Here is a 57671-nt window from a genome sequence, read left to right as displayed (position 1 = left end):
AGGCCCGCGAACGCCATGACATCCATCGATTTGCGGAAGCCCTGCTGGCACTCACGCCGGGCCTGCACCGGCTGGAGCAGGCGCTGGCCCTGCAGGCCGGCACGGGCCCGCGGCTGCAGGGGCTGTACTTCACGGCGTCGGCGCCCCAGCCGGCCTTTCTGGCCGACCTCTTCGAGCGCTTTCTGAACGCCTCCGACGCGCGCGTGAACTGAGGGCCTGAGACGCCGGCAGCCGCTCAGCCGCCGGCGCGCGCGGGTGCCGCCGGCGCGGCCGGGGCATCAATGCGGATCTGCCGTGCGCCGAAGTTCACCTGCCAGTTCACCGGTTGCCCGGGCTGCAGGGCGCGCACTTCGCGCCAGCGCGCACGCTCCAGATCGCGGTAGGCGGCCAGGAAGGCCAGCGCCTTCGCATCGGCCGGCAGCACGAACTTCAGCGGATGGCTGGCACCAGGGCGCAGCAGCGCCTCTTCCTTGTGGACCAGTTCGGCACCCAGCGTGGCCTGGTCCTTTTCGAACAGCGCGAAGAAGTCGGCCGCATCAAAAGGCGCAGAGGTCTTCAGCGCATACACCCGCACCGCCAGCGGCGAGGCCCGGCCGCGGGCATCGGGGTTCATGTCGGCGGCACCAACCAGCTGCAGAGACACCGGCGTGGTCACCGGCTTGGGCGGGCTCGAGCACCCAGCCAGCCCCGCGCCACCCAGCAGCACCGCGGTCCCCAGGCCCATGAAAGAACGGCGGCCATAGGACAAACGGTCAGTATCCAGCTCACGCATGCTATTTCCTTCGTTGCATTGATTGGCCCAGGGCCATCTTCGATTATCCGCAGTGAATCTTCACTGGCAACATGCTCACTCCTGAAATCGTCGAAGCCCTGCGCGCGCCCATCAGCGAGGCGTCGCCGTGCGGCGATGACCTGGAATACGACCCGGCGTTCATCGCGCTCGGCACTGCCGCCGAAGGCCGGCCCGAGCAGCAGTTCGGTGACACGGTGATCCCCGCGGTCGAGCCCGAATGGCCGCAGATCTCCGAGCAGGCGCAGGCCCTGCTGCAACGCTCCAAGGACGTGCGCCCCTCCGTGCTGCTGCTGCGTGCGGCCACGCGCATGCAGGGCCTCAACGGCTTCCTGCTGGGCATGCAGTTGCTCGCCGACCTCAACGACACTTTCTGGGATGGGCTGCATCCGGCGCTGGACACCGACGACGACAACGACCCGACCATGCGCCTGAATGCGCTGGCGGCCTTGACCGACGAGATGCTGCTGATCCGCGACCTGTACGACGCGCGCATCGGCACCGCCCGCAGCGTGGGCCCCTTGCGCGTGCGCGACGTGCTCACCGTGCGCAACCTGCTGCCGGCCACCGACAAGAGCTATTCCGCAGCCCAGGTCGAAGGCGCGCTGCAGGAGATCGCGGCCGAGCACCCTGAAGCGCTGCAGCAGATGCAGGGCGTGGGCAGCGCCGTGGCGCGGCTGACCAGCGTGCTGACGGAGCGCAGCGGCCGCAGCGACGCCGTCGATTTCTCGCGGCTGCGTGCCATCGGCCAGGTGCTGCAACAGACGGCGCGCGCCATGGCCGGCGAACCCGCGGCCGAGGCGGCCGAAGGCGGGGCCGAGGGCAGCGCCGAAGGTGGCACGGCCCCTGCGGCCGGCCAGCCCCTGGCGGTGCGCGGCGAGATCCAGACCCGCCAGGACGCCCTTCAGATGCTGGACCGCGTGATCGCCTACCTCGAGCGCACCGAGCCCGGCAACCCGGCGCCGCTTCTGATCGAACGCGCCAAGAAGCTCATCGGCGTGAGCTTCCTCGACATCATCGCCAACCTGGCCCCGGATGCGATGAGCACGATCGAAAACGTCACCGGTGCGCAGCGCAGCGAATAAGCAGGCGCGCCGGCCCCACATCACCCTTTTCCCAAGGAGCTTGAGCAATGTCCAAGAGCAGCCAGAAATTCATCGCCCGCAACCGGGCACCGCGCGTGCAGATCGAGTACGACGTCGAGTTGTACGGCGCCGAAAAGAAAGTGCAGCTGCCTTTCGTGATGGGCGTGCTGGCCGACCTGTCGGGCAAGCCCGCGGACCCGCTGGCGCCGGTGGCGGACCGCAAGTTCCTGGAGTTCGACGTCGACAACTTCGACACCCGCATGAAGGCCATGAAGCCGCGCGCCGCCTTCGCGGTGGAGAACACGCTCACGGGTGAGGGCGATCTGAAGGTGGAACTCACCTTCGAGAACATGGAAGACTTTTCGCCGGCCGCCGTGGCACGCAAGGTCGACTCGCTGAACAAGCTGCTGGAAGCGCGCACGCAGCTGTCGAACCTGGTGACCTACATGGACGGCAAGGGCGGCGCGGAAGAGCTGCTGGCCAAGGTCCTGGAAGACCCGGCCCTGCTGCAATCGCTGGCAGCCGCCAAGAAGCCCGAAGACGGCAGCGCCGCCTGAGACCCCATCGTACCGAGGAGAAAACACCATGGCAGACGCACTCCAGCAGAGCGCGCTCAAGGACGTCGAATACGCAGGCGGCGACTTCGCTTCACTGCTGCAGAAGGAATTCAAGCCGCGCAGCGACGAAGCCAAGAGCGCCGTCGAAGCCGCCGTGCTGACGCTGGCCCAGCAGGCGCTGGGGCAGACGCAGCTGATCAGCAAGGACGTGACCAAGTCGATCCAGGCCATGATCGCGGCCATCGACGCCAAGCTGACCGAGCAGATCAACAAGATCATCCACCACCCCGACTATCAAAAGCTCGAAAGTGCATGGCGCGGCCTGCACTACATGGTGAACAACACCGAGACCGACGAGCACCTGAAGATCCGCGTGATGGACATCTCCAAGCAGGAGCTGGCCAAGACCCTGAAGAAGTTCAAGGGCGCGGCCTGGGACCAGAGCCCGATGTTCAAGAAGGTCTATGAGCAGGAGTACGGCCAGTTCGGCGGCGAGCCCTTCGGCGCCATCGTGGGCGACTACCACTTCGACCAGAGCCCGCCCGACGTGGAGCTGCTGGGCGAGATGGCCAAGATCGCGGCCTCGGCCCATGCGCCCTTCATCACCGGCGCCAGCCCCTCGCTGATGCAGATGGAAAGCTGGCAGGAGCTGGCCAACCCGCGCGATCTCACCAAGATTTTCCTGACGCCCGAGTACGCCGGCTGGCGCTCGCTGCGCGAGTCCGACGACTCCAAGTACCTGGGCCTGTGCATGCCGCGCTTCCTGGCGCGCACGCCCTACGGCGCCAACACCAACCCGATCGAGGAATTCGACTTCGAGGAAGACACGGCCGGCGCCGACCACAGCAAGTACGCCTGGGCCAACGCGGCCTATGCGATGGCCACCAACATCAACCGCTCGTACAAGCTGTACGGCTGGGGCTCGCGCATCCGCGGCATCGAGTCGGGCGGCGCCGTGGAGAACCTGCCGCTGCACACCTTCCCCAGCGACGACGGCGGCGTGGACCAGAAGTGCCCGACCGAGATCGCCATCAGCGACCGCCGCGAGGCCGAGCTGTCCAAGGCGGGCCTGCTGTCGCTGATCCACCGCAAGAACTCCGACTTCGCGGCCTTCATCGGCGCTCAGTCGCTGCACAAGCCGGCCGAGTACGACGACCCGGACGCCACGGCCAACGCCAACCTGGCGGCACGCCTGCCCTATCTGTTTGCCTGCAACCGCTTCGCGCACTACCTCAAGTGCATCGTGCGCGACAAGGTCGGCAGCTTCAAGGAAAAGGACGAGATGCAGCGCTGGCTGAACAAGTGGATCATGAACTACGTGGATGGCGACCCCGCCAACTCCTCGGAAGAGACCAAGGCCAAGAAGCCTCTGGCTGCGGCCGAGGTGGTGGTGGAGGAGATCGAGGGCAACCCCGGCTACTACACCTCCAAATTCTTCCTGCGCCCGCACTACCAGCTCGAAGGCCTGACGGTGTCGCTGCGCCTGGTCTCCAAGCTGCCTTCGGCCAAGGGTGCAAATTAAGTTGCCCGCGACCGCTGCAAGCTTCAAAAAAACATTCCCCGGTTCGTTCTCTCATCAGCTCCCGGGCTTGCCAAACCGATCCGGCGCACGGAAGCCCTTTTTATCCACCACTTCTTGAAAGGTAAGCACCATGGCTGTAGACATGTTCATCAAGATCGACAAGATCGAAGGCGAAGCGAAGGACGCGAAGCACGCCAAGGAAATCGACGTGCTGGCTTGGAGCTGGGGCGTGAGCCAGTCCGGCACCACCCACATGGGCGGCGGCTCGGGCTCGGGCAAGGTCAGCGTTCAGGATCTGTCGTTCACCAAGTACATCGACAGCAGCTCGCATGCCCTGCTGCTGGCCTGCTGCGCCGGCACCCACATCAAGGAAGCCACGCTGGTGGTGCGCAAGGCCGGCGACAAGCCGCTCGAGTACATCAAGATCAAGCTGACGGACGTCATCGTCTCGTCCATCAACACCGGCGGCAGCGGCGGCGAAGACCGCCTGACCGAGAACATCGTCCTGAACTTCGGCCGCTTCGACTACGAATACGTGCCGCAGAAGGCCGACGGTTCGGGTGAAGCCGCCAAGACGGCCGGCTGGAAGATCCCCGAGAACGAGAAGGCCTGAGCCTTCTTCCTCGCTCGGCACCGACCCGACCAAAAAGGGCCGGCTGCTGCAGGTTCCGCTGCCAGGCAGCGGGTCTGCATCAGCCGGCCCTTTTGCTGTTTTTCTGCGATGGCGGCTTCAGGGGGCGCTGGTGGCGGGCAGAAGCTCGTCGGCGCCCATCAGGCGGGTGGTGTCGTCGTCGTCCTGCCTAACCCACAGCACCAGGGCCGTGTAGTTGTCGTGCCCGGGCTTGGCATGCGACTGGACCAGGAGATCGATCTCGTCGGCCCACTGCGCTGCCGTGCGAGAGGCATGCAGGCTGTCGACCAGGACCTCATCGCCCAGCGGCTCCCACACGCCGTCGGAGCACAGCAGCAGCACATCGCCAGGCTGCAGCCGCATGCGGTCGGACACCGCGATCTCGGGCGGCTCGTTCACCGAGCCCAAAGCCGACAGCAGCATGTTGCGCTGCGGGTGCATGCGCGCCGACTCGTCGTCGAGCATGCCGCTGGCCACCATCTGCTGCACCAGGCTGTGGTCGGTGGTGCGGGCCACGATGGAGCCGCCGCGAAACAGGTAGGCACGGCTGTCGCCGCTGTGGGCCCAGAGCAGCGCCTGCTGCTCCAGGTCGACGGCCGCCAGCACGATGGTGGAGCGCATGCTGGCCAGCTTGCCCCCTTCGGCCTGGCGCGCCACCACGGCCAGGTTGGCCTGCTCCAGCAGCTGCTGGATCGTCGTCGCATCCAGGGTGGGGCCTGCGGCAAAGCCGTTCAGGATGCTGGCGCGCGCCGTGGCCGCCGCCACATCGCCGCCGCCATGGCCACCGGCACCATCCGCCACCAGGCAGGCCACGTAGTGGCCGTTGTGCCAATGCCCATAGACGTCTTCGTTGTAGTCGCGGCCACCCTGCTTCGACAGCGTGACGAGATCGATGTCCAAAACCCTTCCCCTCCTGCATCCGGTCTCAGTTGGAGCGGCCGCCTTCGGCATCCTTCAACCTGTCCATCTGCTCTTCATAGGCCTGCAGGAAGGCCTTGCCGAACAGCGTGTGGAAGTCGTCCTCGGCCTCGCTCGCGATCGTGGTGTACAGGGCCACGAACTGGTCCCACAGCTTGGCCTTGCGGTTGGCTGAAAACAGGCTGTCCAGCGCCGAGCGGGCCGCGATCTTCTTTTCCAGTTCCTCGGGCCCGAAGCGCTCGATGAGCCGCTCCAGCGCCGCGCGCATGCCGACCATCACGCCGAACTGGTGTGCGCGCAGATCGTTGAAGGCGTCGCGCATCGCGGCCTCGGCCGGCATGAAGCCGCGCACGCCCGGCCCCAGCAGGTGGGCCAGCGCCACATCGGCGGTGGGCGAGAACTTCAACGGGTTGTTGGCCTGGGCCGCGATCATGGTGACGTCTGCGCGCACCTCGCGCTTGAACTCCTGGCGCGTCAGCAGCAGCTGCAGGGTGCCTTCGGTGGCGCTGCGCAGCAGGCTGCCCAGGCGCTCCATCAGCGCCGGGGTGAGCGAACTCGGACTCTGGTGCATGGGCCCCAGGCCACGCAGAAAGGCGGCCAGCAGCACATCGCCATCGGCCTGCTGCGCAGGGACCGCGGGCGCCGCAACGGGCGCGGCAGGTGCGATGGCGGGTGCAGGCGCAACAGCGACGGGCGCGGCCACTGGCGCAGGAGCGGGCGCGGGCACCGGTTCAGGCGCAGCCGCAAAGGCGGGCGGCTGCGCTGCCGGCGCCGCCTGAGGTGGCGGTGGCGCCGGGGTGGGCGCCGCGGGCGCTAGGTCGGCCAGCAGGTCATCGAAGGCCGCGACGGGCAGGCCGGGCACGGGCGCGCTGGCGGGCGAAGCGGCGGGCGCGCCAAAGCCTTGCGTCAGGCCCGCGAACGGGTCTGGCGATGCGGATGCAGGTGCGGGCATGGCCGCGACGGGCGCGATGGGCGCAGGTGCGGCCGGTGGCTGCGAAGCGGAACCAGGGGCACCAGGCGCACGCGCCACGGGCGGGCGCGAGATGCGGATCGGTTGCCCCGTCTGGTCGTCGAAGCCCAGCGGCTCCTCTGCGGGCGCTGCCGGCGCCGCGGTGCGGCCGGTGGGCGGCACGAAGCCGAACTGGCCGATGGGCAGGTGGTCGCTGCGCGCGGCCTGCGGCGCCACGGGCGCCTGGCCAAAGGCGGCGAGCGGGTCGGCGCTGGCCGCGGTATTGGGCTGCAGCAGCGGGTCGGCCAGCGGCGACAGCGCCAGCGGATCGCCGCCCAGGCCGCCCGCCACGCCGCCGAACAGCTCGTCGATGCGCTGGGCGCCGGCCGTGGGCGATGCCGCCGCGGGCAGGCCCAGCGCCAGGAAGTCGTCGGAAGGCGGTGGCGCGGCCCCAAATGCGCCGGCACCGCCGGAGCCGGGCCCCAGCAGGTCGGCGAAGGGGTCGGCCGCGCCAGTGGGCGCAGGCGCCGCAAAGCCCAGCGGATCGGCCATGGGCGAGCTGCTGCCGCTGCTGCCAAAGCCAGCGTCGGGCAGCGACGGTGGGGCTGCAGCAAAGGACGCAGCGGAGCCAGCAGGTGCAGCAGCAGCCGGACTGCCCAGCCCGGCCAGCAGGTCGGCAAAGGGGTCGTCGGCCGCCGGGCTGCGGGTCTGCACCAAGTCAGCCGCGGCCGGCGACGCAGCGGCGGCCGCGGCGGTGGGGGCAGGCGCCAGCGCGCGCACGCCCAGGATGAAGCTGCCGATCACCAGCTGGTCGCCGTCGCGCAGCGGCATCTCGCGGCCCGAGCCCAGGGCTTCGCCGTTGCACTGCATGGGGTTGCTGCCGCGGTCCACGATCACGTAGCCGCCATCGCGGAACAGCACCTGCGCATGCACGCGCGAAACGGTGCGGTCGGGGTCGCTGAGAACCAGCTTGTTGGTATCGGCGCGGCCGATCGTCCCACCTTCGGGACCGAACTGAGCCGAGATGCGCTGCCCGGAAGGCGCGTCCTGTCGACTGAGGACTTCGATTTGAATCATGCAGTGGTCCTCGCCCATGCTTGCATTGCGCAGCCAGGGACGGTGCGTGGCCTGCGAGTATTGGTCGCCATAGGCAAGTTGCCCATCGGTCTAAAGCGCTATGCCCTGTTCCATAGCAGCCAGAGGCCGACGGCCGTGAAGATGAGCGCCACACGCAGCCAGATGCGGGCGGCGATGTCGGGCCGGCCCATTCGTGCACGCTTCCAGAAAGCGGCGATGGCGAACACGATTGCCACCGCGAGCAAGATCCAGGCGACGTGCATGGCCTGGCCTCAGGCACCCCTCAGGCACCCATCTGCGCCAGCCAGCGCTGCTGGCGCCAGGCGGGGGCGGCGGTATTGAACAGTGGCGTGCCGGGCTGCAACAGGCACAGCCACTCGGCGGCAGCGATGCGCTGACGCTGAAGTCCCGACTTCAGGAGGGACAGGCAATGCGCAGGCGATAGCGGCGCGCCCGCCAGATAGGACTGCGACACCACGAACTGATGCGCATGATTCATCCACCAAGCATGGACTTTGCCGGGGTCCGGCCAAGGCAGCTCATCATCTTCATCGATCGCCTCTTGCTCCTCTTGGCCAGATGCTGCCGCGTCTACAAGGTCGGCCTCGTCGAGGTCCACGCCGGTGATCGCCGTGAACGCCTCACCGGCCACGCGCGCCAAAGAGGGTTCGCTCATGCGCTCGATGATGGCGGGCATGAACAGCGGGTCGCCCAATGCAGCTATCGCCTGGAGCAATTGCCGATCAGCAATTCCTCTGCCAGGCATTGAGCGAACCAGCGCCGCCGCGGCCTGCGGAGCCAGCACGCGCAGCGCCAGGCTCGCCGCTGCAGTCTGGCAGCGTCCCGCGGTCATCCCCAGTTCGGAGAGAGCCGCAGCCGCGTCGCCCCGGTCGCCCAGCAGCACGCCGGCTCTGGCAGCCTCGTGGCGACCGGGCTCGTCGCTGCTGTTCATGAACGCGATGCAATCCGGCAGGAGATCCATGCGCCCCAGCCGGCCTGCGGCGACCACGGCATCTTTCGTGGTCTGGGCGTCCTCTATTGCCCGGGTGAGTATCTCGCCTGGATCGACCCTGCGCGCCACGCACGCGGCAAGGGCTACGCCGCGCCGGAAGCCCACCGGCGAGTCGGCCAGCGCACGCACAATGCCGCGCAGCGCTTCGTGCGACTGCCAGCCGAAAGCGGAGACCAGTCCGGGACGCAGCGACGCACTGGCTTCGCACAGGCACAGCAGCCGCTCCAGCAGCGCGGGGTCGCGGTGCTCGATGGCCTGCACGGTCGCGGCGAACATCGCCCCCTTCGTAGGGCCGTCGAGCGCTGCCCGGCACAACGCCTGGCCAGATTCGCCGGCCACCGTCAAGCCGTCCAGGCTTGCGGCAATGCGCTCGTCCAGGCGCTGCAGTTGGTGAAGCCGGACATGCGGAGCCCGGACCAGCAGCGAGCGCGTGGACCGCAGCACATCCACGCTGTCAAAGTGCTGCTGCACCACCATCGGCAGGGAGTGGCGAACGGGAAGGACGGAGGCCGGCATGGCACGCCCCGCCCCGGGCTCAGAGAATCCGGGTCCAGGATTTGCCATCGAACTCCATGATGTCGGTTTCTCCGCTGGACCACATCACGCCCTGGCTGGCACTGAGCTGGTAGGTGGAGCGCGGCGTGTACCTGCCGTACTTCACCGGCTCCAGTTGATCGCCGTCGAGCACGAACAGGCCGTCCAGTGTCGAGACATAGAGACGCCCGGCGAACCACTCGAGATCCCAGATGTTCTCGTTGAATTCGTCCTGGGGCAGCAGTTCCCACTGGCCGGGCCGGCCGCGCAGCAGTGTGCCGCCATGCCCCCCGACGTAGACCGTTCCATCGGGCACACACACCACGGCGCTCAGGTTCTGGTTGCTCGGGCAGTCCTCCTGCCGCCACTGCCGGCCGTCGAAATGCCAGATCTGTCCGCCGAACCCCACGGCAACGATGTCGGACAACCCAAAGCCATGGATCGCCTGACCATCGAAGCTCGAGGGCAGCCCTTGGTCGATCCGCGTCCAGCGATCAACGGCGTCCAGGCGATAAACCATGCCGCGGATGCCGATGGCGTGTGCATGGCCATCAATGTCGCGCACCGCACGCAGGCCTCGCGCCCGGCGGGTGGCCGCTGGCGGCGAACTGCTGGCGAACAGGTCCTGCGTGGCGCGGTCGCTGTCGGTGTCAGCCGTGTAGTAGCCGGCCTCGGAAATGTCCACGCTGCCGCGCTCCGGATGCTCGATCAGGCAGACGCTGTGTGCGTCGTAGTTGCATTCGCCCTGGTCGATGGTCCCGTCGTCCCACGAGAAAACGAGCGCATGCGGCTCCCCTCGCCGCTCCCTCTTCGGATCGCAGGCGTAGATGAAGCCATAGTGGCGATCGATCACCACGGCCGTGCGGATGATCAGGTTCTTGAGGGGCCCTTTGTCCATGAGAAGCGTTCCCGTCGTTGTGCTGGCGCGTCACCTGCGGCGCTTGGGTTTGGTCGAGCGAGGCTTGCTGACCTCTCCGGCCGTCGTCGGGCGGATCTGGTCGGAGGCCTGGATGCCCATCGCCTCATGCCCCGCGCGCACCTGCGCCTGCGTGCATGCCTTGTCACAGCCCGTCACCTTCTCCACAGCCTTCGCGCCGACTTCCTCCGCCTCGCCGACGCTCCAGCGAGGCTCGCCAACGATCGACTTACCGGTGGGAGAGACGTTCGCGGCGGGCACCGACCGATGGTTGATGGTGAGGTTGTTCGTCTCGGTGTGGATCTCGCCATGCTCGCCCGTCGAATGGCTGTTGCCCTGAGCGCAAACGCAGGGCGCGGCGTTGTAGCTGTATTTCTTCCCCGCGCCCAGCCTGATGCGCCCACCCGACGAGTTCTTGAACTGGGAATCCGGCACCACGTGATGGGGCGTGGGCTTCTTCCCCCGGCTGTTGGGGCAGCAGTTGTTGGGGCTCTTCTTGGTCATCGTGCAGGCCAGCGCTTCCCGGCACTTCTCGTTCTTCTTGCTGCACATGGCCTTCATGGCCGCCTTCCTGCTGCGCGCGGGCAAGGCCTTTTCACCCGTGGTCTTGTCCACCTTCACCAGCGGCTGGGCGGCCGGCGCACAGTGCTTCTTGAGTTTGGCGGCCGTATCGGCGCACGGGTGATCGCTTCCCGCCGCGAATGCGGCCTCGTCGATGTAGGGCCAGGTGGGAGAGTTGCCCGGGAACGAGCCATGGTTGTGCGTCGTGATGTCCAGGTTGCGCACCACGTTCTCGCCCTCAACCTTCACGTCCATGGACCATGCGTTGAAGTACACCTTCCCCATGTTCTTGCTGGTCACCACCCCCTTCTTGGGCGCGCAGCCGGCCTCGTCGCCGCTGCTGCGCTTGAAGTAGCTCTTGTTCTTGAGCATCACTTCCTTGCCCGAGATCTTCACGCTCGTGGAGCCGCTCGTCGTATCCGTCGCCATGCCGGTGTTCGGGTAAGGGATGGGCACGCCCGGCGGCGTCGCAGGGGTCTGCGGCGGGGTGAAGCAGACGTCGGGGAAGGCGCAGATCGCCTTGCCCGCCGCAGACTTGCACGAGATCTCCATGTTGTTGGCGAAGACCTGGTTGCTCATGTCGCCACGCTCTGCTGCACGCACAGCGCCGCTCGCTGACCCGCGTCATTGGCCATGTGCAGCAACACATTGGGCCCGCGTGCATAGCGCTTGCGCGCGGCCGCACAGGCCTCGGCCACGATCGCGCAGCCCACGGCGGCACCGGACTCGCCCATGGACTCGGCGGGGTGCCAGATGTCGAATTCCTCCTTGCGCACGCGCAGGATGCGCGAGAGCGCCAGGGCCGCCTCCTTGAAGTAGTACTGCTCGCCCGAGACATCGGTGATGCGGTAGTCGATGTGCTGCATCTGGCAGCCCGCGTCTGCCAGCGCCTGACGCACGGCCTGCACCAGGCCCTCGGCGCGCAGCGGCTCCTCGCTGTCGATGTGCGCGCGCTCCACACCGAAGCCGATGCCCGTGCACAACATCTCGCCAGCCTGCCCCACGGGAGCGCCCAGCAACAGTGCGCCGGCCCCTTCGCCAGGCATGAAGCCATTGGAGTTGACAGGCGTGAGCAGCCGGTCGGCGCGCTCGTAGTGACTCAGGGTGGCCCCATGCAGGAGGCTGTCAGCGGCAGCCACCACCACCTGCGGCACGCCCTGCGCCTGCATCAGCCGCCGCGCCTGCTCCAACGCCACGGCCACCGAGACGCGGCCGTGCGGCACGATGGCCGACAGTGGCGAGAAATGCGCATCCAGTTCTTTTTCGACGCGCTCGAAGAGCTCGTCGTCCACACCCCGGAGGCGGCCCGGCCGCTGCGGCTCCGCCACGCACAGCAGCAGGGGGATGTGGCGCCATTGTTCGGTCGGTACGTCCTCCAGCACTTCGCCAATGGCCATGGCGGCCATACGCGAGAGCTTGGTCAATCCGCGCCAGGGCTGCTCGAGGGGCACGGCATGCGCCATGATCCATTCGCCGCGCGAATCGATGAAGTGCGTCTGGCTCGGATTGCTGATCTTGGCCCGGAAGGCCGCACAGCTTGCGGGCGCGCTCAGTCCCACCGAAGTCACCAGCCCCGTCTTGTGGATGGACAGCGGCATGGCATTCATGCGCGGGCCTCCTCACGCTCCATGGGCACCATGACCACGGGAATCGGAAAAGCCATCTGTTCGCGCTGCTGCCACCACTCATTGCCCTTCTTGCCCACCAGCACCTGCGCGATCTCGTGCATGCTCTTTTTCAGCGGCCGCGCCACGCGCCAGGTGAGAGTGAAGCGCTGCGCGTCGGGCTCGATCACGACGGTGTCCAGGCCCGCCGTGTAGTCCTCGCGCTCGCCGCGCCTGGGAAAGACGTGCACCGGCGCCACGAGATGAGGAATGGTGAAGCGGGTCAGCCCTTCGGGTGTGAGGTTGGCCAGCAGCACCTCCACCGGACCACCCCCGAAGTGGTCGATCGGCACCTGCTGGTCTGCCGGCGCGGCCTGGTAGTAGCGCTCGTCGAAGTCCGGCGGCAGAAAGGGGAAGTGCTCTTCGAGCCACGCATCGTCGTAGGTGCCCGCGAAGCAGGAACGCGTGGACCAGCCGCGGCCGACGGGGCCGAAGGCCATCGGGCGGTAGTCGCCGCGCGGGTCCTGCACGGGCCGGGCCATTTCCTCGGTGGCAGGCAGCGGTGCGCCCTCCACCCGGTCCGGGTGCAGGTGGAAGCCGCGCCCAACCGGGTTGGCCATGAAGGCACCGTGCTCGGCCGGATCCGCATGGTGCGCGTCGACGCCGCCAAAGGCCACGTCATAGCCAAGGGGCTGCCGCACGAACAGACCCGGCGGCGAGGCGTTCACACGGTCTAAGCTCCATTCCCAGTGGCGTGGGCCCATCACGGCCATCGTCTTCTGCCAAGCGCCCACCCGCAGGCCCACCTCCACGCGTGCAGCGGGCCGGCCCTGGGGTGCGTGGGCGCTGCCCAGCAGCAGGATGTCGCAGGCCTGCTTGCGCGGCGCGAAGTCTGCCTCGTACACCGGCGCCGACAACCCCGGCTCGCCCGTGAAGGTGTCGGCCATCACCAGGGGCAACTGTTCGTCGGCCAGCGCAAAGTGCCCGGCCGGCTCGCCAGGCTGCGGCAGGCGGAAAGTGCCTTTGATCGCCACCACCAGCAGTTCGCGCCCACTGGGCTCCAGGCCCATGGTGTAGCCGGCGACCATGCGGGTGGCGTTGATCAGTTCCATGGCAGAAGCGCCTAGTTGAGCTGGACCGAGCCACCCCAGACGTGGTTCACGCCCGTGGAACGGCTGGACACGTATGCGCCCTGGATCAGCACCTTGCCGTCGCGCGTCAGCGTGATGCTGGCCTTTCCGCAGCGCAGCACCAGTTGCTGGCGCGCGCTGACGAGCATTCGCTCGCCGCCCACGTCCACCTCGACCTGTGCGGGCGCCTCGGCCAGCGGCCAGCCCGCGGCGCCGCGCACCACACCCGTGACGATGGGCAGGGCCGGGTCGCCACGCTCGAACATCAGCGTGACGGGCTGCCCGATGTGCGGGCCCTGCAGGTCCACCACGCTGCGGGCGCGCACGGCCGCGCTGCCGGCCTGTCCGTCGAAGAGCACAAGCGCCGTGCGCCCTTCGTCCGCCAGCGCCACCAGTTCGCCGACGACGACGGCCGGCAGTGCCGCCACCTGCGCGCTGCCACGGCGCGACAGCAGGCGCGCCAGTTCCGGGTCGGGTTCGGCCAGCAGTTGTGCAGCCTCGTCCAGGGCCTGCAGCGGTTGTGGATGCGTCATGGCGAAGCCTTTTCCTTCAGTTCTGCAACACCTTCGACCCCTTGACGATCACGTCGCTGCTCGCCTTGACGTTGATCTTTCCCGAGCCCTGGACCGTGATGTCCTTGCCCTTGATCACGATGGTGCCGTCCTTCTTCATGGTGATGCTGGCGCTGCCGGTCTTGAGGGTGATGGAGTCGCCGGCTTCGAGCACGTAGTTCTTGCCCACCTTCAGCGCGTCGTCCTGCGTCACGCTGCTGCTGCGGCCCTTGCCCACGTTGCGCGATTCGGCACCGCCGACGCTGGTCGAGAGGTTGCCCCCCACGTCCACCGAGCGGTTGGCGCCGATGCTGCTGGACTGGCTGGCGCCCACCGTGATGGTCTGGCTCGCGCCCACCGTGATGGCCTGCACGGCGCCCACGGTGATCTCCTGCGCCGCGCCCACGGTGATGGTTTCGTTGATGCCCACCGTGTGGGTGCGCTGCAGCGCCACGGTGGCGGTTTCGCTCGCACCCACGGTGATGCTGCGGTTGGCGCCGATGCTGATGGTTTCGTTCGCGCCTACCGATTCGGTGCGGTTCACGCCGATGGTGATGGTTTCGTTGTTGCCCACCGATTCCGTTCGGTTCACACCGATGGTGATGGTCTCGTTGTTGTCCACCGTCTCGGTGCGGTCGTGCTTGACGTGCACGGTCTCGTCGTGGTCGATGGTCTTGCTGCGGTCGTGGCCCACCCAGTGGGTCTCGTCGTTCTCGACCTCGATGTCCTGGTTCTTCTCGGCATGCAGGTAGACCTGCTCGCTGCCCTTGGCGTCGTCGAAGCGGAGTTCGTTGAAGTTGCTGGCGCTGCCCTTGGGCGTGGAGCGCGTGCGAAAGCCGCTTTGCGAGTGGCTGCCGAAGGGAATGGGCTGATCGTCGTTGTAGACGCGGCCCACGATCAGCGGCCGGTCGGGGTCGCCGTTGAGAAAGTCGACGATCACCTCCTGCCCGATGCGCGGGATGAAGTAGCCGCCCCAGCCCTTGCCGGCCCAGGGTTGCGACACGCGCACATAGCAGGTGGATTTCTCGTTGCGCTCGTCGTAGCGGTCCCAGTGAAAGTGGACCTTCACGCGGCCGAAGTCGTCGGCGTGGATCTCCTCGCCCTTGGGGCCCGCCACGATGGCGCTCTGCGGCCCCGGCATCACCGGCCGCGGGGTGCGCCGGCGCGGCCTGAAGGGCACTTCGGCCGGCAGCACGGTGGCCAGCACGCCCATGTCGCCCACGCCGGGCTCGCGCAGCGAGGCGAAGTCGTCGATCAGCTGCGCCACCACGCCCGCGGCGTCGGTGTTGATCGGGTCGTGCGCCGCCAGTGCCCGCAGCTCGTCACCCAGCTGCCGGGCCGCGCGGCCGGAGGGCCGCAGGCCTTCGTGGCCCGGGTGCGTCAGCGCCAGCAGGCAGGACGTGACGAGGTAGTCGCCGTCGGCAGCGCCGTCGGGCGCGCCCTTGAAGCTGAAGCTGCGGCCCGCGCTCAGGTCGGGCCAGCGCGTGAGCGCCCACGCGCGCTTGCGCGGCATGGCGAGCTCTTCCATACGAAGGCGCGCGGTGTTGTCCGAATCGTCGTTGCGCCAGAAGGGCGCGGCGTACTCGAACATCTCCAGGTCGGCCAGCTCGTGCACGGCCGGGTCGGCCTTGTCGCCGCGCAGTTCGCGCTTGATGGCCTTGAAGTCGCTGTTGCGCGAGGCATGGCTGCCGCTGCCCAGCACGCGGCCGCCATGCCAATGCTGGATCTCGGCAAAGCGCGCCTCGTCGATGCCCGAAGGCACATAACTGAGCGTGGAGGCGGCCGGCAGCCTGTCGTGCGCAACGTCGCTGGCGTCCGACAGCAGCATGGTGCCCGGCGCGTCATGCGCGTCGAACCAGTAGTAGATGCCCTCTTCCTCCATCAGCCGCGAAAGGAAGTGGTAGTCGCTTTCCTGGTGCTGCATGCAGTAGCGGCGCGGCTCATGCACTCCGATGACGTGGTCACTCTCGATCTTCTTGAAGCGCTTGATGGCGCTGTCCTCGAGCACGGCATCGATGATCTGCAGCACCGTCTTGTCCTGGAAGATGCGCGAGTTGCGGCGCTTGGTCAGCAGCCAGAACCAGGAGCGCAGGGTCAGGTGGTAGGCGTGGTAGCGGCCCACGTGGGCGCCCTGCACGAAGCGCACCGCATGGCCATTGAAGTGCCGCTTGTGCGCGCCGCCGTCGGCGTCGTCGAACTCCACCGTGAGGTCGAACACATGGCCCAGCACGTCCTTGGCGTCGATGGCGCCGTTGGTCGACAGCACGCGCAGCTCGTAGTGCGCGGGCCGCGACAGCGCCTCCAGCCCCAGCACGGAGTCGAAGAGCATCTCTGCCGCCGCGGGCGACTCGCTCTCGATGCTGAAGTTCTTGGCTGCGGCCATGCACGGGTCCGAAGTTCGATCGACGTGGACAGGAGAGACACGCTTGCAGTATTCGCGCCGATGTGAGTGAGTGCAATCTCACCAAAAGGCGTATGCAGATGCAGCGGGCCGCGCAGGCCTCAGGGCGCCAGCAGCACCACGATGGTCTGGCTGGGCACCATGCGCACGCCCGGGCAGTTGGTGCTGTTCTGCAGCGAGGTGCTGGTCAGGCGTGTGGCCGGCATGCCGTTGAGCAGCACCGTGAAGGCGCCGGTCAGGTGCCGGCTCGGCCCCATCACCGTGCCCGAGGCCACGCCCAGCAGCACGCCGGCGTTGTCGCCGTTGGTCATGGGAATGACGGTGCCCAGGTTGTGCGCCGGCCCGCCCATGAACAGGATGGTGGGGCAGTTGGGGACGGCCGTGGGCCCCATCGCGAAGTTGGGATAGGTCACGGGAATGGGCGAAGGCGCGGCCGGCGTCATGCAGACGTCGGGAAAGGCCATGTCGGTTCCCATCAGCTGGCAGTTGGCAAACATCGAGCGCTCCCCTGATGCGGCCTAGCCGCCGAAATGGATCTGGCCGCCGCGCGTCTTGACCAGGTTTTCGCCCTCGGTCAGCACGTGCTGGCCGTGGGCGTGCAGCACGCCCTTGGCCGTGAGCTCCATGTGGCCGGCTTCGGCGCGGTCCATGCCCTCGACCTGGCGGCTGGAGCTTTGGCTGTGCTGCGACCAGCGGTCCACCACGGCCGTCAGTTCCTGCCCCACCCAGCGCGTGCACGAGACGGTGGCTTCCACCAGCCGGCCCAGGCTGCGGTGCACGTCGAAGCGGGTGCTCAGCGTCTGGGCCTGCACGCTCACCGATTCGGCCTGCAGTTGGGCCGAAGCGGCCTGGGTGCGCCACTGGCCCTGCACTTCCAGGCTCAGGTCGCCGTCCACGCGCAGGCGCTGCGGCGCAGGCGCCTGGTCGGGCGCGGGGTTGCGCTCGAGCACGGCCACGATCCAGCCGCCGCCGGGCTCGGCCGCGGGCAGGCCGGCCACCACGTCGCCCACCTCGGGCAGCAGCAGGCAACTGAGCGCCCGGCGCATGCGGCGCGTGCCGTGGGCGTCCTGCACCAGCCAGTTGTTGTCGCCGCTGGCGATCACGCGGCCCTGCAGCCAGGCCGGCGCGGGCTCGGCAGCCGGCTGCTGCTGCTGCTGCTGCGCCGAGGGCGGCAGGGGTGAAAAGCTGCGATGCGCCGGTCGGCGGGCGGCATGGGAAAGAGGGCTGGCTTTCATGGGAGGTCGCTTCCTGTGTGGAGAGGACGGCTGATCGGTGGCGTTTTCAAACAAGAGGGGGCGGCTGCCATTGCTCGGCCGCGCGCTGGTCGGGCTCGTCGCCCAGGGCGCTCGACTGCGCCGGCAGCGCGGCCTCGCGCACATCGGCCCGGTGCAGGCGCAGCCGGAACACGGTGGCGTCCTTGAAGTCGGCGCCGCGCAGGTCGGCCTGCGAGGCGTCGGCATAAGTCAGGTCGGCCTGCACGAACTTCGCGCGCGGCAGCACCGCCTGGCCGAGGAAGGCCTGCACCAGCCTGGCGCCGCTGAAGTCCGCGCCCGGCAGCTGGGCGCTGGCAAAGATGCCCTGGCTCAGGTCGGCGCCGGCAAAGCGCACGCCGGCGCCCTGCGCCTGCGGGAACAGCGCCTGCTGCGCCTTCGCGCGCACGAACGATGCGCCTTCGAGCGCGGCGCCCTGGAAGCTGCAGCCGCCCACCGAGGCTTCGCTGAAGTCGGCCCCGCGCAGGTCGCAGGCCATGAACTGGCATTGCTCCAGCGTCTGGCCCGCGAAGCTGCGTCCCGCGAGGTCGGCATTGCGGAACACGAAGCGCTTGAACTGCGCGCCCTCCCAGCTCACCTGGGCCAGCGCGCAGTCCGAGACGATGCCGTAGCTCACCACGGCCGACTGGAAGCTGGCGCCCGACAGGTCGCAGCTCAGCCAGTTCACGCCGTCCAGCCGGGTCTGGCGCAGGTCGGCGCCATGCAGCTTGCTGGCCTGGAGCGTGGCCAGGCTCAGGTCGGCCTCGAGCGCGCGCAGGCCGGGCCAGTCGCATTCGAGCACGCTGGCCTTGTGCAGGTGGGCGCCGGTCATCTGCAGGTTGGGGCCCGGGCAGCGATGGAAGGTGGCGCCGCGCAGCTGGGCGCCCTGGAAGTTGGCGCGGCTCAGGTCGCAGCGGTCGAACACCGCTTCGCGCAGGTCGGCCTCGCGAAAGTCCGCGTCGGTGAAGTCGACCTCGGTGAACACCGCGCCGGGCAGCGGCAGGCTGGCAAAGCGGCCGCCGCGCAGGCTGCGCTGCGCGATGGGCTCGCCGAAGTGGACCGCCAGGGCCAGGGTCTGGGGCTTCATGCGGGGTCTGCCTGGGCGTGCGCGGCCTGCTGCTCGGGCGTGAGCCGCGGATGGATGCGCGTGCGCGTGATGAGCGCGCCGTCGATGGAGGTGGCCGTGTCCAGCCGCACGCGCGAAAGGTCGGCCGCGTGCAGGTTGCTTGCGCCCAGGTCTGCACTGCGCAGGTCGGCGTTCTGCAGCACGGCGTTCATGAAGTTGGCGCCGCGCGCCTTCACGCGCACCATGCGCGCGCGCGCCAGCAGCGCGCCGATGGCCACCGCATGGGTCAGGTCCGCGTCGGTCAGGTCGGCCAGGCGCAGGTTGGCGCCGGTGAGCTGCGCCTGCTCCAGGCGCGCGCCGCGCAGCGCCATGCCGCCGAAGTTGGTCTGCGCGCAATCGGCGCTGCGCAGGTCGCAGCCGCTGATGTCGGTGCGCTCCACGAAGGTGGCGCCGCGCAGCCGCGCGCCCGGCGCGCGCAGGCCCTGGGCCTGGCAGGTCACGAAGTTGGCGCTGCTCAGGTCGGCCCGCACGAAGCTCGCGCCCTTGAGCGTGCATTCGAGAAAGTTGGCGCCGGCCAGTTGTGCGCCGTCCCAGGTGCAGCGCGACAGGTCGAGCTTCGTGAAGTTCACGTCCACCGCATGGGCGTCGGTCGCGTCCACCTGGCCCCACTCGCTTTCGAGCAGGTTGACGCCGCCCAGCTGCACGCCGCGCATCTGCACCTGGTCGACGCGGGTGTGCATGAAGATGGCACGCGAGAGGTTGCTCCGGTCGAAGACCGCGCCTTCCAGCTGCGCCCGGCCCAGGTTCGCGGCCCGCAGCGAGCAGCCGATCAGGATCGCACCGCGCAAATCGGCATGGGCCAGCACCGCGCCGTCGAGGTTGGCGCCGCTGAGGTTGGCGCCGCGCAGATCCGCGCTTTCGAGCCAGGCCCCCGGCAGCTGGGCGCCGCGCAGGTCCAGGCCCGACAGGTCTGCGCCGGTCAGGTCCAGCAGCAGCATGGGATTGGGGTGGCCCTGGTTCGCCGGCTCCTGCGCACGCTGGTGCGCGCGTGCGAGCTCGGCACGCAGCGAAACGGCCTGCTCGGGCGGCATGCGCGGCGCGGGCGGCTGCATGTGCGCGCTCTGCTGGTACTCGAAGCGCTGCGCGCGCTCCAGCTCCACGAACTTGCGCTGCAGCTCGGCCAGCTCCCTGGCCTGCTCGGGCGTGGGCGGCTGGCCGCCGGTCATCTGCTGGCGCAGCTCGCCGAACTGCTGCGCGCCGCGCAGCACGGGCGGGCCGCGGTGCGGCGGCGGCGGCGCCATGCCCTGGCGCTGGAGCTCCTCTTCGGCCGCCAGGATCTGCCGCGCCGCGGCTTCCAGCGCCTCGCGGTGATCCTTGGCCGCCTCCAGCCGTTTGGCCTGCGCGTAGTCGGCCAGGTTCTCCAGCGTGGGCGGCGCTTCGGCCTCGGGCATGCGCAGGCCCATGGCGTCGGGGTCCTTGCCGGCCGCCACGGCCTGGGCGCGCGCGTCTTCCACGATCAGCTCGGCACGCCGGCGCTGCGCCTCGCCCTGCAGGCCCTGCACCGCCAGCGAAGCCTTGCTGGCCTCGAACTCCGGGTCCAGCGGCACCAGCCCGTCGGGCAGCAGGTCGGATTCGCGCAGTGCGTGCAGGCCACCGTCCTTCGGGTCCGTGCGGCGCTCCCAGGCCTGCCGGTAATGTTCGTCGTCGCGGCGCTCGCCCAGGCGCTCCACCGCGCCCATCAGGCCGATGATGTCGCTGCCGTCGTCCTCCTGGACTTCGGCCAGGCCCTGGAAGATCAGCGCGCCGCGCTCGGCATGCGGGAAGAACCACACCGTGCTCAGGCGCAGCGGCACTTCGCGCAGCTTGGGCTCGGCGCCCGGGCTCTCGGGCCGGTACTGCGCGAACACGCGCGCCACGAAGCCCGGCAGCCGGCCCTGGATGTGCGGGCGGCCCGGGTGCAGGTGGTGCAGGTCGAAAGGCTCGTCACCCGCCAGCGGCGCGGGCAGCCACTGGTCTTCGGGGGCGAGGTTGAAGAACTTCCAGTCCAGGTCCGGCGCGAAGCCCGGCGAATGGTCCTTGAGGTAGTTCTCGTCGTAGGTGCCGCGAAAGCGCGCGCGCTGCGGCCACATCGGATCAATGCGGCCCAGGCCCGCGGGCGGCACGGCTTCGTCGGGCCGGCTCTGGCGTTGCCGGATGTACTCGACGTTGGGCGCCAGGCGCAGCAGGCGGCCGTCGGCCTGCGGCTGGGGGGCACGGCCGCGGCCCAGCGGGTTGTTCGGGAAGTCGGCGCCGCCATAGGCGCGGTCCCAGCTCAGCGGCATGCGCTCGAAGGGCGCGGGCTCGGTGGCCTGGCCGTCCACCCAGGCCCGGTCGCCCGAGACGGCCAGCGTCTTTTCGACCCCGGCCAGGCGCACCCGCACGGCGCAGCGCCGGCCGGGCGAGCCATCGGCCTCGCGCGGCGCATAGGCATGGCCATGGACCAGGAACTCGGGCGTGAGCTTGGCCACGCCTTCATCGAGCAGCGGCCCTTCGGGCATGTCGGTGGCCAGGAAGTTCCACAGCGACATGTCGGTCCACAAGGTCGGCGAGGCCTGTGCGGCCTCGGTGAACGGAAAGTGCAGCAGCGCCGACACGCACAGGCCGAATCGCTTTCGGTGCTCCATCGGCCTGGTGGACAGGCCCAGCTGCATGGGTTTGAAGACTTGCATCGGAACGCTGGCCTTGGTCTCAATGCGCCTTGGGCGCCTGGGTCGCGCGCATCAGAGGGTGGAGCCCGAAGCGCCGCCGCCGCCCGACCGACCGCCACCGCCGCCGCTGAAGCCGCCCCCGCCGCCATCTCCGCCGTCTCCGCCACCACCGCCGCCGCCCGCGCCGCCGCCACTGGAGCCGCTGCCGCCCGACGCGCCGTCCGCACCGCCCGCCGACGATGCGCCGCCACCCGCAGGTGCTGCGTTCGGGTCCGCTCCGCTCAGGCCCGAGGTGCCGGCGACGACGCTGGCCACGACGCCCGCGCCCACCGCACCGCCGAGCCCGCCAGCGGCCAGCAGCCCTGCGGCCGCCAGCTGGTTGCGCCGGGTGGCCGCCAGCCGGGCCATTTCGGGGAAGCCGGCATCGCGCAGGTCCGTGATGGCGGTGTCGTACGAGCTCAGCGCCTCGGTGAAGTCATACACGCCGGCCCCGATGCCGATGGCACCGAAGGCAATGGACAGGCCCTGGCCCACGGTCATCGGGCCGGCGGCGGCGGTGCCGGCGCCGCCTGCGCCGCCACCGCCGGCACCCGGCTGCACCAGGTGGGCGGCGGCCTGCGCCATGCGCACGGGCGCCTGCTCCACCTTGGCCGCCCCGATGGACTTGAGGTCGATGGCCGCCTCGTTCTCGAGCTTGGCGCCCACGAAGTTGGAGATCGACACCGCGAGCGTGTTGTCCAGCTGCATGCCGATGAAGGTGCTGCGCGCCAGGGCCACGTTGAAGTCCGAGGCCATGCCGATGTAGGCGTTGGAGTTTTTGCCCAGGATGCAATCGTTGGCTTCGCCTGCGATGGTGCGGTCGAAGTTGCCGCTGGTGACGAACTTGAAGCTGGCCGCCGTGCCCTTGTAGGCCCCCGTCGCGCCGGTGTCGAAGCTGCCACCGGAAGTGAGTTTGACGGTGCTCTCGCCATGCGCCGTGAAGGCCGGCGTCGACAGGCCCATGGTCGCCGTGCCGATCACCACCACGTCGCGCGCCATCAGCTGGTAGGCGCCGTTGACGTTGTTGCTCGAGTCGCCGGCCTGGGTGGAAGCCAGGCCCGTCACGTCTTCATGGCGCCAGCCATCGACCTTGATGTTGCGGTAGTCGTAGATGAACTCGGTCAGCCCCTTGTCGACCGTCTTGAGCTCGCCGTTGCGGTAGTCAAAAGTGACCTTGTCGGCCACGGCCTGCAGCAGCGTCTTGCTGATCTCGGTCTTGCGGTGGCCGTACACGACCAGCGTGTCGTCGTTGTCGATGGTGGACGTGCGGTCGTGCGAGACCGCCAGCGTCTGGTCCCACTCCACCGAGGTGCTCATGTTGCGCTCGGCGTGGATGTTGATGTTCTCCTCGCCCTTCTTGTCCTCGAACATGATCTCGTTGTAGTTCGTGGAGTCGCCGCCGGGCGTGGAGCGGGTCTTGAAGCCGCTCTGGGTGGGTGACTGGTAGGGAATGGGCTGGTCGCTGTTGTAGACGCGGCCCACCACCACGGGCCGGTTCGGGTCGCCGTTGAGGAAGTCGACGATCACCTCCTGGCCGATGCGCGGGATGAAGTAGCCGCCCCAGCCCTTGCCGCCCCAGGGCTGCGACACGCGCACCCAGCAGGTGGACTTCTCGTTGCTCTTGCCGTAGCGGTCCCAGTGGAAGTGGACCTTCACGCGGCCGAAGGCGTCGGTGTCGATCTCCTTGCCGGCCGCGCCGACCACGATGGCGCTCTGCGGCCCGGGCATGCGCACCTGCGGCGTCAGGCGCGGCGGCCTGAAAGGCATGTCGGCCGGCAGCAGCGTCAACAGGAAGGCCGAATGCCCGGGGCCCAGCGTGGCCAGGGCCGGCGTCTGGGCCATCAGGTCGCGCATCATGGCCTGCGAGTCGTGGTTGATCGCGTCGTCGGCCAGGGTTTCGGCCAGCAGCTGCCAGGGCGTGGCCGAGAACGGACGCTCGCCCTGCGCCAGGCTTTCGTAGCCCGGGTGGGTGGCCACGAAGGTGCAGCCCGCGATCAGGTATTCGCCGTTGCGCGTGCCGTCCGGGTCGTTCTCGAACTTGAACTGCCGGCCTACGGCCACGTCGGGCCACTGGGTCAGCGCCCAGTGGCGGTCGCGCCTTGCCGTCAGCTCGTCGCCGCGGATCTTGGCCGTGTCTTCGGCCCCGCCGGCCGTGAAGTAGCCGCCGGGGAACTCGAAGTCCTCGAAGTCGGCCAGTTCGTGGTTGTCGGTGGCGTCCACCTGCGCGCCCAGGGTCTGGCGGATGGTCTTGAAGTTGCTGTCGCGCGCATCGTGCTTGCCGGTGTCGAAACGGCGCTCGGCCACCCAGCGCGTGATCTCGTTGAAGCGCCCCTCGGTGCCGCTTTCGGGCCGGTAGAGCAGGCTGGTGGTGACCGGCAGCTTCTGGTGCGCCACCGCGCTGCTGTCGGCCAGCATCATGGTGCCGGGCGCGTCATGGGCATCGAACCAGTAGTAGATGCCCTCTTCCTCCATCAGGCGCGACAGGTAGCTGTAGTCGCTTTCCTGGTGCTGCACGCAGTAGCGCCGTGGCGGATGCACGCCGATCACGCCGTCGGTCTTGAGCTTCTTGACGCGCGAGATCGGGCTGTCGTCGAACACCGCGTTGAGCACGTCGAGCACGGGCTTGTCCTGCAGGATGCGCGAGTTGCGACGCTTTTGCAGCAGCCAGAACCACGAGCGCAGCTGGATGCGGTATTCGAACAGCCGCCCGACCGCGCCCAGGCGCGAGAAGCGCACCGCAAAGCCGTGGCAGTGCCGCTCGTGGCGCGTGCCGTCCGGGTCCAGGAACTGGATCACCACGTCGAAGCTGCGGCCCAGGATGTCCTTGGCGTCCAGCCGCTCGTTCTTGGACAGCACGTTCAGCTCGTACAGGGACGGGCGCGACAGGCCCTCGTGGCCCGTCACGCGCCAGAACATCAACTCGTCCGCCGCGGGGGAGTCGCTCTTGATCTCGAAGTCGAATTCGTCTGCCATGGCATTGCCCAGGTTGCCGGTCACGCATCAGGACGATTGGCGGCGCCGGATTTGGCAGCCGCCTGCGCCCACCGCCGCTCAGCCGAAGCTGTAGACGAAGCCCTGATCGTTGGTGGACACCTGCACCGAGCCGATCGGCTTGCCTTCCATCATGCGGTTGAGGAACTCGCGGCTGATGTCGGGGAGCATGGTGTTGGTGAGGATGGCGTCGATCATGCGGCCGCCCGATTCGCTTTCGGTGCAGCGGCTCACCACCAGCTTGACCACGTCGTCGCCGTACTCGAAGGGGATCTTGTAGCGCGCTTCCACGCGCTTCTTGATGCGCCCCAGCTGCAGCCGCACGATGCTGCCCAGCATCTCGTCGGACAGCGGGTAGTAGGGAATGGCCACCAGCCGGCCCAGCAGCGCGGGCGGGAAGATCTTGAGCAGCGGCTCGCGCAGCGCCTTGGCCATGCCTTCGGGGTCGGGCATCAGCTCCGGGTCCTTGCACATGCTGGCGATCATGTCGGTGCCGGCGTTGGTGGTCAGCAGGATCAGCGTGTTCTTGAAGTCGATGCTGCGGCCTTCGCCGTCTTCCATGAAGCCCTTGTCGAAGACCTGGAAGAACAGCTCGTGCACGTCGGGGTGGGCCTTTTCCACCTCGTCCAGCAGCACCACGCTGTAGGGCTTGCGGCGCACGGCCTCGGTCAGCACGCCGCCTTCGCCATAGCCCACGTAGCCCGGAGGCGCACCCTTGAGCGAGCTGACGGTGTGCGCCTCCTGGTACTCGCTCATGTTGATGACGATCAGGTTCTGCTCGCCACCGTACAGCGCCTCGGCCAGCGCGATGGCGGTTTCGGTCTTGCCCACGCCCGACGTGCCGGCCAGCATGAACACGCCGATGGGCTTGGTCGGGTTGTCCAGGCCCGCGCGCGAGGTCTGGATGCGCTTGGCGATCATCTCCATCGCGTGGTCCTGGCCGATCACGCGCTTGCCCAGCAGCTCGGGCAGCTTGAGCACGGTCTCGATCTCGTTGCGCTGCATGCGGCCCACGGGAATGCCCGTCCAGTCGCCCACCACGGCCGCCACGGCCTGGTAGTCCACCGTGGGCAGGATCAGCGGCGATTCGCCCTGCAGGGCGCCCAGCTCGGTCTGCACCTGCTGCAGGCGGGCCAGCGCGGCTTCGCGGTCCACGCCCTCGGGCTGCGGCGCCTCGGTGGCTGCCTGGGCCTCCAGGGTGCTGCCGGTGCCTTCCACGGGCTGGTTGCCGCTGCGCAGCTGGGCACGCAGGGCCAGCAGCTCATCGACCAGGGTCTTTTCCTGGCCCCAGCGCGCTTCCAGCGTGGCCAGGCGGTCGCGCTCCTCGGCCAGCGCGGCGCCCACGGCCTGCTCGCGCTCGGCCACGTTGATGCCGATGGCTTTTTCGCGGCCGATGATCTGCTGCTCGGTCTCCAGCGACTCGATGCGCTTGCGGCTGTCGTCCACCTCGGCCGGCGTGGCATGCAGGCTCACGGCCACGCGCGCGCAAGCGGTGTCCAGCAGGCTCACGCTCTTGTCGGGCAGCTGGCGCGCGGGAATGTAGCGGTGGCTCAGCTTCACGGCCGCTTCCAGCGCCTCGTCCAGGATCTGCACCTGGTGGTGCTTTTCCATGGTGCTGGCCACGCCGCGCATCATCAAGATGGCCTTGCGCTCGTCGGGCTCGTCCACCTGCACGTTCTGGAAGCGCCGCGTGAGCGCCGGGTCCTTTTCGATGTACTTCTTGTACTCGGCCCAGGTGGTGGCGCCCACGGTGCGCAGCGTGCCACGCGCCAGCGCGGGCTTGAGCAGGTTGGCCGCGTCGCCAGTGCCGGCCTGGCCGCCCGCGCCCACCAGCGTGTGGGTTTCGTCCACGAACAGGATGATGGGCTTCTCGCTGGCCTGCACCTCTTCGATCACCGAGCGCAGGCGCTGCTCGAACTCGCCCTTCATGCTGGCGCCGGCCTGCAGCAGGCCCACGTCCAGCGCGAGCAGGCGCACGTCCTTGAGCGCAGGCGGCACGTCGCCGCGCGCGATGCGCTGCGCAAAGCCTTCGACCACCGCCGTCTTGCCCACGCCGGCCTCGCCCACCAGGATGGGGTTGTTCTGGCGCCGGCGCATCAGGATGTCGACCACCTGCCGGATCTCGTCGTCGCGGCCCACGATCGGGTCCATCTTGCCGCTGCGGGCCTGTTCGGTCAGGTCGGTGGTGAACTTCTTGAGCGCATCGCCCTTGCCCATGGCCGCGGGGGCCATGGCGCCGGTTTCCTCGCCCACGTCGCCGCTGCCCATGCCGGTGCCGTCCTGCGCGCGCATCTTCGATTCCGAGGAGGCATCGCAGATCTTGGCGAAGTTCTCGGCCAGGTCCTCGACCTTGATCTTCTCGAACTGCCTGGACAGCTGCACCAGCGGGTTGCGCAGGCCCGGCGTCTTGAGCATGCCCACCACGATGTAGCCGGTGCGCACCTGCGCCTCGCCGAACTGCAGGGTGGCGTAGGTCCAGGCACGTTCGATGGCGTTCTCGATGTGCGGCGAGAAATCGCTGATGGCTGTGGCGCCGCGCGGCAGGCGGTCGAGTGCGGCCGTCACGTCCTTGGCCAGCACGCCGATGTCCAGCCCGTAGTGCTGCACGATGCGGTGCAGGTCGCTTTCCTGGTTCTGCAGCAGCTGGGCGAACCAGTGCTCCAGCTCCACATAGGGATTGCCGCGCATCTTGCAGAAGACGGTGGCGCCCTCGACGGCCTTGTAGGCCAGCGGGTTCAGCTTGCCGAAAAGGGCTGTGCGGCTGATTTCACTCATGAGCTTCTCCAGAATTCAGATGACGATTGATCGGCGGTTGTTTCTCATGCAGGCACGCCTGCGGGTGCCCCGGCGCTGATGCGCACATCGACGGCATCGGCCGCGCGTGGGCGTTCACCGAGCCAGGAGACCCAGCCCAGCCGCGGCGCGCTGCCCTTGTGCGCGCCCAGGCGGGTGGCGGGCACTTCGTCGCGGCGCAGCTGCAGCTGCGCGTCCCATTCGAGTTCGTCGCCCAGCAGCTGCAGCATCCAGCGCACCAGCACCGGCCGCGCCGTGCCGATGGGCAGGAACTGGCGGTACTGCGCGAGCTTGAGCGGCCCCAGGTGCAGGCGCACCTTGTGCTGGCGGTCCCACACCTGGCCGCCCAGCACGGCGCCCATGCCCATGGTGCGGGCCGCGTCGTTGCCGCTGCTGGCGCCCAGGCGCGTGAGCTCGTTGACCGGCAGGCGCAGCCAGTGGCCCACCCAGCGCTCCAGCCGCACGGGCACGGCGAAGTAGGCCGAGAGCACGCGTTCGATGCCCTCGGCGCTGTGCACGCGGCGCGCCAGCCAGCCCGAGAAATGCAGGCGCGCGTCGTCATGCACCGCATCGCGCTGCTGGCGCGCCGGCCCGCCGATGCCAACGAAAGCGCCCACATGGCGCCGGAACGGGTCTTCGCCCGGGCGGTCCATGCCGGTCACGGGCCGGGCCTGCGCCCAGGCGCGGTACAGCTGCAGCGAGAAGCGGTGCGAGAAGGTGTCGAGGAAGGCCAGCCAGGTCGGGTCGCCGTAGTTCAGCGCGCGCTCGCGGATGAAGTCCGACAGGTGCACCGGCAGCGGCCCGTTGGGGCCGATGTAGCCGAAGAAGTGCTGGCGCAGCCGCGGCGGCGCATGGGCCGTGGCGGGCTCGAAGCGGCTGATGCTGGCCGGCGCGAAGGACAGCGAGGGCTCCTGCCCCACGCGCACGGCCTCGGCCTGCGGGCGCAGCGCGCGGCCCCAGCGCGGCAGCTCGGGCGTCATGGCCTCGAGCCTGCGCATCACGGCGAAGTAGTCGTAGGCCCAGGCCTGCGGCGCCCAGGCCTGCAGCAATGCCGCGGGCGTGAGGCGCGCGGCCGCCTCGGCGGGTGCAGCGGGCACGGCGGATTCGGCGGGCGCAGCAGGCACCTCGACCACGGCCGCCACGCCGTCGTCGCCGGCAGCGCCTTCGCTCACAGGATCTGGCGCGTTCCGCACTGCGGCCTCCAGCGCATGGTTTCGCCCTTGCCGGCGATGTTCAGCACGGTTTCGACGAAGTGGTTCACTTCCACATGGCGCGCCAGGAAGTGCGACATGACGGCGCCGAACAGGAAGGCGCTGTGGCCGTGGAAGGCCGTGGAGTCGACCTCGAGCTGCGCCTCGAGGCCGCGCCCGAAGGCGATGGGCCCGGGCAGCGGCAGGCGCCGCGTGACGGGCCTGGTGCGCACCGACAGCAGGCCGCGCACCTGGCCCTGGCGCGCCTCGTCGGCGTGCACGGCATAGAGCATCAGCATCTCGCGCAGCGCGGCGGCACCTTCGGTGGCGCTGCTGTCGGACAGCGAGAGGTAGTTCAGCGCCAGGTGGTCGACCACGCGCCAGCCCAGGCCCTGGTGCACCACGGGCGAGACCGGCCGCGAAGGCCCGCGCACCATGCGCACGCGCTGCACGGGGAAGGAGTCGATGCAGTCGAAGTCGTTCTCGCGCCCGGCCGGCAGCAGAAGCGGCAGGTCGCGGTTGCTGACCAGCGCCGTCACGGCCAGCTGGCGCAGCGAGGCCGAGTACGGCGCCTCCTGCGGATCGACGATCTGCATGAACAGCTCGGAGCCGATGTGGCTGCTGCGGTGCCCCTCGCTGCGCTGGCGCACCGAGAGCATGCGCGGGTCGCGCGTGGTGGTGTAGTAGGCCGGGTGGCTGCTGCGGCTGCCGTGGAAGGCGGCGTAGAAGGGCAGGAATATCTGCTCGAGCGCGCCCTCGCCCTGCCCGCCGCCGTGGCCCACCACCTCGGTGACGGTGTGGACCTCGAAATCCTGCGGGCGGGTGCGGTCGGCCAGCAGGTGGAACTGGCTCTGGCCTTCGCTCACGCTCACGCGGTCCAGCCGCTTGGAAAAGAGGTTCACGGCCGGCACGCAGTGCAGCAGCACGTTGTCGGCCGTGACCAGCTTTTCCAGCGCCGCGTCGCCGCGCGAGAACAGCACGACCAGCTCGGCCTCGGTACCCGACAGGCCGGCCAGCGCCTTGCGCAGGCCGTCGATGCGCGCGAAGCGGAAGCGCTCGGCGAAGGCGAAGTACTCCTGCACCAGCCGGTAGCCCGAGAAGCCCGTGGCCGTGACGGGCAGCAGCGCCTCGTCGTCGGCAAAGCCCACTTCGGCCACGGCGCTGCCCGGCAGGTGCACCACCGGCGCCGTGGGCTGCGCGGCGCGCACCATCACGCCCAGCGGCTGGCCCAGCATGCAGGCGTGCAGCTGCCAGGCCACGTCGTCGGCGCCGCTGAAGTGCAGCACCAGGCTGTCCAGCGCGATCTGCGACAGCTGCAGCCCGGCCGTGCTGCGCACGGAAATGCGCAGGCCGCCACGGATGTCGCGCGCGCGCGGGTGCTGCGCCAGCGGCAGGTCCTGTGCGTAGGTGAAGTACTGGGCCCTGGTGATTTCGAGCGGCCACACGCGCAGGTCGGCCGCGGTGCGGAACTCGCAGTGCGTGTTCTGCCCCACGGCCTGGCGCGCACGCAGGCCGCTGCCGCGCGGCAGGGTGGGGCCGTTGGCCAGGTTGGCGTCGTCCAGGTCGGGCGTGAAGCTGCACACCGTCATGGCCGGCGTGGGCGCCAGGAAGTGGGGGTAGACGATGTCCAGCAGGTGGCCGGTGAAGCGCGGGTATTCGGCGTCCACCTTCAGGCCCACGCGCGCGGCCAGGAAGGCCGTGGCCTCGATCAGCCGCTCCACATAGGGGTCGGCCACCTCCTGGCCTTCGATGCCGAGGCGGTTGGCGATCTTGGGAAAGGCGCGCGCGAACTCCGCGGTGCTTTCGCGGAAGTAGCGCAACTCCTGTTCGTACAGGTTGAGCAGTCGCGGGTCCATGCTCAGACGCCGTGAGGGGAAAAGAAATCGCCGCGGGCGTGCGGCGACGACAGGAGGAAGGGGGCCGGCACGGGGTTCACCGCGGGCCGGGCTGCGTCATGTCCTCGATCTCGATGCGTCCTTCTTCCAGGTCGATCCGGCTGCGCATCAGGAACTCCAGCGGCACGGGCTGCGCCCAGAGCATGCCGCGGATCTGCAGCCCGATGCGGTTGTGGGAGTCCAGGGCCGAGCCTTCCATGATCAGTTCAACTTCGAGGGTGCGGGACAGGATGCGCGGCTCGAACTGCACGATTGCGTTCTTCAAAGCCTGCTCCATGCTGACACGCTGGATCGAGGAGGTGAACTGGCCGGACAGCATAGGCAATCCGTAGTTCAGCACCGAGCGCGCGGCGTGCGGGTAGCGCCGCGTGTCCATGCCCATGCCGTAGCCGTTGGCGTTGAGCAGCCAGGCCAGGTCGCGCAGCACGGCCTGGCGCAGGGCCTGCCGCGTGAGGGTGCGCTTCTCGTCGCTTTCGCGCTTCTGGTCTGGCGCATGGTCGACCAGGCGGTCCAGCAGCGAGGGCTGGAGCCGTTCCTGGACGCTGCCTTCAACCATGGGCGCCATCCCCTGCGCCGTCGGCGGCGGGCTCGGACCCAGGCCCGGCCTCGGCCGCCGGCTGGCTGTCGAAGGCGATCTCGCGCACGTCCATCAGCGCATGCTCGCCCTGGTCGCTGCTGAACACGCGCTGGCCCAGGCCGGTCCAGACCTCGGGCGCGGCTTCTTCCCATTCGGTCTTGCGCGCCAGCAGCAGCGCACCGTCGCCGCTGGCCAAGGTGCCTTCGTAGCGCGTGGGGATCAGCGCCAGCGCCTCGCCGCCATTGGCGAACTGCAGGTGCGCAGGCATCCACACGGCATCGCGCAGGTCTTCGGGCGCTTCCATCTTCACCTGCGACAGGCGCGAGAACGGCACCCAGTAGTAGCGGCCGTTGATGTACGCCTCGAGCACGGGGCCCAGGCGCATGTCGGCGTCGGCCAGCCATTCGAAGGGCGCGCCGTCGATGTGGCCCGAGGTGGCGGGCGCCTCGTCGAAGGCGCGCGCGCGCAGCTGTTCGGCGGCCTGCGGCTCACCGGCGCCGTGGCGCAGCAGCGATTCGACCAGCAGCGCCAGCCAGGGCTCGGGCTGGCCGAAGATCATGGGCGTGCGCTTGCCCGCGAAGACTTCGCCGCGCAGGCTTTCGCAGCGGATGGCTTCGCCATACATCTGCTTCATGGGCACGGCCAGCGCGTCCAGCTCGGCCGCCACGCTGAGCTGGTTGAGCGCGCGCTCCCACTGGCCCAGCACGCACAGCAGTTGCGCCATGAAGACGCGCAGCTTGCTGTCGGCGGGCTTGGCGCGCACTTCCTCGGTCAGCGCCTTGAGGGCGGCGACCGGGTCGGACTGCTGCAGGAGTTCGGCGGCTTTGCTCATGGCTCGTTGCTCCTTCAGCCGCCGAAGACGCAGGTGCGCACCGCACCGCGCAGGCCGCTCTTGGCCTGCGGCGCGGACGACATGGTCAGCGTGCGGTAGGTGAAGCCCAGCACTTCGGCCGGCCGTCCCAGGTGGCCGCCGCTGAGCACGCAGTGCACGGCCAGGCGCGCGTCCTGCAGATCCATCTGCAGCATGGGCTGGGCGTCCTTGGAGTCGTCGCCGCCGGCCCTGAACACGGCCAGCGTGACCTTCAGGTCGCTGGCCTGGCTCTGCAGCAGGCTGGCCAGCGAGGCGGTGGCCGCATCGCTGCTGCGCACCAGGGTCAGCGGGCCATTGACCACGCGGCCCTTGGAAGTGCCCGGCGGCGTCTCGACCCGGTTGCTCAGGAAGTAGCCCAGCACGGCCATGCGCTGCTTGCCGTCCTCGAACTGGCGCTCGCTCTCGCCTTCGTAGACCACGCCCTTGCTTTCGACCCGCAGCACCACGTCGCGCCCGGTGTCTTCCCTCGTGGCCAGGTCCAGCAGGCGCAGGGCCTCGTCCTGGTCCAGCACTCCATCACTGTTGAATGACATGTTTTTGCTCCTCGGCTTGAAGAAGGTGGAAAGGTGAAAGCAAAGATCAGGGAGCCGCGCGCCCCCAGCGCACGGCGGTGGCGAAAAGGGGCCGCGCACGTTCCGGCCGCGCCTGGCCGCGCACGCGCAGGTCGGCCAGCGCCGAGGCGCTGGCCATGCCGAACAGGCGCGGTGCGCTGTGCGGCTGCGCCGGGCTGGCCACCACCCACAGCCGGCCGCTGGCGGCATCGGGCAGTTCGAAGCGCTTGAGCGCCGGCGCCTGCGCGCTGCCGCGTTCAAAGCGGTTGGTCTCGCCCTGCGGCTCGGGGTAGACGGCGCGCAGCACGCCCTGCGCGTCAAGTGCCACGATGGCCAGGTCGACGGAATGGCCGCTGGCATTGCGCACCATCAGCACGTTGCGCTGACCCGGGCCGGGGCCGGGCCACTGGGCGGCCAGCGGCAGCGGCTCGCTGCGCAGCAGGCGTTCGCCCTCCCACAGTTCGAGCTGGGCCTCGAAACCCGGCAGGCGGCGCTCGGGCGCGAGCGCCATCAGGCGCGAGAACCACTTGAGCTGCGCCAGCAGTTGCAGGCGGCGGCGCACGGCTTCCAGATCAGGCAGCGCATCGTTGCCCGGCTCTGCGCCCAGCAGCTCGGGCGAGCTGGGCACCAGCCGCTGCGTGGGCCGGCCGGCATCGAGCCAGCGCACGTCGGCCTGCTCCTGGCCCTGCACGCGCTGCACGGCGGCCGGGTAGCTCAGGTTCAGGCCGGCGGGCAGCGGCCGCTCGGCGCGCACGCGCAGCACGGCACTGGCGGGCTCGGCCGCGGGCGTCACGTACCACTGCACGCTGCCGGGCAGCTCGCGCAGCGCGGCGGGCACGGGCAGCTGCGCGCCGGCCAGGTCGGCCTGGGTCAGCGTGGCTGCGGCCTGGCGCTGCGTGCCGTCGGCCATCTGGGCCAGCACCAGCACGCCCTGGCGCGATTCCAGACCGTCGAGCTGGCCGGCCTCCAGCGTCAGGCTGGCACCCGCGCGCTGGGCGGGCCACTGCGGGCGGGTGCTCAACGGCTCCAGCGTGTTGGCGAACAGCGGCAGGTCGAGGTTGCCTTCGGCCACGGGCGAAGGCAGCTCGCGTTCGGGAAAGCGGGCTTCCAGCTCCTCGATGACGGCCGGGTACTGCGACAGCACGCCGTTGAACAGCGCGCGCCAGGTGTCGGGCCGGCGCTGCAGCGACTGCACCACGGCCCAGGTCAGCAGACCCTGCGGCCGCGCACGCCGGTCGCCGCGCGGCAAGCGCAGCTCGGGCGTGACCTGGTGGCTCTCCGAAGCGAAGAAGGCGACGTAGCGGGCGCGCGGCACCGCTTCGGCCACGGGCAGGCGCAAGGCGCTGTCGGCGCCCGGCTGCGCGCGCGGGGCTGCGGCGGGCACCAACTGGTCGGAGCGCAGCCCGCGCCAGCGCACCTCATCGTCGGGCTCTCCGGCCGCGCCGTTCGCGGGAGGCGCCGGTGCACGCGCGCTGCGCGTCATCGACGCGGCCGAACAGGTGTCGAAGACGGACCAGACAAAGACGTTGCGCGCCAGGAAGGCCTGCACCCAGGCGTCGAAATCGACGTCGCGCAGGCCGCCGGCCAGCGGGCCTGCGCTGCCGATGGTGCCGCGCACGTCGCGGGCCAGGAAGTTCTCGGCCAGGCCGTCGGGCTCCTGGTAGCGCTTGCTGCTGTCGCGCCAGCGCGTGCCGTGGCCCGAGAAGTACAGCAGCACGAAGTCGCCGCTGCGCGACTGCGCCAGCAGCCGGCTCAGGGTCTCGTGAATGGCGCGCGCATCGGGCAGCGGCGCGCCGGGCACGCCGTCGGCCACGATGCTGATGTCGGCGGCGGCAAAGCCCTGCTGCTGCAGGGCCTCCTGCATCAGCAGCACGTCGTTGCGCGGCGCCTGCAGCCACAGCGAGGCCGGCTGGCTGGCCAGCTCCGAGACGCCCACCAGCAGCGCACGCTGCACGGCGCCGGCCGTGCCCGCGGCCAGCAGCAGGCCCAGGCCGGCCAGCAGCAGGCGGGGCCGGCGCAACCAGCGCAGCAGGGGCATCGCGGTGGGCAGCATGCGGCGTGCTCCGTCAGGGCGGGTCCACGCCCTCGACCAGCGGTGAGGACTCGAGCACCGCCCGGCCTTCGCGCGGCTGCATCAGCCGCACGGGCCAGCGGCCCTGCTCGTCGGGGGCGCCGGCCATTTCCGCGCCTGCGCGGCGCAGCAGCTCGGCCGCGGCCGGCAGGGCCGTGTCGGCCTTGAAGCGCACGCGCAGGTCGGGCGCCGCTGCACTGGCCGCGGGCGCGGGCGCCTCGCGAAAGCGCACGGCGTCCTCGTCTTCGCCCAGGCGGCCCAGCAGGCTGGCGTTCTGCAGCACCACCACCAGCGCCAGCGCGGCCAGCGCGGGGCGCCAGGGGCCGTCACCGCCCAGCCAGCCCCACAGCCGCGCCCAGCCGCCCGCGCGCGGCGGGGCCTGCATGCGGGCCTGGGCCGGTGGCGGAGGGGTGGTGCGGGCGCTGCGCGTGCCGGCATCGGCGATGGCCGCGCCCGCCTGCAGCGAGGCCGCCACGCCGCGGTACAGCGACTGGTAGTCGGCGCGCGGGTCGCCTTCGGCCGCCAGCGGCGTGCCCGAGAGCACGGTGAAGCACTGGGCCACCGTGCGCAGCGCCACGCGCCCGGGTGCCGGCGCGATGGCCGGGCCCTGGCCCTGGGCCGCCTCGTCGGCGGTGGCGCGCAGCGCGGCCAGCCGGGTGGCGCTGAGTTCGCCCAGCACGCGCGCGCACAGCTGCGGCGCCTGGGTCAGCGAGACGGTGTTCCAGGTCTGGATCAGGCCGAACAGCGGTTCGAAGGGTTCGTCCTGCGGCTCCAGCAGCACGTCGAAGGGGCCGGCCCAGTCGGCTTCGGCGGCGGCCATCCAGCCGCGCCAGCGGCCCTGGCCCAGGTCGCGGTCCAGCATCACGCCCAGCAGCCGGCCGTCGTGCAGCACGCTGACCAGCCGCCCGGGGGCCCAGCGCGCCGAAAAGCCCTTCTGCGCCACGGCATCGCGGCGGCGCGCCAGCTCGGTCAGCGGCAAAAGCAGGTCGGCCAGGGCCGTGGGGCCGGCCGCGCTGCCGGCTGCGGCGGCGCCCTGCAGCACCACCGCGTCGCCCGCGCCCGGGGGCGGGGTGGTTTCGAATGCGCCGCGAATGACGGCCAGCGCGGGCCAGAGGGAGGAGTCGCCGTGCATTGCGTATGTCCTGAAATGGCTATGACTTCAGGTCTAAGACGCTTCGGCGCCCAGAATTTTGAAAACCGCCAGGATCGCATCGACGTTGTCGGGCACCAGCGCGATGCCCAGCTCCTCCTGCAACCAGCGGCCGATGGCGGTCTTGCCGTAGTCGGCGGGCAGGGCTTCGCGCTTGTGCACCAGCCCCAGCCGGCCTGCGCGGTAGTGGTAGGAGGCGATGGCATGGCGCGCGGCCACGCCCGACAGCGGGGCCTCCTGGCCAAAGCCCTCGCACAGCAGCAGGCGCTCGGGCTCGTCCAGCGCGGCAATGAAGGCGCGCGCCGCAGCGGCCACGCGCGCGGCCGACAGCCCATGCTCGCGCAGGCAGGCATCCTCGTCCTCGTGCTCGCCCAGCTGGGCTTCGAGCTGCGCGTCGTTGACCTCGTCGCCGATGGACAGCTTGCGCCGGAAGGAGCTGGCGCGCGTGCAGTCGATCAGGTAGCGGCGGAAATAGGCGCACAGCGCGAAGGCGGTGGACGGCGCGCTGTGGCTGCCGCGCGTCTTGGGCGCGGGCTCGCCGTCCTCGCCGTCGTCGGGGTCCACGTCCAGGCGCAGCACCTTGATGTAGATGAACTGCGCCACCAGCTCCTGCCGGCTTTCGCCCAGCGCCTGCAGTTCGGGCGGATGGCAGCCACCCAGCGCGCCGCCCACGATGGTGTAGAGCCGCCCCATCTGCGAAGGCGCCAGTGCCTGCCGGTGCTGCCACAGCCGCACCAGCTCGGCGCTGTCATCGGGGGACAGGGCGGATTGCATGCGAGCGTCTTCTTAAATGGCAGTGCGCCCGAAGGCCGCGATCCAAGCCGACGAGCGCAGCGAAGTCCTCAGGGCACCCACGGGGCCGGCTTTGCCGGACCGTTGGGTGCGCCCCCCTTCGCGCAGCAGAAGGGGGGAGCCGCGAAGCGGCCTGGGGGGTTGTTCGCGGTCATTCATCCACACAGCTTTCTTCGTCGGGGACCAGGCAGCCGGCCAGCGCCGCACCGCGCGTGCGGATGCCGCCTTGCGTGCCGACGGCCGCCGCAGCCACCTGCTGGCCGCGCGGCAGCAGGATCCACATGTTGCCGCGCTCCTTCATGCGCCGCGCCTGGTTGGCGGCCTGCTGGCCGTAGCCGAAGAAATAGTCGGCCCGCACCGCGCCGCGGATGGCGCCGCCGGTGTCCTGCGCGATGGTCAGGCGCTGGGTGGGCGCATTGGCGCCGGGCATGCGGGTGGAGACGAAGACCGGGTAGCCCAGCGGCGTGCTGCGCGGGTCCACCGCGATGGAGCGGCCGGCCTGCAGCGGCACGCCCAGCGCACCGACCGGGCCGCTCTGCGGGCCCGCGCCGGCCTGCATTTCCTTGAAGAACACATAGCTCGGGTCCTTGATGCCCGAGCCCGTGACCGGGCCGGCGGCCTTGCGCCCGGGCACCACCACGGCGCCGCTGGCCACGGGCCGCGCCAGCGTGAAGCCACGCGTGCGCACCGCGCCCACGTCGCCGATGTCGCTGTCCTCGCCGTCGTCCACTTCCAGCTCGATGGTGGAGCCGCGCGTGCGCACGGCCTGTTTGCCGCCGCGGCCGCTGTTGCTGGCCAGCGTGGGGCGGAAGGGCTGGCCGTTCTGCTCGGCATAGCCCAGGCGGATCACGTCGCCATTGGTCAGGCGGATGCGGCCCGAGCCCTGGATCTGCATCTCGTACAGCGCATTGGCGTTGCTCACGAAGGCCAGCACGCGCGCGTTGGGAGCGCCGCGCGTTTCGATCTCTTCGCGCGTGAAGTAGGGCAGCAGCTGGCGGCCTTCGACGCGCAGGCGCATCTTGCGGTCCAGCGTGTCGCGGATCACGGTGGACAGATCGAGCGCCAGCAGGCCCGGCGCACCCATGTCGCGCGTGGAAAGGCCCTGCTGGATCACGACCTTGCGGTCTTCCACCCGCGCGGCGACGGTGCCGCGGCCGGCCGGCAGGCGGCGCGTGTCGAGGAAGACCATGTCCTGGGGCTCGCCGTAGACCGGGTAGATGAAGGGCGGCGAATAGGTGCGGCTGCCTTCGATCTCGGGCTCGAAGTAGCCGGTGACCACGCCGTCGGGACGGCGGTCGTCGTCGCGGATCTGGTAGGCCGCGAATTCGCTTTCATAGAAGCTGCGGATGGCCGGATCGCTCTTGGCGTTGACGGCGCGCGCGCGCGAGCACAGGTTCTGCCACTGCTCGCCACGGCGCGTGAGCACGCGGCAGCTTTCGAGGAAGGCGGGCCAGGTCTCGGAGAAATCGTCGCGGGCCCAGCCCGGCAGGGTGTCGAAGCTGACGGCGGTGTAGGTGGCCAGCTGGGTCGAGAAGGTGCGCGCCTGGCCGGCCACGTTGCCGCCGCCGGTGGCGGCAGCCGGCGCCGGGGCCGGGGCAGCCACGGGTGCGGGCGCGGGGGCCGGTGCTGCGGCCTGCGGTGCGGGCGCGGGCGGGCGCTCCGGCACCGGCTCGGGCCGCCAGGCGCAGCCGGCCAGCGCCATGGCGGCCAGGGCCACGGCAGCCCGCGCGGCGCGCGGCAGGGAAGCAGACGAAAGAGGGGGATTGATCATGGTGCGCTCCCGACCGGGGCATGCGCCGCCGGCATCAGATGGAACAGGCGCTGCCAGCCAGCAGGCAAGCGCAGCGAAGCCCTCAGGGCGCCCGAAGGCCCGGCGTTGCCGGACCCGTTGGCGCACTCCCCTCCCGAACAAGAGCGGGGAGCGGCGACGCCGCCCGGGGTGTGTTTCATGTCCAAGACGATCACCGCTCGACGATTTTGAAACCGGCCACGCCGAAGGCATCGGTGCAGGCCTGGCCCGGCGGGCACTGCGGCTTGCCCAGCAGCGGCGTGGGCTTGCCGGGGCTGGCGGCCTCCAGCGCCGAGAGCACGGGCAGCGGGAACTGCGGGAACACGCCGTCGGTCTGCATGCCGGCCTCGCTGAAGTCGCGCTCGTGCTGGCTCACCACCACCGCGAAGTGGTTGGTGCCCGGCGGGCCGCCCGCGTTCATGGGCCAGGAGGCGCGCGGCAGCGTGAGCGTCTGGTTGGCGTTGATCTTGTTGTACTTGTCCAGCAGGTTGGGGAAGAGCATGAACATCTCGCCCCCGCTGGCCAGCAGGTAGACGTAGACATAGCCTTCGCGGTTGCTGCGCAGCTCGAAGCCCAGCTTGTCCTTGCCCACCTCAACCTCGGGCTTCACGGCCGAAGCCTGCACGGTGAAGCCCGGCGTGGCGCTGGCGCCCAGCGCCTGCAGCGATTGCAGGGGCGTGCGCCGCACCGGCGGTGGCGGCGGCGGCGCGGGCGGCGGCGGGGCCGGCGCCACATCCACGGGCGCGGCCACCGGCGCCTGGGCCACGGCGGGCGCAGGGGCGTCGGCCGGCGCGCGGCCCTGCATCCACCACCAGGCACCACCGGCCAGCAGCGCCACGCCCGCCACGCCGATGAGCGCGCCTGCCAGCGCCTTGCTGCGCGGGGCCGGTGCAGCCGCGGGGCCGCTGCCCGCGGCCGGGCGCGGCGGGCTGGCCGGCGCGCGCGCGCCATGGGCGCCGGGCACGGTGCGCGGGCCTGCGGCGCGCAGGGGCGCGATGGTGGTGGTCTCTTCCAGGCCCAGCTCGGCGCGCAGCTCCAGCATGGACTGCGGGCGCTGCTCGGGGCGCACCGCCAGGCCGTGGTCGATGGTTTCCAGCAGCCGCTGGCTGTAGCGCTGGCGCAGCAGCTCGTTGCCGGCCAGGGGCACGTAGGTGTCGGACATGATGCGCGCCACCGAGGGCGGTGGCGCGCGCCCGCACACGGCCACGTGCATCACGGCCGCCAGCGCATAGACGTCGGTCCAGGCGCCCTGCGTCATGTCGGGCATCTCGGCGTACTGCTCGACCGGCGCGTAGCCGGGCTTGAGGATGACGGTGATGGCCTGCGTCTTGTCGCTGATCACGCGGCGCGCGGCGCCGAAGTCCAGCACCACCGGCTTGCCCGTGCCTTCGAGCAGCAGGATGTTGTCGGGCGCGATGTCGCGGTGGTAGCAGTTGGCGTTGTGCATCACGGCCAGCGCCTGCGTCACGCCGTCCATGATGCGCAGCAGCCAGCCTTCGTCCACGTTGGGCTTGTCGGCGAGGGTCTGGCGCAGCGTCTGGCCGCGGTACAGCGGCATCACCATGTAGGTGGTGCCGTTGTCCTCCCAGAAGCGGTAGACCTTCAGCAGCGAGGGATGGTCGAACTGGGCCAGCAGCCGCGCTTCGTTGATGAAGCTGCGCATGCCCAGCTCGAAGGTCTCGCGGTGCTTGTCCGACAGCGGCGTCACGGTGCCGTCGCCGCCGCGCGTGGACAGCGAGGTGGGCAGGTATTCCTTGATGGCCACCGTGCGTTCGAGCGTGTGGTCCCAGGCCTCGTACACGGCGCCGAAGCCACCCTGCCCGATCAGGTGCGTGATCTCGAATTCGGCCATGCGGCTGCCCGGTGGCAGCGTGCCCGCATCCACCAGCGGCGCCGGGGCGCGCGCGGGCGCGGGCGCCGCGGCGGCAACGGTGGTGGCGGCGCCGGCCGCGGGCTGGCTCTGGAAGTCTTCGCGCCCGCGCCCGGTCATCACCCGGGTCGGCGCGTGGGCGTCGTCCGAAGGCGGTGGATCGTGGGGGGGGCGGGGTGCGTCGGTCACAGGCGGGCTCGGAAGTCAGGAGTGCAGCGCATCGGCCGCGTCGTCAAAACCAAAAAGCCGCTCGAAGCGCGCGTGGCGCGGCAGGGCGGCGGTGCGCAGCGAAGGGGCCTGGGGGTCGCTCAGGTCGGTGAGCCACAGCGACTGGCCGTCCTCGGGCCAGGCCGGGGGCGCGTCGGCGGCCGGCAGGTCGTCGGGCGGCACCTGGGCCAGCAGCGCGTCGATGCCCGCGGCGTCCAGGTCCTGGTCCAGCGCCGTCAGCGCGCAGCGCGCCGCGTGCTGCCACCAGCGCGCGATGCCGGGCCACTGCGCGGCCGGCAGGCTGTGCAGCGGCAGCGCCAGTTCGCAGGCGATGGTGAAGGGAAAGTAGCGCCCCACCCCGTCGACCGAGGGCATCAGCACGCCCAGCCAGGGCCGCGGCCCGGCCACCTGCGCGCCCAGCACGAAGAACCACAGCGGGCTTTCGAGGTAGCGTGCCGTCCAGTCGGCGCGCTGGTGGCGCAGCTGCAGCAGGCCGGTCTGCAGCCACTGGTCCCAGCGCTCGCGGAAGGCCTCGGGCAGGCGGCGATGGGCGAAGTCGCCCATGCCCGGCAGCTTGCCGAACCAGCCCGGGGGCTGGCCCTGGTCGGCCAGCGCGCCCGGAAGGCCGAAGACCCCCATCACAGCCCCTCCGGGCACGCGAACTCGCGCAGCTCGGGCATGCGGATCGGATGCCGCACGCTGTTGGTGGTGACCTCGAAGCGCGTGCGCCGCGAATCGAGCTGGAAGGTGATGATGAATTTCTCGGGCGCGTCCCCGGGCGCGAGCTGGCCGCGGTCCAGGGTCTTGAACAGCGCCCAGGGGCCGTCGGTGGTCATGCCCGAAGTGCCGGACGAGGTGGGCGGCTGGATGTTCAGCCGCACCTGGTTGGTGTTGCGCGGGCCGGGCCACTGCACGGTCATGGGCACGATGGGGCCGTGTGCGTACTTGACGATCTGGCCGTCCACGTCGAGCGAGAACTGCGTGATGCCGGCGTCCATCTCGATCGGCCGGAAGTCCAGCCGCAGGCCGGGCACGCGGCCGCCGCTGCGGAAGAACACCTGCTTGATCAGGTCGGCGCGCTCGAACTGGCGCAGCGCCGCGGTGGAGATGGCGCCCTGCTCGGCCACCGGCTTGTAGCGCCAGGGGCGGCGGCTGGTGTCCACCAGCTGCGCCAGCCGCTTCTGGAAGAAGTCGTCCATCAGCCCGCCGGGGCCGAACATCTGGCCGAAGTCCTCGGGCAGCACGTCGAGGCTGCTGCTTTCCACGAAGGGGTAGCGGCCGGCGATGGCGCGGCGGCAGAACTCGGCCACCGGCTGCAGGTCCTGGCTCAGGTTGCCGCGCTCGGCCACGCGGGCCTGGGCCGCGCCGGTGCTGGACAGGCCCTCGACCATGGAGCGCACGGGCTCGGGCAGCCGGCCCGCGTCGGACTTGAGCTTGCCCGCCACGTCGCCCGGCGGCGGCGAGCTGCGGCTCTTGACGGCGGTATCAACCGCCGTGAGGTAGACATACACCTCGTTGAAGAGCTTGAGCGCGTCGTCCAGCGGCGGTGGCGCATTGGGCACGGGCGAGAGCACCAGCCGGCGCAGCGACTCGAAGCGGTCGTCGACGATGCTTTCGATGCGCTTGCCCGGCGGCAGCGCGCGGCCGCCCGTCGCATCGCCGCCCCCGCCGAACAGCGCTTCCAGGCCCTGGCGCGTGCTGCGCACCGTCTGGGCCGCGCGGTCGACGGCGGACTTGTCGGTCTCGGGCGGGATCAGCGTGGTTTCCTTGACCACCGCGCGCAGGAAGCGGGCCAGCGGCGAATCGGCGCCCGAGAGGATGCGCGCGATCTCGATGTTCTTCTCCAGCCCGCTCGCGCGCACCAGGCGCACGTCGCTCAGCAGCGCTTCCCAGACCTTGACGTATTCCTCCAGGTACAGGCGCCGCACGCGGTCGGTGAGCTGGCCCAGCGCCGCCGCGTCGCGCGCGCGGTCGGTGGCGCTCTTTTCCTGGCCCAGCACCCAGGGGTCTTCGGCCGCCAGCAGGCCCGTGACCACCACCACCTCGCTCTGGAAGCGCTTGTGGTAGCCGTCGAAGGTGAACAGGCCCGGCACGCCCTCAGTCAGCGGCTTGCCGCTGGGGCGCTCGAAGACCAGCGGCGCCGACGGCCCGCCGGCCTGCGCCACGCTGAAGGCGGGCACGTCGCGGCCCAGGCGCTGGCGCTTGAGGCGGCTGAAGATGCGCTGCTCGGCCGGGTAGCTGGCCAGCATGGCGCGCACGCTGCGCACCAGGTTCTCGTCCATCTTCAGCGGCACGCGCGGCGGGCCCTGGGCGATCAGCGCGTCGAGCTGCGCCTCCAGCAGCTGGCGCTGGTCTTCGGGCAGGCCGCGGTCCAGCGTGCGCGCCCAGTCCAGCGTGATCCAGGCCTTGAGCGCTTCGGCATCGAAGTGCTCGGGCTGGTGGATCATGAGGTAGCTCTTGAGCGCCTCGTAGGTGAATTCGAGGTTGTCCTTGCCCGCGCTGCGCAGCTGGTCCTCGATGCGCAGGGCCAGCTGCGGCAGGAAGGCTTCGTTGAGCGCGCGCTGGTGCGCGAGCTGGGCCGCCGCATCGAGCTTGTTGCCCTGGTACAGGCCCAGGGTCATGCCCAGCGGGGCGTCGCCCTGGCGGTTTTCGGGTGTCTTCCAGATCTCGCGCAGCTGCTGCAGCACGGGTGCCACATGCACCAGGCTGTGGGTCTGCGCGGGCAGCGCCTGCAACTGCTCCTTGGTGGGCGGCACGCGCGCCTCCACGGCCTTGAGGTAGTCCAGGTTCTGCCAGGCGCTCCAGCCCCAGGCCGCGGCCAGCCCCAGCGAGACCAGCAGCATGGCCGCGACGGCGCCGGTGCGCAGCAGGTGGCGCTTGCGCTCGAGCTTCACGTCGGCGCCGGCCAGGCGCTGCTCGGGGAAGACCACCTCCTTGAGCAGGGTGGTGAGGAAGTAGCTGCGCCCGCTGCCCTGCTGCGGCGCGAGCATGGCGCGTTCCAGCCCGAAGCTGCGCGCCAGCGTGCCCATGACGCGGTCGATGGGGCTGCCTTCCTGCGTGCCGCTGGTGAAGTACACGCCGCGCACCCAGGGCGGCTGCGCGAAGCGCGAGCCCGTGAACACCTGGTCCAGCAGATCCGACAGCAGCGGGCCCACGGCCGCGAACTGCGCCGGGAAGCCGAAGATGGCGGCGCGGCGGCGGCCATCGCTTTCCTGCTGCATGCGCTCGATCAGGCCGTTGTTCAACCGCTCGTGCAGCAGGCCGAATTCGCGCTTGAAGGGCGCGTCCAGGCCATGCTCGGCCAGTTGCGAGCCCTCTTCGGGCGGCAAGGTGAAGCCGAAGACCTGCGCGCGCTGTTCCTTGCCCAGGTCGGCGAAGTACTCCATGAAGCCGTAGAGCAGGTCGCTCTTGGTCACCAGCACATAGACCGGCAGCCGCGTGGTCAGGCGCTGGTCCAGTTCCAGCAGCCGCGCGCGGATCGACGCGGCCAGCGCGCTGCGCGCCTCGGTGCCCTGGCTCAGCAGGTCGGCCACGCTCACGGTGAGGAAGACGCCGTTGAGCGGCCGGCGCGGGCGCGCCTTCTTGAGCAGGCCCAGGAAGCCGTCCCAGGCGCTCTTGTCCTCGCTGGCATGACTGTCCTGCGTGGTGTAGCGGCCGGCCGTGTCGATGAGCACGGCCTCGTCGGTGAACCACCAGTCGCAGTTGCGCGTGCCGCCCACGCCGCGGATGGCGCCGGGGCCGAACTTCTCGGCCAGCGGGAAGGACAGGCCCGAGTTGACCAGCGCCGTGGTCTTGCCCGAGCCCGGTGCGCCGATGAACACATACCAGGGCAGGTCGTACAGGTAGCTGCCGCCCGACAGCGAGAGCCAGTCGCGCCAGCCGGGCTTCTTGCCCGCGGCGTGCAGGCGCATCTTCTTGAGCGTGGCGATGGCTTCGGCAAAGCGGTCGCCCAGCACCTTCTGCTCGCCCGCGGGCGCAGGCACGCCGGGCGCGGCGGCCGGTGCGCGCATCAGGCCGTCGGTCAGGTGGCGACTGGCGCTGCGCACGCGCCAGCGGCGCAGCGCCCAGCGCAGCAGCACCAGCGCCACGATCACGCCGATGACGATGGCGCGCGACAGCTCGCTGGCCAGCGGCGTGAGCTCGCCCACCTTGATCAGCGGGCCGATCCACCAGACCAGCACGCCCAGCACCAACAGGGCCAGCAGCGTGAGCAGCACGGGGTGAAAGATCAGACGCAAAAGCTTTTTCATCGCGGGGCTCCTGCGGCGGGAGCAGCCGCCTGCGCCACCTGCGCGGGCGGCACCAGCAGCACCACTTCCACGCGCCGGTTGCGCGCGCGGTTGGCGGCGTTGTCGTTGGGCGCCACGGGTTCGGCATCGGCCTTGCCTTCGGCGCGCATGCGGGCCGGATCGACCAGCGGCGTGAGCGCGGTCTTCACGGCTTCTGCACGGGCCGTGGACAGGTGCCAGTTGGAGGGGAAGCGCAGCGAGCGGATGGGCTGGCTGTCGGAGTGGCCGGTGATCAGCACCTGGCCCTGCACCTCGGCCAGGGCCTGGCCGATGCGCACCAGCACCGGCAGGGCCGAGTCCATCGGGTCGGCGCTGCCCGAGCCGAAGAAGGCGTCACCGCGCAGGCGCACGGTGCTGCGGTCGGCCTCGTCGGTCACGGTCACCAGGCCCTGCTTGACTTCCGGTTCGAGGAAGCGCGCCAGCCGCGGCGCCTTGGCCGGCACGGGCGGCGGCAGCGCCACCTGCACCTGCGGCATGCGCAGGCCGGCCAGTTGGGTCCAGGTCAGGTCGGAGCGGTTGCCCAGCCAGATGCGCAGGCCGAACCACAGCAGCGCCAGCAGCAGCAGGAAGGCCGCGCCCACCACCCACAGCGGCACCGCATCGCGCAGCGCCACGCCGCCACCGCCCTGGCCGCGCCAGTGCGGCGACAGGGCCGGCTCCAGCGGCGGGCGCTCCTTGCGGATCAGCTCGGCCAGGCGCTGGCGCACGCCGTCCAGCTGCGCCTTGCCGTTGTCGATGACGCGGTAGCGGCCCTCGAAGCCCAGCGCCAGCACCACATAAAGCAGCTCCAGCAGGTCGCGGTGCGTGGGCACGTCCTGCGCCAGCCGCGCGAGCAGCTGGAAGACTTTCTCGCCGCCCCAGGTCTCGTTGTGGAACTGCACCAGCAGGCTCTGCTTGTTCCAGCCGCCCTGCACGCCCCAGGGCGTGTTGGCCACGGCTTCGTCGAGCGCGGTGCACAGGATGTAGCGCGCGGCCAGCACCGATTCGTTGCTGGCGCCGCCGCGGCGCGCGTCGGCATCGAAGCGCTGCACGGCCTCGGCCGTGCTGGCGCGCAGCGCCGCCATGTTGGGCGGCTGGGCCAGCCCGCGCAGCTTGCCCACCAGCACCAGCAGGCCGGCCGCGGCCGAGACCAGCGGATTGAGCAGGCCCAGCGCGCCCAGCTCCACGGGCAGCGCATCGCCAGCCGGCGCCTGCGCGGGCGGCGGCATGACCGGCGGCGCGCCGCCACCGGGTGTGCGCGGCTTGGGCTTGATGACCGTGCGCTCGGATTCGAAGGCGGCAAACGGATCGGGCGTGCTCATAGGAAGGACGCGTGGTGCGTGGTGCGTGGGGCGTTTCGCGACGAAGGCCCGGCGATGGCGCCGCGCTTGTTGTTCATGAGCGCACCGCCCAGAAGGCCAGGTCCAGGCCCGGGAAGTCGCCCGCGATGTGCATGGCCAGGCCGCCCGACTGCTCGAGCTGGCGCCACAGGTCGCTGCCGCGGGTTTCGAGCTCGAAGTAGTTGGCGCCCGCGTGGTAGGGGATCTGGCGCGGCGCCACCGGCATGGGCGTGAGCGTGACGCCGGGCAGCTGCAGGTTGACCAGGTCGCGGATGCGCTCCACGGGGCCGATCTTGACCTGGGTGGGGAAGCGCGCGCGCAGGGCCTCGCCGGGCATGTTGGACTGCACGGCCAGCACGAAGGTGGCGTTGCGCTGCAGCTCCACGTCGGAGATCAGCGCCACGCGCACGCCGTGCTTGCGGTCATGCAGCTCGATGCGGATGGCCGACTGCTCCAGCACCATCGACAGGCTGCGCCGCAGGTCGTCCATCAGGGGCCTGAAGGTGGCTTCCAGGTCGTCATGCACATAGGCCGGGAAGCGCGCCGCGCGCCGGCTTTCGCGGAAGGTGCCCAGGTCGCCGGCCAGCTGCAGCGCGGTTTCGTAGAAGTGCTGCGGGTGCAGGGCCGACAGGCGTGCGAAGTGCGCCAGCACGGGCTCGTAGCGGTTGACGGTCTGCAGCAGCAGGAAGTCGGCGATCTCGGCTACGCCGCCAGTGCCGCCCTGCGTCACGCGGCCAGCCAGGGCCTCGCCGCGCTGGCGCAGCAGGCCCAGCAGCTCATCGACCCAGCCGCGCACGTTGGCGCTGGCCGCCACGTGCAGCAGCGGCGGCACCAGCCCGCGATGCAGCTGCACCTGGTTGTCGGTGCGGCGCTCCTGCACGCGGGCCACGCGCAGCGCGGTCCAGGCATCGGTGCGCTCGCTGGCGCGCAGCAGGCGGGTGTGCAGCGCGCCCAGTTGCAAGGTGGCGGTGCGCTCGCCAGCCGTGTTGGAGTCGGGCACCTCCGATTCGTGCACGCGGTGGCGCACCAGTTCGTCGAAGGCCTCGGCATCGGCCTCGCGCGCGCCAGCGCGGCGCAGCGGCAGGGCCAGCAGCAGGTCTTCGTCGCGCAGGGAAGGCGGGATCTCGAGCGGCTCGGGCAGCGGGTCCACGGCCGGCATGTCGAACACCGTGCCGTCGCCAAAGGTGCCCACGGCGCGCACCAGCGCGAACTTGCCCAGCGCCAGGGCGGCGGCGTCTATTTCAAGCTCCGCGAAACCCCAGCCATGCGGCACGGTGCCCTGCAGCAGCACCTGGCGCGCATGGTCGGCGTGACGCTCGGCCTGCTGCAGATGCTGGGGCTGCAACAGCATGCCCTCGCTCCACACCACTTTGCTTCGCCAACTCATCCGCGCGCGCTCCGTCCGATCGATCGATGTCAGCACCGCCCCGGGCGGTCCTGGTCCTCAGGCGACGCCAGCACGGTCCGCATCGGCGGACCGCAAGCCGCAGCGGCTGCTCACATGTCACGCGCCCGCGCCCCCTGGGAAATCATCCCTGGACCGGTGTCTCCCTCAGTGTCCGGTCCGGGTGTCGGTGGGCAAATCCGACGGACGGCCTAGTCGGGCCGCGCGCACCCGACGAAGGGCCTAGTACCCCTTGGAACGGTGCAGCACGCGCAGCTGGCGTGCGTAGGTCTGCGCCAGCCGTTCGAGCCGCGCCTGGCGCGCGGCTTCGCTGACCCATTGCGCGCCCTGCGCGCGCAGCCGGCCCAGCTCCAGCGCCAGTTGCGCCACGGGCAGCAGCACCCGGTTGTCGGCGGGCCCGAAACCCTGCGGCATGTGCAGCGCCGCGAGCGCGAATCGCCAGGGCGAGGGCGCGGTGGGCTCGCCCACCTGCAGGAAGAAGTCGCGCACCTGCGCCTTCCAGGGCTCGGGGGCATCGCTGCGCACCAGCACCACCGGCCGCGGCACGGGCTCCGACTGCCACACCACGCGCAGCCGCGCGGCCTCCTGCGGGAACTGCTGGGCGAAGCTGGCCAGGTGCATGCTGCCCGTGGTGCACAGGTCCACGTCGCCGTTGGCCAGGGCCAGCAGGTTGTCCTGCGCGCTGCCGATGCGCTCGTCCATGAAGCCGGTTTCCAGCGGCAGGCGGCGCGGCAGCATGAGCCGGGTCTGGGGAATGAGGAAGCCCGTGAGCGAGCGCTCTTCGCCGCGCGCGATGCGCCAGCGCTCGGGCTGCGCAAGCAGCTCCTCCAGATCGGCCGGCATGTCGGTGCGCCGCGCCAGCAGCAGCGCGTGCGGCGCGCCCAGCGGCTCGGCGCGCATCTGGGCCACCACCTCCATGCGACCCGAGACCACGGCCTCCAGCGCCAGCGGCCCGGCCAGGAAGGCCACGTCCACCTGCTCGCGCTCGATGCTGCGGGCCAGCATCTCCTGGCTGAGCACGGCCACGCCGCTGACCGGCCATTGCAGCGCCGCGCCCAGGGCTGCGAGCAGCACGTCCCAGTGCCGCCGCCAGTCGACGGCACCGCCCACGGGCAGGGCGGCAAAGCGCACGAAGCCCGATTCGTGCACGCGCCGACGCCGCGGCTCGAAGGTCTGGGCCGGCGCGCGGTTCATGCCGAAGAGGCCTGCGGCCAGCGCCGCCAGCAGCAGCGCCCGGCGCTGCGCGGCGATGGGCGCACAGGGGATTGGCAGCCGCTGCATCGGGCCTGCTGCTTTAGGGAACGGCACGCTCCGGCGGCGGCGCTTCGAGCAGGCGCAGCTGCTGCGCGTACTGGGCCTCGATGCGCGCCACGCGGGCGTCGCGCGCGGCCTGGTTGACGAACTGCGCCGTCTCGGCGTTGCGCAGGGCCAGCTGGTAGGCCAGTTGGGCCGCCGGGCGCAGCGAGCGGTTGTCGGCCGACACGAAGCCCGCCAGGTCGTGCAGCGAGCGCAGCACGGCGCGCTGGGCTTCCGCGCGCGGGCTGCTGCCGCGCGCGTAGTTGACGAGGAAGCGCTGGACCCGGGCCCGGAACTCGGGCGGGTCGCCCTGGCGCATCACGATCTGGGCATGCGGGATCAGCTCGGACTGCCAGATCACCTGCAGCCGTTCGGCCTCCTGCGGGAACTGGCTCGTAAAGCGCGTCAGGTCGGCCGAGTTGTTGGTGGCCACGTCGGCTTCGCCGTTGGCCACGGCCAGGGCGGTGGCCTGGTGCGTGCCCACGATCTCGGAGCGGAACGCGGTTTCCATCGCCACGCCGTGGGGCAGGAACAGCTGCAGCTGCGGCACGATGAAGCCCGAGACCGAGCGCGACTCGCCGCGCGCCAGGCGCCAGCGCTGCGGCTGCGCCAGCACGCCGTCCACGGCATCGAGCCCGCTGCCCTTGCGCGAGAGCAGCAGCGCGCGGTAGCCGGCCAGCCCGTCGTGCCGCGTGACCTGCGCCACCACCTGCATGCGCTGCTGCGTCACGGCGTCCAGGGCCATCTTGCCCGAGAGGAAGGCCATGTCCACCTCGCCGCGCGCGATCGCCTGCTCCAGCGCCTGATAGGAAGTGACCGACAGCACCGTGACGGGCCGGCCGATGGCGGCGCTGAGGTCGGCCAGCAGCGGGTCCCAGTCGTTGCGCGACTCGAAGGCGCCCCCAAGGGGCAGAATGCCGAAGCGCAGGGGCGCGGCCGCCGCGCTCGAAGCGCCCTGCGCCGCGGCCGGTGTCACCGCTGCGAGCCACAACGGCAGCAGCAGCGCCAAGCCCAGGCGGCGCACAAGCGCTTGCAACAAAAGTGACAGGCGGATCATGAAGGAAGCACGACGACGCACACAGTTGAATGGCCAAGCGGCCGACTGGTCAGGCCCGAGGCCCGAACCACACAATTAGAAACCAAAGCCCCCTCCCGCTTCCGGAAATTTGATCCCCCACATGGGCGACCCCGCAGTCACAACCCCGCCCCCTTCTTCCGCGCCCCAGGGCCGGCGCCATCCGCTGCGCCGGCTGTCGCTGGCGCAGCAGCTGGTGCTGCTGGCCGTGCTCCCGGCCGTTCTGGCCATGCTGGGCACCGTCGGCGTGCTCACGCGCCAGTACCTGGACGGCGTGAGCGAGCTGGTGCGCGCCAGCGCCCGCGCAGTGGCGCTGCAACTGGCCACCACCGCGCGCCATCCGCTGGCCGACATGGACCGCCGCGCCCTGCTGCGGCTGGCCCAGAGCGGCCTGCAGCAGCCCCACGTGCAGCAGGTGCAGCTGTGGTCCGAGGACGGCGAGATCCTGGCCAATGCCGAGACCATGGACCAGCGCCGCGCCGACGGCGTGCAGGTGCAGATTCCCGTGCGCGACGACACCGGCCGGCCGCTGGGCCAGGTGATGGTGGAGATGAGCCTGGACGCCGTGCAGCATGCGCGCCGGACCGTGTGGGTCAACGTGCTGCTGGTGCTGGGCGCCAGCCTGCTGAGCGTGGTGCTGGCCGGCACCTGGGCCGCGCGCCGCATCAGCGCGCCGATCCGCCGGCTGGCCCGCGCGGTGGACCGGCTGGCCGCCGGCGAGCGGGTGCAGGTGCCCGTCGAAGGCGCGGCCGAGGTGCAACGCCTGCAGGCCGGCTTCAACGCCGCCGTGCAGGCCCTGTCGGAAAGCCAGCGCCTGCTGCAAAGCCGGGTGGACGCCGCCACCGCCGAGCTGGCGCACAAGAACCAGCAGCTCGAAGTGGCCAGCCAGGCCAAGACCCGCCTGCTGGCCGCCGCCAGCCACGACCTGCGCCAGCCGCTGCATGCGCTGACCCTGTTTTCTGACGGCCTGGCCAACGGCGAAACCGACCCGGCCAAGCTCACGCGCATCGGCCATATCCGCGAATGCGTGGATTCGCTGGACCGGCTGTTCTCCGAACTGCTGAACCTGTCGCAGCTCGATGCCGGCGTTCTGCAGCCGCAGTGGACCGAGTTCCCGCTGGACCAGCTCCTGGACGAACTCAGCCGCAACTTCAGGCCCGTGGCGGAGGAGCAGGAACTGCGGCTGGTGGTGCGCAAGACCGACATCTGGGTGCGCAGCGACTACGTCATGCTCTCGCGCATCCTCTCCAACCTGGTGTCCAACTCGCTGCGCCACACGCCCGAGGGCGGCGTGCTGGTGGGTGCGCGGCGGCGCGGGCGGCAGGTGCTGATCGAGGTCTGGGACACGGGCGTGGGCATCGAGCCGCAGCACCAGGACCGGGTGTTCGAGGAGTTCTTCCAGGTCGACAACCCGCGCCTGCCGCCCTGCCCCAGCACGGCGCCGGCACCCACGGGCCGGGCCGGGCGCGGCATGGGCCTGGGCCTGGCCACGGTGCAGCGGCTGGCCGCGCTGCTCAACACCCGCGTGGAGCTGCGCTCGCGCCCCGGCCGCGGCACCTGCGTGCGGGTGGGCGCGCGCATCGTGCCGGCCCTGGCGGCGCCGCCGTCGATTGCGGCGCCGCTGATGGCCGACACGGCGCCGCGCCTGGACGGGCTGCGCATGCTGGTGATCGACGACGAGCGCACCATCCTCGAGGGCCTGCAGGCCGTGCTGGGCAGTTGGGGCGCCGAGGTCTGGGCCGCCCAGAGCCGTGACGAAGCCCTGGCCCTGGCCGCGCGCTGGCCCCAGCCGCCCGACGTGGTGCTCAGCGACCTGCTGCTGCAGGGCGGCGACAACGGCCTGGACGTGCTGGCCGCGCTGGAGCGCCTGCCCAACGGCATCGGCCCCGGCACGGCGCGGCTGCTGGTGACCGGCGAGACCAAGCCCGACCGCCTGCGCGAAGTGGCCGCCGCCGGCATCGCGGTGCTGTACAAGCCCGTCTCGCCGGCGACGCTGCGGCAGGCCATCCTGGCGCAGTTGCAGGCTTAGAACGTGTTCACCACGTTCTTAGGCCATCAGGCATAGACCGCGCGCAGCCGCTGCAGGCGTGCGTCGCGCGCCGGCGTTCGCGGCCATGCGGCTGCTGCAAGGGTCTTGCGGCCTGCCCGCCAGCACGGCGCGCGCCGCACCCTCGGCCTTATCGCGTATCGCGCCCCGGCCGGGCGATGCGTACATTCGTCTGTCAGGAGCCCGCGGGTTGCGGGCCCTTCGTTTGTGGTGTGTGCGCTCATGACTCTGGCTCAGTCTCTGTCGCGCGATGGCGGGCGTGCCGGGCCGGGGCGCCGCCTTCTGTGCGTCGCCCTGCTGTGGCTGCTGCTGGCCGCAGCCAGCACCGCCTGGGCCGTCGAGTGGCGCATGCTGCCCGCACCGACCCAGGCCGCGCCGGCCAGCCCGGCGCAGGCCGAGTTCCTGCAGGCGCTGCTGTCTGGTGCGTCCTCCGAAACGTCTTCCATCACCGCGGGTGTGCGCACGCGCAGCCTGCGGCTGGCGGGCGATGACCCCGTGGCCCTGGCCGTGGGCCCCGAGGCCGCGCGGGCGGCGCTGGACGCCGCCCCGCGCGAGCCCCTGCTGCTGGCCCTGCTCTCGCACCAGGAAAGCCAGGCGCTGCCGCGCACCGGCCCCGACGCGCGCGTGGCCGTGCTGCTGCGCGAGCCCTCTGCGGCCGACCAGCTGGCGCTGATCGACGCGCTGCTGCCCGAGCGCCGGCGCCTGGGCGTGGTGGTCACGGCGGACTCGGCCGCGCTGCTGCAGGCGCTGCGCCGCGCGACCGAGCAGGACGGCCGCGGCTGGGAGCTGCAGGTGGAGACCGCCAGCGACCCGCTGGCGCTGGGCGCCGCCCTGCGCAACCTGCTGCCACGCAGCGACGTGCTGCTGGTGCTGCCCGACGCCATCGGCAACAGCCAGCCCGCCACCTTGGCCGTGCTGCGCGCGGCGGCGGCGGCCGGCGTGCCCGTCATCGGCCCGCACGAGGGCTTCGTGCGTTCCGGTGCGCTGGCGGCCCTGGTGCTGGCGCCGGCACGGCTGGCGCAACAGGCCCAGGCCCTGGGCGAGCGTCTGCAGGGCCGGCGCGCAGGCGGCCAGCCGCTGGTGGAATGGGCCGCGCCCGCGGCCGTGCGCATCAACCCGCATGTGGCGCGCAGCCTGGACCTGCGCCTGCCCAGCGACCAGGCCCTGGCCGAGCGCCTGGGCCTGCCGGTGCAGGGCTCCTGAGCGCGATGAGCGGCCTCCATCCCGCGGGCCCGGGCTCGGCGCAGGCATCGCTGCCAGCCGGTGGCGCGGGGCCGGCGCCGATGCCGCGCCTGCCGACCCATGCCGCACCTGCCCCTGTCCCTGTCCCTGCGCCGCCCACTGCCACGCCGCCGCGCGAGGCGCGCGCCCGCAAGCTGCTGCGCGGCAGCCTGCAGCGCGACCTGCGGCGCCTGGGCATCCTGCCCTGCCTGCTGCTGGCGCTGCTGCTCACGGGCTGGTTCACGCACAGCCGCCTGCGCACCCTGGACGCCGTGTTCGAGGCCGAGGGCCTGGCGCTGGCGCGCCAGGTGGCGGCGCTGTCGGACCTGAGCCTGTACGCAGGCGACCTGCCCGCGCTGCAGAACCTGGCCCAGGCGGCCCTGCGCACGGGCCAGGCCACGCGCGTGGAGATCAGCAACAGCGCCGGCATCTACGTGAGCGCCGGCCCGCTCCCGGGCCTGACGCAGCGCGGCTTCTCGGCCCCCGTGACGCTGCGCGAGGCCTCGCAGGCCACGGCCTTCGCGCCACCGGGCAGCGCCGTGGCCGACCTGCGGCCCATCGGCATGGTGCAGGCCTTCCGCGATACGCGCGCCCTTTCGCAGGCGCGCACCATGGCGCTGCTGACCAGCGCCGGGCTGGCGCTGCTGGCGCTGGTGGCAGCCTGGCTGGCGGTGCGCCATCTGGCGCGCCACGTGTCGCAGCCGCTGGCCCGGCTCTCGCGCACGGTGGCCGAGCTGCAGGCCGGCAACTTCGAAGCCCGCTGCGAGCTGGCCGGCGACCCGCGCAGCAAGGGCCCGCACCATGAGCTGGCCACCCTGGCCGAAGACGTGAACCGGCTCGCGCTGCACCTGCAGCAGCACCAGCAGATCAGCGAGGCGCGCGTGCGCGAAGCCACCGCCGTGGCCCTGATGCGCATGACCGAGGCCGAGCAGGCCGCGCTGTCGCGCGCGCGCTTTCTGGCCGCGGCCAGCCACGACCTGCGCCAGCCGCTGCATGCGATGGGCCTGTTCATCGACGGCCTGCTGGCCGATGCCAGCCAGGCGCAACGCCCGGCCATGCAGCGGCTGCAGGAGAGCACGGCCTTCATGAGCCTGCTGCTCGATGACCTGCTGGAGATCTCGCGCCTGGACGCGCAGGTGCTCACGCCCACCCAGAGCGACGTGCGCGTGGCCGATCTCTTCGATGCGCTGGCGGCCCAGCATTCGGCGCAGGCCGTGCAGGGCCGCGTGCGCCTGGTCTGGCAGGACCGCGGCCTGTGGGTGCGCAGCGACGCCGCGCTGCTGCAGCGCGTGCTGGGCAACCTGGTGAGCAACGCCATCCGCCATGTGCCGCTGGACGGCACGGTGATGGTGGTGGCGCGTGCGCGCGAAGGCGGCGTGCGCATCGAGGTGCGCGACAACGGCGTGGGCATCGCGCCCATCCACCAGAGCCGCATCTTCGAGGAGTTCTACCAGGTCAGCAACACCGAGCGCGACCGGCGCCAGGGCTTCGGCCTGGGACTTTCCATCTGCGCGCGCATCGCCGCGCTGCTGGGCACGCGCATCGCGCTGCGCTCGGCGCTGGCGCATGGCAGCACCTTCTCGATCCAGCTCGCACGCGCCTGCCCGGTGGCGCAGACGCCTGACGATGCGCAGGCCCCGCAGGCGGCCGCGCCCGCGCCGGCCTCGGTGGCCGGGCTGCACTGCCTGGTGGTCGATGACGACCCGGTGATCCTGGAAGGCACGCGCGCGCTGCTGCAGCAATGGGGCTGCAGCACGCAGATGAGCCGCAGCGCGGCCGAGGCCCGCAGCCAGCTGGCCGCGCCGGGCGCGCGCTTCGACGCGATCCTGTGCGACCTGCAGCTGGCCGACGAGGCCGTGCCCGATGGCCTCCATCCCGCGCAGGACGGCCTGGCCGTGCTCTCGGCGGCGCGCGAGTGGCAGCCGGAGGCGCTGTTCGTCGTCGTCTCGGGCGCCACCAGCGCCCCGGCGCTGCAGCGCCTGCGCCACCAGGGCGTGCTGCTGCTGACCAAGCCGGTGGCGCCCGCGCGGCTGCGTGCGCTGCTGTCCACCCAGCGCGCGCCCTCGGCCCCGAAGATCTGAACGAACCCACCGCCATGCTCGACGCCTCGGCCCTCTCGCAGATCCGCCCCTTCATCGCCACGCCCAGCTACAGCGGCACCCTGGGCTCGCACTACGTGCGCAGCCTGATGGGCCTGGTCAACGCGGCCTGGACGCACGGCTTTGCCATGCACACGCGCTTTCTGGACGGCGACAGCCTGATCCCGCGCGCGCGCAACCGGCTGGTGGCCGAGTTCATGGCCGACGCGCGATGGACCCATCTGTTCTGGATCGACGCCGACATCGGCTTCGAGCCCGAGGACGCCCTGCGGCTGCTGCTGGCCGGCCGCCCGGTGGTGGCCGGCATCTATCCGCAGAAGACCGACGGCTGGCCGGCCCAGGGCCTGGCGCAGGCCCTGCCCGCAGGCAGCACGCGCGAGGATTTCGAGGCCCGGCATGCGGTGTTCCCCATCAACCTCGACCCGGGCCACACCACGGGCGCGGACGCCGACGGCTTCATGCCGGTGCTGGATGCGCCCACGGGCTTCATGCTGATCGAGCGCAGCGTGTTCACGCGGCTGGCGCAGGCCATGCCCGAGCTGCGCTACACGCCCGACCACATGGACGACGCGGCCCAGGCCGCGCTGGCCCACTACCGCTTCTTCGACGTGTGGGCCGAGCCGGGCAACGGCCGTTACCTCAGCGAGGACTTCGCCTTCTGCCGGCGCTGGCAGTCCATCGGCGGGCAGATCCACGTGGACACGCGCTCGCGCCTGAGCCACACCGGCTCGCGCATCTACCGCGGCGATTTCGCGCGCAGGCTGGCGATCTCCAGCGGCAGGGAAGCCATCTCGTAGCCGCGCCACGGCGCGATGGGCGCCAGCCGCAGCGAGGCACCCTCTTGCGCCAGGTAGTCATAGCCCACGGCCTGAAAGCGGCGCTGCGGATCCAGCTGCCGGTAGCGCGCGCGCCGCGCCAGCCGCTGTGCCTGCTGCATCGCGCCCAGGTGATAGAAGCGGTAGTGGCTGACCAGCACCTCGCCCTCGCGCGTGAACACGTCGGGGTACCAGGGCCCGTGCAGCGCGGGCGCCGCGTCGAAGCGGATCTCGCGCGGCAGCCTAAACAGGTTCACGCGCGACTTGCGGCCCCAGAGGCCGTCGATGCGGATGCGGTCGGGCGCGTCCCAGCATTCGCAGCAGTCCAGCGACAGGCCCACCAGCCGGTCCTGCGGCAGCGAATCGACGATGGCCCGCAGGTGCGTGAGGAACAGCGTCTCGCAGCGCTCGTCGGCGTCGCAGGGCAGCACCCAGGCCGCGCCGTGGCGCTGCGCGCATTCGAGCAGGCGGCGCCGGTTCTCGCGCTCGTCCCACACGTGCGGCTCCTGCGGCTCGTTGCGCAACAGTTCCAGCAAGCGTGGCTCGCGCTGCGCCACCTGCGCCGTCTCATCGCTGGAGCCGTCGTCGAGGATGACGAAGCCGTCCACATGCGCACGCAGGTGCGCCAGGCAGCCGGCCAGCCAGCCGGCCTGGTTGCGCACCTGCACCACGCACACGATGCGCGGCGGCGCCGTGAGCGGCCGCGGCACCTGCGCATCGCTGCAGCGCGGGCAGAAAAAGCGCGGCGCGCGCTCGTGGTGCAGCAGCCGCGCGCACAGCTCGCACTGGCGCCGCGAGCCCATGGGCAGCAGCGGCTGCGGCGCCGGCGGCGGCCCGGCCCAGCCGGGCAGGGCCTCGGTCGAAGGCACGGCATCGCGGCGCGCCAGGCGCGAGAAGTCGCGGCCCCAGTGCGCGTGCTGCGGCGCGCCGTTGGCATGCGCCACCTCGGGCGTGCAGCGCTGCCAGTCCAGCGCCGGGTCGTAGTGCTCGCCGCCGTCGCGCGGCTCGAAGGACAGGTGCAGCAGGCGCAGCGCGGTGCAGGCCAGCAGTTGCCAGCCCGCCATCTCCAGCCGCACGCGCAGGTCGTCGTCGTCGCCGCCCCATTCGGCGAAGGATTCGTCATAGCCGCCCACGGCCTCGAAGGCCTCGCGCGCGCAGCACAGCGAACCATAGAAGGTGCGCAGGTAGGGCGCCTCGGGCACCCGCGCATCGAACAGGGCTTGCAACGCCTGCTGCGGCTGGCCCGGCCCGGCGGCCAGTTCGTCGAAGCGCGCGAAGCCCACGCGGCCCAGCGCCACCGCGCGCGGCTGCGAAAGCGCGGCCTGCAGCGCCAGGGCCGGCGCGTCGCCCACATAGGCCGACTCGGGCGAGTGCACGAGCACGAAGCGGCCCGTGGCCTGCCGCACGCCCGCGTTGATGGCCCGGCAGGGCGGGCGCCAGTCATGCGGCTGGTCGTTGACCACCAGCACCCAGCGCACGGCGGCAAAGCGCGCCAGCAGCGCGCCCAGCGCCTGCTCATCGGCCGCATCGTCCAGCGCGATCACCACCTCGATGCCCTCGCGGGCCCACCAGGGCGCGTTCAGCGGCAGCACCTGCTCGAACTCGCGCAGCTTGCGCCAGAAGGGCAGCACGATGCTGAGCCAGGGCTGCGGAGGGGCTGGCGTGCTCATTCAGCCTGCCTCAGGCCCAGGCCCTGCGGGCGCGAGAATGCGCCCATCCATTCTTTTGACGGCGCCCCATCCAGACCATGAACGGCTGCTTCATCAACCTGCAGCGCAGCAGCGCCCGGCGCGAAGCCATGCAGGCGCAGCTGCAGGCGCTGGGCCTGCACGGCGTCACGCGGCTCGCGGCCGTCGATGCGGCCGACCTGCACGGCGCCCAGGCGCCGCACACGGTCCACGGCAGCCGCATTTCCGCGGGCGAGCATGCCTGCTTCCTGTCGCATCTGGCAGCCCTGGAGCAGGGCCTGCCGGGCAGCTTCCATCTGGTGCTCGAAGACGATGCGCTGCTCAGCCCCGCGCTGCCGCAGCTGCTGCGCCAGGCCGAGGCGCTGGCCCGGCTGGAAGCCTTCGACCTCG

44 protein-coding genes (2 of these 44 cut by a window edge) are annotated in these 57671 nt (G+C 71.0%); 10 read left to right on the top strand and 34 right to left on the bottom strand.

Features of this window, described 5'->3' with window-relative positions; all coding sequences use genetic code 11:
* Nucleotides 1–212, top strand: partial view of a type VI secretion protein IcmF/TssM N-terminal domain-containing protein gene (locus PGB34_RS20620; RefSeq protein ID WP_271429994.1) — the 3' portion only. Its footprint begins 826 nt before the window's first position; only the last 212 of its 1038 coding nucleotides appear in the window; its start codon lies off the left edge, out of view; its stop codon occupies nucleotides 210–212.
* Nucleotides 213–235: 23 nt separating this feature from the next.
* On the opposite strand, the gene tssJ is transcribed toward PGB34_RS20620, so the two are convergent.
* Entirely contained in the window at nucleotides 236–724 is a 489-nt protein-coding gene (gene tssJ / locus PGB34_RS20615) for a type VI secretion system lipoprotein TssJ (protein WP_271429993.1), read from the bottom strand.
* A 119-nt stretch (nucleotides 725–843) separates the two neighbouring features.
* Between tssJ and tssA the strand changes: the two genes are divergently transcribed.
* The 4 genes from tssA to PGB34_RS20595 all read left to right on the top strand — a co-directional run bounded on the left by tssA (nucleotide 844) and on the right by PGB34_RS20595 (nucleotide 4567).
* The gene (gene tssA / locus PGB34_RS20610; RefSeq protein WP_271429992.1) at nucleotides 844–1875 is read left to right on the top strand and encodes a type VI secretion system protein TssA; all 1032 of its coding nucleotides are present in this window, start codon (nucleotides 844–846) and stop codon (nucleotides 1873–1875) included.
* Nucleotides 1876–1922: 47 nt separating this feature from the next.
* Nucleotides 1923–2432, top strand: coding sequence for a type VI secretion system contractile sheath small subunit (gene tssB, locus PGB34_RS20605; protein ID WP_271429991.1), 510 nt, complete (start codon nucleotides 1923–1925; stop codon nucleotides 2430–2432).
* Between the two features lie 28 nt (nucleotides 2433–2460).
* Nucleotides 2461–3954 (top strand): type VI secretion system contractile sheath large subunit, encoded by a 1494-nt coding sequence (tssC, locus tag PGB34_RS20600; RefSeq protein WP_271429990.1) that lies wholly within the window; start codon nucleotides 2461–2463, stop codon nucleotides 3952–3954.
* Nucleotides 3955–4084: 130 nt separating this feature from the next.
* Nucleotides 4085–4567 (top strand): Hcp family type VI secretion system effector, encoded by a 483-nt coding sequence (locus tag PGB34_RS20595; RefSeq protein WP_271429989.1) that lies wholly within the window; start codon nucleotides 4085–4087, stop codon nucleotides 4565–4567.
* 117 nt (nucleotides 4568–4684) lie between these two features.
* Here the strand turns inward: PGB34_RS20595 and PGB34_RS20590 are convergent, their stop codons facing one another.
* From PGB34_RS20590 to phnD, 32 genes are all read right to left on the bottom strand, one after another.
* Nucleotides 4685–5485, bottom strand: a complete 801-nt coding sequence (locus PGB34_RS20590; protein WP_271429988.1) for a PP2C family protein-serine/threonine phosphatase — start codon at nucleotides 5483–5485, stop codon at nucleotides 4685–4687.
* A gap of 25 nt (nucleotides 5486–5510) precedes the next feature.
* On the bottom strand, nucleotides 5511–7529 hold the full coding sequence (gene tagH / locus PGB34_RS20585; protein WP_271429987.1) for a type VI secretion system-associated FHA domain protein TagH: 2019 nt from the start codon (nucleotides 7527–7529) through the stop codon (nucleotides 5511–5513).
* Between the two features lie 98 nt (nucleotides 7530–7627).
* Nucleotides 7628–7792 carry a hypothetical protein gene (locus tag PGB34_RS20580; RefSeq protein WP_271429986.1) on the bottom strand — a complete coding sequence of 55 codons (165 nt, stop codon included), beginning with the start codon at nucleotides 7790–7792 and terminating at the stop codon, nucleotides 7628–7630.
* 20 nt (nucleotides 7793–7812) lie between these two features.
* Entirely contained in the window at nucleotides 7813–9057 is a 1245-nt protein-coding gene (locus PGB34_RS20575) for a TIGR02270 family protein (RefSeq protein WP_271429985.1), read from the bottom strand.
* Between the two features lie 19 nt (nucleotides 9058–9076).
* Nucleotides 9077–9973, bottom strand: a complete 897-nt coding sequence (locus tag PGB34_RS20570; RefSeq protein ID WP_271429984.1) for a WD40/YVTN/BNR-like repeat-containing protein — start codon at nucleotides 9971–9973, stop codon at nucleotides 9077–9079.
* A 30-nt stretch (nucleotides 9974–10003) separates the two neighbouring features.
* Nucleotides 10004–11131 carry a PAAR-like domain-containing protein gene (locus PGB34_RS20565; RefSeq protein WP_271429983.1) on the bottom strand — a complete coding sequence of 376 codons (1128 nt, stop codon included), beginning with the start codon at nucleotides 11129–11131 and terminating at the stop codon, nucleotides 10004–10006.
* Nucleotides 11128–12159: a hypothetical protein gene (locus PGB34_RS20560; RefSeq protein ID WP_271429982.1), complete on the bottom strand. Its 1032-nt coding sequence runs from the start codon at nucleotides 12157–12159 to the stop codon at nucleotides 11128–11130. Before PGB34_RS20560 ends, PGB34_RS20565 begins: the two co-directional genes overlap by 4 nt.
* On the bottom strand, nucleotides 12156–13268 hold the full coding sequence (locus PGB34_RS20555) for a DUF2169 family type VI secretion system accessory protein (protein ID WP_271429981.1): 1113 nt from the start codon (nucleotides 13266–13268) through the stop codon (nucleotides 12156–12158). Before PGB34_RS20555 ends, PGB34_RS20560 begins: the two co-directional genes overlap by 4 nt.
* An 11-nt stretch (nucleotides 13269–13279) precedes the next feature.
* Complete coding sequence (locus tag PGB34_RS20550) at nucleotides 13280–13819, bottom strand: DUF6484 domain-containing protein (protein ID WP_271429980.1); 540 nt, start codon at nucleotides 13817–13819, stop codon at nucleotides 13280–13282.
* A 16-nt stretch (nucleotides 13820–13835) separates the two neighbouring features.
* Complete coding sequence (locus tag PGB34_RS20545) at nucleotides 13836–16220, bottom strand: type VI secretion system Vgr family protein (protein ID WP_271429979.1); 2385 nt, start codon at nucleotides 16218–16220, stop codon at nucleotides 13836–13838.
* Between the two features lie 119 nt (nucleotides 16221–16339).
* Entirely contained in the window at nucleotides 16340–16735 is a 396-nt protein-coding gene (locus PGB34_RS20540) for a DUF4150 domain-containing protein (RefSeq protein WP_271429978.1), read from the bottom strand.
* Nucleotides 16736–16756: 21 nt separating this feature from the next.
* The gene (locus PGB34_RS20535; RefSeq protein WP_271429977.1) at nucleotides 16757–17473 is read right to left on the bottom strand and encodes a DUF3540 domain-containing protein; all 717 of its coding nucleotides are present in this window, start codon (nucleotides 17471–17473) and stop codon (nucleotides 16757–16759) included.
* Nucleotides 17474–17519: 46 nt separating this feature from the next.
* Nucleotides 17520–18575 (bottom strand): pentapeptide repeat-containing protein, encoded by a 1056-nt coding sequence (locus tag PGB34_RS20530; protein WP_271429976.1) that lies wholly within the window; start codon nucleotides 18573–18575, stop codon nucleotides 17520–17522.
* Nucleotides 18572–21262 (bottom strand): DUF2169 domain-containing protein, encoded by a 2691-nt coding sequence (locus tag PGB34_RS20525; RefSeq protein ID WP_271429975.1) that lies wholly within the window; start codon nucleotides 21260–21262, stop codon nucleotides 18572–18574. The genes PGB34_RS20530 and PGB34_RS20525 overlap by 4 nt, the downstream gene beginning before the upstream one ends.
* Nucleotides 21263–21313: 51 nt before the next feature.
* A complete protein-coding gene (locus PGB34_RS20520; protein WP_271429974.1) occupies nucleotides 21314–24253 on the bottom strand; it encodes a type VI secretion system Vgr family protein in 2940 nt (979 codons plus the stop codon).
* A gap of 78 nt (nucleotides 24254–24331) precedes the next feature.
* Nucleotides 24332–27046 (bottom strand): type VI secretion system ATPase TssH, encoded by a 2715-nt coding sequence (gene tssH / locus PGB34_RS20515; RefSeq protein WP_271429973.1) that lies wholly within the window; start codon nucleotides 27044–27046, stop codon nucleotides 24332–24334.
* 44 nt (nucleotides 27047–27090) lie between these two features.
* Nucleotides 27091–28236, bottom strand: a complete 1146-nt coding sequence (gene tssG / locus PGB34_RS20510; RefSeq protein ID WP_271429972.1) for a type VI secretion system baseplate subunit TssG — start codon at nucleotides 28234–28236, stop codon at nucleotides 27091–27093.
* A complete protein-coding gene (gene tssF, locus PGB34_RS20505; RefSeq protein WP_271429971.1) occupies nucleotides 28233–30110 on the bottom strand; it encodes a type VI secretion system baseplate subunit TssF in 1878 nt (625 codons plus the stop codon). Before tssF ends, tssG begins: the two co-directional genes overlap by 4 nt.
* A 76-nt stretch (nucleotides 30111–30186) precedes the next feature.
* A complete protein-coding gene (gene tssE / locus PGB34_RS20500) occupies nucleotides 30187–30705 on the bottom strand; it encodes a type VI secretion system baseplate subunit TssE (protein WP_271429970.1) in 519 nt (172 codons plus the stop codon).
* A complete protein-coding gene (locus tag PGB34_RS20495) occupies nucleotides 30698–31558 on the bottom strand; it encodes a type VI secretion system accessory protein TagJ (protein ID WP_271429969.1) in 861 nt (286 codons plus the stop codon). The genes tssE and PGB34_RS20495 overlap by 8 nt, the downstream gene beginning before the upstream one ends.
* A gap of 14 nt (nucleotides 31559–31572) precedes the next feature.
* On the bottom strand, nucleotides 31573–32130 hold the full coding sequence (locus PGB34_RS20490) for a type VI secretion system tube protein Hcp (RefSeq protein WP_271429968.1): 558 nt from the start codon (nucleotides 32128–32130) through the stop codon (nucleotides 31573–31575).
* A 46-nt stretch (nucleotides 32131–32176) separates the two neighbouring features.
* A complete protein-coding gene (locus tag PGB34_RS20485; RefSeq protein ID WP_271429967.1) occupies nucleotides 32177–34201 on the bottom strand; it encodes a caspase family protein in 2025 nt (674 codons plus the stop codon).
* A 13-nt stretch (nucleotides 34202–34214) separates the two neighbouring features.
* Nucleotides 34215–35351 (bottom strand): hypothetical protein, encoded by a 1137-nt coding sequence (locus tag PGB34_RS20480; RefSeq protein WP_271429966.1) that lies wholly within the window; start codon nucleotides 35349–35351, stop codon nucleotides 34215–34217.
* 33 nt (nucleotides 35352–35384) lie between these two features.
* A complete protein-coding gene (locus PGB34_RS20475; RefSeq protein WP_271429965.1) occupies nucleotides 35385–36143 on the bottom strand; it encodes a hypothetical protein in 759 nt (252 codons plus the stop codon).
* 169 nt (nucleotides 36144–36312) lie between these two features.
* Nucleotides 36313–37932 carry a murein transglycosylase A gene (gene mltA, locus PGB34_RS20470; protein WP_271429964.1) on the bottom strand — a complete coding sequence of 540 codons (1620 nt, stop codon included), beginning with the start codon at nucleotides 37930–37932 and terminating at the stop codon, nucleotides 36313–36315.
* Nucleotides 37933–38122: 190 nt separating this feature from the next.
* Nucleotides 38123–40009, bottom strand: a complete 1887-nt coding sequence (locus PGB34_RS20465; protein WP_271429963.1) for a serine/threonine-protein kinase — start codon at nucleotides 40007–40009, stop codon at nucleotides 38123–38125.
* A gap of 15 nt (nucleotides 40010–40024) precedes the next feature.
* Nucleotides 40025–40666: a type VI secretion system-associated protein TagF gene (gene tagF / locus PGB34_RS20460; protein ID WP_271429962.1), complete on the bottom strand. Its 642-nt coding sequence runs from the start codon at nucleotides 40664–40666 to the stop codon at nucleotides 40025–40027.
* On the bottom strand, nucleotides 40666–44277 hold the full coding sequence (gene tssM / locus PGB34_RS20455) for a type VI secretion system membrane subunit TssM (protein WP_271429961.1): 3612 nt from the start codon (nucleotides 44275–44277) through the stop codon (nucleotides 40666–40668). The genes tagF and tssM overlap by 1 nt, the downstream gene beginning before the upstream one ends.
* Nucleotides 44274–45617 carry a DotU family type VI secretion system protein gene (locus PGB34_RS20450; RefSeq protein WP_271429960.1) on the bottom strand — a complete coding sequence of 448 codons (1344 nt, stop codon included), beginning with the start codon at nucleotides 45615–45617 and terminating at the stop codon, nucleotides 44274–44276. The genes tssM and PGB34_RS20450 overlap by 4 nt, the downstream gene beginning before the upstream one ends.
* Nucleotides 45618–45690: 73 nt before the next feature.
* Nucleotides 45691–47022 carry a type VI secretion system baseplate subunit TssK gene (gene tssK, locus PGB34_RS20445; RefSeq protein ID WP_271429959.1) on the bottom strand — a complete coding sequence of 444 codons (1332 nt, stop codon included), beginning with the start codon at nucleotides 47020–47022 and terminating at the stop codon, nucleotides 45691–45693.
* Between the two features lie 240 nt (nucleotides 47023–47262).
* On the bottom strand, nucleotides 47263–48321 hold the full coding sequence (locus tag PGB34_RS20440) for a PhnD/SsuA/transferrin family substrate-binding protein (RefSeq protein ID WP_271429958.1): 1059 nt from the start codon (nucleotides 48319–48321) through the stop codon (nucleotides 47263–47265).
* A 13-nt stretch (nucleotides 48322–48334) separates the two neighbouring features.
* Nucleotides 48335–49393 carry a phosphate/phosphite/phosphonate ABC transporter substrate-binding protein gene (phnD, locus tag PGB34_RS20435; protein WP_408647933.1) on the bottom strand — a complete coding sequence of 353 codons (1059 nt, stop codon included), beginning with the start codon at nucleotides 49391–49393 and terminating at the stop codon, nucleotides 48335–48337.
* Between the two features lie 121 nt (nucleotides 49394–49514).
* Between phnD and PGB34_RS20430 the strand changes: the two genes are divergently transcribed.
* The 4 genes from PGB34_RS20430 (at nucleotide 49515) to PGB34_RS20415 (ending at nucleotide 55575) form a co-directional block, all read left to right on the top strand.
* Nucleotides 49515–51440: an ATP-binding response regulator gene (locus tag PGB34_RS20430; protein ID WP_271429956.1), complete on the top strand. Its 1926-nt coding sequence runs from the start codon at nucleotides 49515–49517 to the stop codon at nucleotides 51438–51440.
* Between the two features lie 240 nt (nucleotides 51441–51680).
* Nucleotides 51681–52661 carry an ABC transporter substrate binding protein gene (locus PGB34_RS20425; protein ID WP_271429955.1) on the top strand — a complete coding sequence of 327 codons (981 nt, stop codon included), beginning with the start codon at nucleotides 51681–51683 and terminating at the stop codon, nucleotides 52659–52661.
* A gap of 5 nt (nucleotides 52662–52666) precedes the next feature.
* On the top strand, nucleotides 52667–54760 hold the full coding sequence (locus tag PGB34_RS20420) for a hybrid sensor histidine kinase/response regulator (protein ID WP_271429954.1): 2094 nt from the start codon (nucleotides 52667–52669) through the stop codon (nucleotides 54758–54760).
* Nucleotides 54761–54774: 14 nt separating this feature from the next.
* A complete protein-coding gene (locus tag PGB34_RS20415) occupies nucleotides 54775–55575 on the top strand; it encodes a hypothetical protein (RefSeq protein ID WP_271429953.1) in 801 nt (266 codons plus the stop codon).
* On the opposite strand, the gene PGB34_RS20410 is transcribed toward PGB34_RS20415, so the two are convergent.
* Nucleotides 55515–57263, bottom strand: a complete 1749-nt coding sequence (locus PGB34_RS20410) for a glycosyltransferase family 2 protein (protein WP_271429952.1) — start codon at nucleotides 57261–57263, stop codon at nucleotides 55515–55517. The two genes, PGB34_RS20415 and PGB34_RS20410, sit on opposite strands and share 61 nt — an antisense overlap.
* 77 nt (nucleotides 57264–57340) lie before the next feature.
* Here PGB34_RS20410 and PGB34_RS20405 point away from each other — a divergent pair, with 77 nt between their 5' ends.
* Nucleotides 57341–57671: the 5' portion of a glycosyltransferase family 25 protein gene (locus tag PGB34_RS20405; protein ID WP_271429951.1), read on the top strand. The gene runs 566 nt beyond the window's last position; only the first 331 of its 897 coding nucleotides appear in the window; it begins with the start codon at nucleotides 57341–57343; the stop codon falls past the right edge of the window.

The sequence above is a fragment of the Xenophilus arseniciresistens genome (assembly GCF_028023875.1).
In the GTDB taxonomy this organism is placed as follows: domain Bacteria; phylum Pseudomonadota; class Gammaproteobacteria; order Burkholderiales; family Burkholderiaceae_C; genus Xenophilus; species Xenophilus arseniciresistens.
The sequence above is the reverse complement of the archived record's forward strand: the minus strand, read 5'-3'. Positions and strand labels throughout refer to the sequence as shown.

Coding starts and splice junctions, on each gene's coding strand:
- tssJ (WP_271429993.1), bottom strand. CDS start 724: ATGGGCCTGGGGACCGCGGTGCTGCTGGGTGGCGCGGGGCTGGCTGGG.
- tssA (WP_271429992.1), top strand. CDS start 844: ATGCTCACTCCTGAAATCGTCGAAGCCCTGCGCGCGCCCATCAGCGAG.
- tssB (WP_271429991.1), top strand. CDS start 1,923: ATGTCCAAGAGCAGCCAGAAATTCATCGCCCGCAACCGGGCACCGCGC.
- tssC (WP_271429990.1), top strand. CDS start 2,461: ATGGCAGACGCACTCCAGCAGAGCGCGCTCAAGGACGTCGAATACGCA.
- PGB34_RS20595 (WP_271429989.1), top strand. CDS start 4,085: ATGGCTGTAGACATGTTCATCAAGATCGACAAGATCGAAGGCGAAGCG.
- tagH (WP_271429987.1), bottom strand. CDS start 7,529: ATGATTCAAATCGAAGTCCTCAGTCGACAGGACGCGCCTTCCGGGCAG.
- PGB34_RS20580 (WP_271429986.1), bottom strand. CDS start 7,792: ATGCACGTCGCCTGGATCTTGCTCGCGGTGGCAATCGTGTTCGCCATC.
- PGB34_RS20575 (WP_271429985.1), bottom strand. CDS start 9,057: ATGCCGGCCTCCGTCCTTCCCGTTCGCCACTCCCTGCCGATGGTGGTG.
- PGB34_RS20570 (WP_271429984.1), bottom strand. CDS start 9,973: ATGGACAAAGGGCCCCTCAAGAACCTGATCATCCGCACGGCCGTGGTG.
- PGB34_RS20565 (WP_271429983.1), bottom strand. CDS start 11,131: ATGAGCAACCAGGTCTTCGCCAACAACATGGAGATCTCGTGCAAGTCT.
- PGB34_RS20560 (WP_271429982.1), bottom strand. CDS start 12,159: ATGAATGCCATGCCGCTGTCCATCCACAAGACGGGGCTGGTGACTTCG.
- PGB34_RS20555 (WP_271429981.1), bottom strand. CDS start 13,268: ATGGAACTGATCAACGCCACCCGCATGGTCGCCGGCTACACCATGGGC.
- PGB34_RS20550 (WP_271429980.1), bottom strand. CDS start 13,819: ATGACGCATCCACAACCGCTGCAGGCCCTGGACGAGGCTGCACAACTG.
- PGB34_RS20545 (WP_271429979.1), bottom strand. CDS start 16,220: ATGGCCGCAGCCAAGAACTTCAGCATCGAGAGCGAGTCGCCCGCGGCG.
- PGB34_RS20540 (WP_271429978.1), bottom strand. CDS start 16,735: ATGTTTGCCAACTGCCAGCTGATGGGAACCGACATGGCCTTTCCCGAC.
- PGB34_RS20535 (WP_271429977.1), bottom strand. CDS start 17,473: ATGAAAGCCAGCCCTCTTTCCCATGCCGCCCGCCGACCGGCGCATCGC.
- PGB34_RS20530 (WP_271429976.1), bottom strand. CDS start 18,575: ATGAAGCCCCAGACCCTGGCCCTGGCGGTCCACTTCGGCGAGCCCATC.
- PGB34_RS20525 (WP_271429975.1), bottom strand. CDS start 21,262: ATGCAAGTCTTCAAACCCATGCAGCTGGGCCTGTCCACCAGGCCGATG.
- PGB34_RS20520 (WP_271429974.1), bottom strand. CDS start 24,253: ATGGCAGACGAATTCGACTTCGAGATCAAGAGCGACTCCCCCGCGGCG.
- tssH (WP_271429973.1), bottom strand. CDS start 27,046: ATGAGTGAAATCAGCCGCACAGCCCTTTTCGGCAAGCTGAACCCGCTG.
- tssF (WP_271429971.1), bottom strand. CDS start 30,110: ATGGACCCGCGACTGCTCAACCTGTACGAACAGGAGTTGCGCTACTTC.
- tssE (WP_271429970.1), bottom strand. CDS start 30,705: ATGGTTGAAGGCAGCGTCCAGGAACGGCTCCAGCCCTCGCTGCTGGAC.
- PGB34_RS20495 (WP_271429969.1), bottom strand. CDS start 31,558: ATGAGCAAAGCCGCCGAACTCCTGCAGCAGTCCGACCCGGTCGCCGCC.
- PGB34_RS20490 (WP_271429968.1), bottom strand. CDS start 32,130: ATGTCATTCAACAGTGATGGAGTGCTGGACCAGGACGAGGCCCTGCGC.
- PGB34_RS20485 (WP_271429967.1), bottom strand. CDS start 34,201: ATGCTGCCCACCGCGATGCCCCTGCTGCGCTGGTTGCGCCGGCCCCGC.
- PGB34_RS20480 (WP_271429966.1), bottom strand. CDS start 35,351: ATGCACGGCGACTCCTCCCTCTGGCCCGCGCTGGCCGTCATTCGCGGC.
- PGB34_RS20475 (WP_271429965.1), bottom strand. CDS start 36,143: ATGCAATCCGCCCTGTCCCCCGATGACAGCGCCGAGCTGGTGCGGCTG.
- mltA (WP_271429964.1), bottom strand. CDS start 37,932: ATGATCAATCCCCCTCTTTCGTCTGCTTCCCTGCCGCGCGCCGCGCGG.
- tagF (WP_271429962.1), bottom strand. CDS start 40,666: ATGGGGGTCTTCGGCCTTCCGGGCGCGCTGGCCGACCAGGGCCAGCCC.
- tssM (WP_271429961.1), bottom strand. CDS start 44,277: ATGAAAAAGCTTTTGCGTCTGATCTTTCACCCCGTGCTGCTCACGCTG.
- PGB34_RS20450 (WP_271429960.1), bottom strand. CDS start 45,617: ATGAGCACGCCCGATCCGTTTGCCGCCTTCGAATCCGAGCGCACGGTC.
- tssK (WP_271429959.1), bottom strand. CDS start 47,022: ATGAGTTGGCGAAGCAAAGTGGTGTGGAGCGAGGGCATGCTGTTGCAG.
- PGB34_RS20440 (WP_271429958.1), bottom strand. CDS start 48,321: ATGCAGCGGCTGCCAATCCCCTGTGCGCCCATCGCCGCGCAGCGCCGG.
- phnD (WP_408647933.1), bottom strand. CDS start 49,393: ATGATCCGCCTGTCACTTTTGTTGCAAGCGCTTGTGCGCCGCCTGGGC.
- PGB34_RS20430 (WP_271429956.1), top strand. CDS start 49,515: ATGGGCGACCCCGCAGTCACAACCCCGCCCCCTTCTTCCGCGCCCCAG.
- PGB34_RS20425 (WP_271429955.1), top strand. CDS start 51,681: ATGACTCTGGCTCAGTCTCTGTCGCGCGATGGCGGGCGTGCCGGGCCG.
- PGB34_RS20420 (WP_271429954.1), top strand. CDS start 52,667: ATGAGCGGCCTCCATCCCGCGGGCCCGGGCTCGGCGCAGGCATCGCTG.
- PGB34_RS20415 (WP_271429953.1), top strand. CDS start 54,775: ATGCTCGACGCCTCGGCCCTCTCGCAGATCCGCCCCTTCATCGCCACG.
- PGB34_RS20410 (WP_271429952.1), bottom strand. CDS start 57,263: ATGAGCACGCCAGCCCCTCCGCAGCCCTGGCTCAGCATCGTGCTGCCC.